Here is a 57,051-nt window from a genome sequence, read left to right as displayed (position 1 = left end):
GGAAAGCGAAATGATGCCACTGGCTGATACGTCGCCGTTACATCGCGCGATTCGCTGTATCCGCGGTGTTACCTTACCGACCGTGTTGTCACTTCTGCGGTGCCCGGCGGGCCAATAGAGTATTGGCTTCGGTGTGTTGGCCGGGTCGAGAACGTCTTGACCCGACTGTCCGCCGATCCCCCCATCACGGAAGAGGTGACACCATGAGTTTCGTAACCGTTGAAAAAAACCAGAGCAGCGCCCCGTCGGAAGCCGATATGAAAAAGGCCATGACTGAATCTGGCGGCAAACCCGGGGAAGTCACCGGGACCAATGCGGCCCGAAAGCTGACTTACACCGGCACGGTCAATCACACCGTATATGAGAACAAGCTGATCGAGATTGCCAAGGGCAAACGAACCAGCTGGAACTTCGTCTGGGCCGACGCGAAGGTGAGTAGCCCGACTGCATGAAGCCACGGTGGGGCGGTCGCACGGCCGCTCCGCTGTTTCAACTCACAGATTCCCTTGATACAACCCGGTTACGCAGGCTGTTACCTTGCTGGTTTAACCGCCCTCCCCGCTGTAACGCCAAGACACTTCGCCGCCCTGAATCCTGCGCCTACTGTGAAGCCGTCAATGTGTTTAGAGGGTGCTGCCCGATCACTTGTCGGATTCGCTGCCCGCTGCCCATTGATTGCCCAACACAACCAAGGAAGAGGAAAGCCATGAGTAAGTCGAGCGCTGTAAGCAAGCAAGCTCTGCAACTTCACAATGATGTGCAAGAGGCCCTCAAGTCGTTCCAGAGCATTGCCCCCACGGCTCTGAAAACGTCGGACTACTGCAAGGTGTTGACGTCAACCCTGGCAGCCACGCAAAAGTCCGTCACGATCGAGATCGCAGCCGATGACCTGACCCTTCTCAAGCAGTCAGGCTACAAGCTGTGCTTCGCCAAGAAAGTCGGCAACGAAGCCTATAACGTTGTCTGGCAGTCCTATGACAAGTACCTGAGCAACAACGGCTTCAGCTGGACCCCGCAATACCAACTGTTCGGGTCCAATACTTTTCAGGCTGACGTGACGGTGAAGGTGTCGACCAACATCGTCACGATCGGCCTGGGGCAACAATCGATACTTAGCCCGGAAGGCTTGCTGGGCCAGGCGGTAACCGGCGGCCCAGACATATCCATTACCCTGGATAACGAATACGGCCCGATCCACCCCGGCATCAACCAGTTGTCAGTCGGCATCGACGGCACGCAGGTCAGCACGCCGATCTACGTCGCCACCAAGCAGGTGGTCACCGGCAATATCGTTTTGACCCCTGTCGAGGCCATTCTCGTGTGGTTCGAACAGAACGTGCAGACCAGCACCATGTTCAGCACGTCGCGGTCCAAGGCCATCGAAATCGACCTGACTGTCGTTAACGATGCAACCCGTCGCTACGAAGACGGTGCATGGAAAACCGTGTAATCGTCGCACCGGGGGCAACCTCGCGGTTGCCCCTTCCTCTCAAGAAACATCACCGCTTCCCCGGGCGAAATAGCCCGTCAACGACCGACAGATGGACTCCGCCAGATCTTCCTGGGTCGCGATGCCGTAAGGTTGATTGCGATCGAACTGCTCGGACCAGCGGATCCGCCCCTGTGCGACATCAATCAGGCGCACCGATGCCCGGACTCGGCTCGGTTCCACCCGCACGCTGCCCTCAAGGGAATAGTTACCGCGCCCGGCACGCACAACGTCCAGTGCCTTGACACTGGAGCGTGACACTTTCATCAGCACGTGGTTGCCATGGCTTTGCGTCTGCTCGAACGACTCGAAAAGCCGGCAGCTCAATTCTTCAGACAAGCCCTTGGTGAAGTCATCGCCGTCACGAGTAATGCAGGTAAACGGCTGAATCTGCAAAACAGGATGACGCATCGAGATGGTTTTGGGTCTGATCCGCTGGTAAGCCAGCCGATAACAACCGGCCGGAATGCTCAGGCGTACCGGGTCTTGCTGCCCGAGGGTGGCGTAATGGATCGCGAGTTTACGCCGCAACCGGCCCACCTGCACGCGCACCACCGGATCGTCTCCGGTGCAATAAACAGCCGGGTCACGGCGAAACACGGCGATGCCGATGGCATGCTCGGTGAGTGGGATAGTGGAAAACTGAAGATCGTGATCGACCAGGAAACGCAGCAAACTGCCCATGCGCCTGGACTTGGCAAACACCGGACTGGCCAGCAACAGCGCCAGCACCCGCTCTATCTCTTCGTGATCGAGTGGCTCGTGAACGCCCTCGGCACTTGAATGGCCTACGTGCTTGATTACCATTGCCTGCCTCCGTGCAGGTTACCGACAATCGCTCGCCACCCCTGTAGAAGTGGATATTGATACTGAAGTCGTACTCCATGGCCACGCTCAACGCCCGATCCCGTAAAGGCTCGGACGCTGCAACGTCGAAGCTTAGCAGTGGTTACGCAATGGCGAAGATATTGTGCTGATCGCGGCGTTTGCCCGGGTAATCAGCAGCAACGCGTGGTGCATTGCTTGCCGCCGTAGCGGGCTTCCTGACGCTCACGAAGAAACGCCGAATGGCTCATCACCGGTTCTTCGGGGTGTTTGAGCGCCATCTGGGCGACATAGTTGTCGTAATCAGGGACGCCGACCATCAAACGCGCGCTCTGGCTGAGGAAGCGGGCGGCTTGCTGCAGTTTACGGATCATGGCAACGCTCTCATTGTGAGGGGGGACAGGGCCATGAAAGCGCACTTTTGTATCTGGAATGTGTCGACGCTCGACCGGACGTAAATCAGTACCTGTAGGAGCCAGGCTTGCCGGCGAAGGCGCCCTCAGGTACGCCTTCGCCGGCAAGCCTGGCTCCTACAGGTTCCGGCTCTGATCCGTAGTCTTGTGCAGCTTCTGCCCCTGTACCAAAACCACCCCTCGTCCAACAATGAGCGAAACACGGCCACAGTTTGTTAATATCCACGCGCTTTTTTCGTCTGACTCATCAGGCGCTACAGATTTCCCGTCGCAACACAGGAATGCTTTTCCATGAGTACGTTGTTTACCCGCCGCACGGTCCTGCGCGGTATGGGCTTGTTGAGTCTTGGCCTGCTCGCCGGCTGCGATGACAGCTCCAGGCTGTCGTTCAAGTACGGCAAGGACCTCAGCGACAAGATCATGGGGCGTACCTTCAAGCTCAAAGACGCCCAGGGCGAAACGAAGATGCTCACCAGTTATCGCGGCCTGATGCCGATGGTGTTCTTCGGTTTCACCCAATGCCCGGCGGTCTGCCCCACGACCCTGGCCCGCGCGGCACAGGCCAAGAAACTGATGGGCCGAGACGGCGAGAAGCTGCAGGTGATCTTCATCACCCTCGACCCGGAACGCGACACGCCGCAAATGCTCGACGCCTACGTCAAGACGTTCGACCCGAGCTTCGAGGCGCTGCACGGCACGCTGGAAGAAACCGCCGCCACCGCCAAGGAGTTCGGCGTGTTCTTCGAAAAGATCCCGAGCGGTTCGACCTACACCCTTTCCCACACCGCGACCAGCTACGTCTTCGACTCCCGGGGCAACTTGCGCCTGGGGCTGTCCGCGTCCCTTACGGCTCAAGAGTGCGCAGAAGACCTGCTCACCGTCATGGAAGTCTGCTGATGAATTCGATCCACGCCAACACCGCATTCTCGCGACGCGTCAAACAACTGGTCCTGGGGTGCGCCCTGATCGGCATGGCCTGGCAGGTATCGGCGCAAACCAGAGTGGACGACGCCTGGGTCCGCGCGACCGTTGCCGGCCAGCCATCGACCGGCGCCTTCATGACCCTGCAAGCCGACAGCGACAGCAAGCTGCTCAGCGTGCAATCGCCTGTCGCCAAAACCGTACAGATTCACCAATCCAGCATGAAAGATGATGTGATGAGCATGCGTCAGGTCGAGTCTGTCGAGCTGCCGGCCGGCAAACCGGTGAACTTTGATCCCCACGGCTATCACGTGATGCTGATGGACCTGACGGCGCAGGTGAAGGAAGGCGATAAAGTCCCGCTGATCCTGACCGTGGAAAACGCCAAGGGCGAGAAAGAGACGATTAAAGTGGAAGCCGAGGGCCGGGCACTCGGCATGGCTGATCACAGCAAGATGCATTAACGGTCGGGGTTTCTCGGGGCGAGCGGCTCTTATTTGACGAGTCGCTTCTCCTTGGAAGGCCGGTAGCCGAAATACGAGCTGTAGCACTTGCTGAAATGGCTCGGCGACACAAAGCCACACGCCACCAGCACGTCCACCTGGGACAGCTCCGTATGCTGGAGCAGCCGCCGAGCTTCGGTAATCCTCAGTTCCATGTAATACCGTTGCGGTGTCGTGCCCAGTTGCTCCTTGAACAACCGTTCGAGCTGTCGACGAGAACGACCCGCGTAGACCGCCAGTTGCTCCAGCTCCAACGGCTCTTCGAGGTTGGCGTCCATCAGCTTCACCACCTCGCGCAACGGCGCGCTCACACAGACATTTTCCGTAGGCTTGATGCGCCGGTAGCGCGACTCCTCGAACGCCAGGATGTCCTCGATCCCCTCGACAAGCGCTTTGCCGTAAAGGCCTTTGATCCAGTCCAGCGCCATGTGGAAGGCCCCGGACGGGCTCGAAGCCGTCAGCCGGTCTCGATCAATGATGTAGGGCTCGCTGCTGACCTGCGTGGCCTTGCAGAAATCCGCCAGCGCCGGGCGATGCTCCGGGTGAATCGCACAACGGTAACCGTCCAGCAGACCGGCCTTCCCCAAAAACCATGCACCATTCCACAGCCCGGCCAGGCTGACGCCCTGGTCCGACGCCGTGCGCAACAGACTGATCAAGCCTTCGCTGGCCTTGAGTTCTGTCCGGTAGCCACCGCAGATCACCAGCAGGTCCAGCGCTTTGACCGCTGCGCAATCGATACGGGCATCGGGCCGAATGACCAGGCCCAGATCGCTGACGACCTCGCCATCGTTCAAACCAAAGGTGCGAGAAGAGAACGAGTCGGGTCGTAGCAGATTGGCCGTGACCACCGTATCCAGCGCCTGGGTAAACGCCGGCAGCGAGAAATGTTCGAGCAGCAGAAAGCCTGCGCGGACCGTTTGCCGGGTCCCATCAGGGTGTTCATTGAGATAGCGAAGGTTTTTGCCCTTCATGCCTCCGCTGAATTGGCGTCGTTCGATCAATGCTCGATCCACTCCATTACATTACCCAACCGGTTGTATGGTGCGCTGATAAAGCGCCATGTTAACCCGTGGCGCCTCTTCGGCGTATCCACCCGAGCGCCAGAAGGCGCTCTGCCTCAGTTATTTATACTCAAATGCCAGCTTAATAATATTTTACCGATACCAGGGTCATCCCTAGTCTTGAGCCCAAGAAATGGCGGGTCGTTCGCGACCTCACTCCAACTTCGAAGGGTATTGAGATGACCACCGAAAAAATAAAAACAGATACGCTGATTGTTGGCGCCGGTCAGGCTGGCGTGGCCATGAGTGAACACTTGAGCAAACTCGGGGTGCCGCACCTGGTGCTGGAGCGCAGCCGCATTGCCGAGCGTTGGCGCACCGGGCGCTGGGATTCGCTGGTGGCCAATGGTCCGGCGTGGCATGACCGGTTCCCGGGTCTTGATTTCGACGACCTCAGCCCCGACGAATTTGCCCCGAAAGAACGCGTCGCCGATTACTTCGAAGCCTACGCCAGGAAATTCAACGCGCCGATCCGCACCGGCGTCGATGTGCTGAAAGTCGAGCGCAATGTCGGTCGCCCGGGCTTCACCATTGAAACCTCTGAAGGCGTGATCGAGGCCAACCGCGTGGTGGCGGCCACCGGGCCTTTCCAGCGGCCGGTCATTCCGCCGATTGCGCCGAAAGATCAGCCTTTCATGCAGATCCACTCGGCCGACTACCGCAACCCGGCGCAACTGCCTGAAGGCGCGGTGCTGGTGGTCGGCGCGGGTTCGTCCGGCGTGCAGATTGCCGATGAATTGCAGCGTGCGGGGAAGAAGGTTTACCTCTCCGTCGGCGCCCACGACCGCCCTCCTCGCGCTTACCGCAACCGTGATTTCTGCTGGTGGCTGGGTGTGCTGGGCGAGTGGGATCAGGCGGCGATGAAACCGGGACGGGAGCACGTGACCATCGCGGTCAGCGGTGCCCATGGCGGGCGCACGGTGGACTTCCGTGGACTCGCCCATCGCGGCATGACGCTGGTGGGTCTGACTCAATCGTTCAACGGTAGCGTAGCGACGTTCCAGCCAAACCTGGCGGACAACCTGGCGCGTGGCGATGAGAATTATCTGGCGCTGCTGAATGCCGCCGACGCTTATATCGAACGCAACGGCCTGGACCTGCCGGAAGAACCTGAAGCCCGCCACGTGTTCCCGGATCCCGAATGCGTGACCCACCCGATTCTTGAACTCGACCTGACCAGGGCCGGCGTGACTTCGATCATCTGGGCCACCGGCTTTGCCACGGATTACAGCTGGCTCAAGGTCGATGCCTTCGACGACAACGGCAAGCCCCAGCATCAGCGCGGCGTGTCGAGCGAGGCTGGCGTGTATTTCCTCGGCCTGCCGTGGCAGTCCCGTCGCGGCTCGTCGTTCATCTGGGGTGTCTGGCATGACGCCAAGTACGTGGCAGATCACATCGCCATCCAGCGCTCTTACCTCGACTACCACGATGCGGCGCAGCGCGAGGCTGAACAGGCCCCGGCCGCCCTCAAAACCACGGTCAGTGCCTAAGCCTTTTTCTGTCAGGAGCTAAAAATGTCCACGCCAACCCATACCCGTATTCGCATGTTCAACACCAAGGAAACCTACCCGAACCAGAGCCTGGACAATGACCTGTGCCAGGCGGTCCGGGCCGGCAATACCGTTTATGTTCGCGGCCAGGTCGGAACGGATTTCGAGGGCCGGCTGGTGGGTCTGGGTGACCCGCGTGCGCAGGCCGAGCAGGCCATGCGCAACGTCAAGCAGTTGCTGGAAGAGGCAGGCAGCGACCTCAGCCACATTGTGAAAACCACGACTTATCTGATTGACCCGCGGTATCGCGAGCCGGTGTATCAGGAAGTGGGCAAGTGGCTCAAAGGCGTGTTTCCGATTTCGACCGGGCTGGTGGTGTCGGCGCTGGGGCAGCCGCAGTGGCTGATGGAGATTGATGTGATTGCGGTGATTCCTGAGTAAGTCGTTAGACCGAGTCGCGGCCTTCGCGAGCAGGCCCGCTCCCACAGGGAAATCCTCAGTGGCCGCGGATTTGTGTACGACACAGATCCAACTGTGGGAGCGAGCCTGCTCGCGAAGAGGCCCGCCCAGACACCACCTTCTCCAAGGCAAACCAAGGAGCTAAACCCATGACTTTCTCCATCGCCGCCCGATGCCCCGAAACCGGTCAGTTCGGCATTGCGATCAGTTCCTCCAGCATCGCCGTCGGCTCCCGTTGCCCCTGGCTGTTGCCGGGTGTCGGCGCCGTCTCCACACAAAACATCACCTTGCCGTTGTTAGGCCCGGAAGTGCTGGCCATGATGGAACAAGGCCTGGCGCCGGCCGAGGCGCTGGACAAAGTCCTGACCCGCAACGGCTACAGCCAATACCGCCAGATTACCGCCATCGACCACCTCGGCCAGACCGCGCATTTCAGCGGCGCGCAAACCTTGGGCAACCACAACGCCGTGTCCGGTGAACAATGCGTCGCCGCCGGCAACATGCTTGCCGACCGTTCGGTCATTGAGGCCATGGTCCAAGCGTTCGAACACGGCGAAGGACAACTCGCCGACCGCTTGCTCGCTGCCATGAAAGCGGCCATCGCCGCCGGTGGCGAAGCCGGGCCGGTGCATTCGGCGGCGATGGTGGTGGTCGGCGAACTGACCTGGCCGATCATCAACCTGCGGGTCGATTGGGCGGACGAAAATCCCATCGGCCAGCTGGAAAAACTCTGGGACGCTTATCGCCCGCAAGTTCAGGACTACATCGACCGTGCCCTCGCCCCTGACAAGTCCCCCGGCTACGGCGTCGCCGGAGACGACCGATGAGCAGCAGCCGTGATTTGCTGGAAACCCTGGTGGCGTTCGATACCACCAGCCGCGAATCCAACCTGCACCTGATCGAGTTCATCCGCGACTACCTCGAGGGTTTCGATGTGCCTTGCGAGCTGATCTACAACGAGCAGCGCAGCAAGGCCAATCTGTTCGCGACCATTGGCCCGGCGGATCGGCCGGGCATCGTGCTGTCGGGGCACACCGACGTGGTGCCCGTCGACGGCCAGCCGTGGACTGTTGCGCCGTTTGAACTCACCGAGCGCGACGGCAAACTGTTCGGACGCGGCACGGCGGACATGAAAGGCTACATCGCTTGTGTTCTCGCCCTCGTTCCGTCGCTGGTGAACGCCCGGTTGCGGCTGCCGGTGCACATCGCGCTTTCATACGATGAAGAGGTCGGCTGCCTCGGCGTGCGTTCGTTGCTGGCGGAGTTGGAACAGCTACCGGTCAAACCGATGCTGTGCATTATCGGCGAGCCGACCGAACTCAAGCCGGTGCTCGGGCATAAAGGCAAACTGGCGATGCGCTGCGATGTCCACGGTGAAGCGTGCCACTCCGCCTACGCGCCGCTGGGGGTCAATGCCATCGAATACGCCGCCGAACTGATCGGTGAGCTGGGGCGGATCGGCAACCGACTCAAAGCCCCCGAGCATCACGATGCGCGGTTCGATCCGCCGTTCAGCACTGTGCAAACCGGGGTGATTTGCGGTGGCAAGGCCTTGAACATCGTCCCCGCCGATTGCCGCTTCGACTTCGAAATCCGCGCGTTGCCCTCGTTTGATCCGAGTGAAGTTGCACAGGCGTTGAAGGCCTTTGCCGAGCAACAGGTGTTGCCGCGCATGCGTGCCGTGAGTGAACAGAGCGAGATTCGATTCAGCCAGTTGTCGGCGTATCCGGGATTGGCGACTGATGCACACAGCGAAGCGGCCGAGTTGATCGCCAGGTTCTGCGGCTCCCGAGCGTTCGGCACCGTGGCCTTCGGCACCGAGGGCGGCCTGTTCGATGCCGCCGGCATTCCCACCGTCGTCTGCGGCCCCGGCAGCATGGACCAGGGCCATAAACCCGACGAATTCGTCAGCCTCGAACAACTCACTGCCTGCGACGCCATGTTGCAACGGATGCTGCTATCGATCACTGAATAACAAAGATTCCGAACACCCAAAAAAACCCTGTGGGGGCTAGCCCGCCAGCGATAGCGATCTGACAACCAAATCAATGTTGACTGTCAAATCGCTATCGCTGGCGGGCTAGCTCCCACAGGGTTTTGCGGTGACCAAACGACCTACTTTTTTTAACGTCTATACCCACAATCTTACTAATTTATCTATCCGCCCCCACCGCACATCATCACTCCAACAAGAAAAGCGTCGCCCCCGTGCGGCGCTCACCGAAGTACGTCCACGTACTCAAATTGCCTTGGAGTCCGTCATGGTTACCACCGCAACAACCGCCGCCCCGCTCATCGAAAAACACACCATCGGTTACGTGCCGCCCGAAGATCGCCACGGCAAGACCCGTGACCTGTTCACCCTCTGGTTCGGCGGCAACATCGCCCCGCTGCCCATCGTCACCGGCGCCCTCGGCGTGCAGATGTTCCACCTCAACCTGGTGTGGGGCATCGTCGCCATCCTCGTTGGCCACCTGGTCGGCGGCGTGCTGATGGCGCTGCACTCGGCGCAAGGCCCACAGATGGGCATTCCGCAAATGATCCAGAGCCGCGCCCAGTTCGGCTCCCTCGGCGCCCTGCTGGTGGTGCTGATCGCCGGCATCATGTATATCGGCTTCTTCGCTTCCAACATCGTTCTTGCCGGCAAATCCCTGCACGGCGTGGTCGACAGCGTCCCGGTGCCGGTCGGCATCGTCATCGGCGCCCTCGGTTCCGGCATCATCGGCATCATCGGCTACCGGTTCATCCACGTACTCAACCGCATCGGCACCTGGGTGCTGGGCGCCGGCATCGTGCTTGGTTTCGGCTACATCTTCACCCACGTGCAGACCGCCGATTTCCTCACCCGTGGCAGCTTCAACATCTCCGGCTGGCTGGCCACCGTCTCCCTCGCCGCGCTCTGGCAAATCGCCTTTGCCCCCTACGTCTCCGACTACTCGCGCTACCTGCCGGCGAGCGTGCCGGTGGCCGCTACGTTCTGGACCACTTACCTGGGCACCGTTCTCGGCTCCAGCCTCTCGTTCATCTTCGGCGCCGTCGCCGTCCTCGCCACGCCCGTAGGCATGGACACCATGGACGCGGTCAAACTCGCCACCGGCTCCATCGGCCCGTTGATGCTCGTGCTGTTCCTGCTCAGCGTCATCAGCCACAACGCCCTCAACCTCTACGGCGCCGTGCTGTCGGTCATCACCCTGGTGCAGACCTTCGCCTACCGCTGGATCCCGACCGCCAAAAGCCGCGCCGTCCTCTCCCTCATCATCCTCGCCGCGTGCTGCTTCGCCGCCGTCGGCGCCTCCGCCAACTTCATCGGTCACTTCGTCGATATGGTACTGGTGCTGCTCGTGGTGCTGGTGCCGTGGACCGCGATCAACCTGATCGATTTCTACGCGATTCACAAAGGTCAGTACGACATCGATTCGATCTTCAAGGTCGATGGCGGGATCTATGGACGCTACAACCCGCAAGCGTTGCTGGCGTATGCGATCGGGATCGCGGTGCAGATTCCGTTCATGAACACGCCGCTGTACGTTGGGCCAATCTCCGAACACATCAACGGCGCTGACCTGTCCTGGCTGGTCGGCCTGCTCATCACCTCACCGCTCTACTACTGGCTGGCCAACCGCGACAGCGCCTACAAACGCCGCCTCTCCACCGGAAAACTCGCCAACTCGATCTAATGAACCCCCGCAATCCCTGCAGGAGCGAGCCTGCTCGCGATGAGGCCCTGACAGTCAAAGCAGATTTGACTGACAGATCACCCTTCGCGAGCAACCCAGCACAAGCCTCCACCAAAATTTAATGAACCCTGCCCACCACGGCTCACCTAACAGAAGGACTATCTGGAGGGTGACTCATGCAAATCGAAACAATCTGGATCGTGCTGACAGCCGTTCTGTTGCTGGTCGAGCTATGGGCAATCAACCGAGTGCGCAAAGCCGAAGGCAAATCGACCAACAAACTCTTGTGGATCGTGGTAATCGTGTTTGTGCCGCTGATTGGGGTGGTGGCGTGGGCATTGGCTGGACCGAAACACACCGACCACAATCCGCATTCACCCCAGGCCCGGCAATGAAGTCGGGAGGGTTTGCGATAACCCGCTTCTGATCGACAGGGGCGGGCCCACGGACGGCCGCTCGCCATACCCGGTAACTCACACTGACAACACTGAGACGCACGTACTTGACGCCTCACGCCATTAAGTGGGAAAACGTGCACGGCCCAAATGGAAGCGTTGGCGCACTTCAAGAATCAAGGAAGACGCATGAAAACCCTGGTGTGTTTGCTGATCGCCACCGGCGTCGGCACCGTGTTGCAATACGCCGGCATCCCCCACGGCCTGTTGTTGGGCTCGATACTCGCGAGCGCGTTGATCGCCAGCAATCTGCGATTTTCCCCCACCCTGCCCTTCGGCCTTGGCTATGTGCAAATCGTGCTGGGGATTGCGACCGGCCTGATGTTTACCTCGTGGGACAACCACACCGTGGCGGCCATGTTGCCCAGCCTCGGCTTCATGCTGCTGTGCCTGATGGCCCAGAGTTCCGTGGCCGGTTTCTGGTTGTTCAGAGTCTCGGGCTGGAACCTCAAGGACTCGCTGTTATCCGTGTACCCCGGCGCACTCGCCGCCGTCTTCGACTTGATCGAGTCTGAACGCGCGTCCAGCAAAGTGATCGTCGTGCACCTGGTCCGCCTGTTGTCGATCACCTTGCTGGTCAGTTTTTGCGTTCCCGGACATGTCGACGTGGCGCTGGCCCAGAGCAGCCCGCTGGACGTGAGTACGGCGCTGACCCTGCTGTCGCTGATCGCCTTGTGCCTGCTGCTCGGTCGCGTGCTGTTGAGCGTCGGCGTGCCAGCGCCGTTCATGCTCACCGCCATCGTGCTCACCGCCGTCTGCATCAAGCTGGGCTACCTCCAGACATTCCACCTGCCGCAGTGGAGCGTCGACTCCGCCTCCGTGCTGATCGGCGTGCTGATTGGCTCGAAATTCAAGGACATCACCTTCGCCGAGCTGGTCCGCCATGGCCGCGCCGGGCTGCTCGCCGTCGGCCTCATGTTGCTGATCGCCGCCGCGTTTGCCGGTGTAGCCGGGCAGTTGCTGGGCAGCGATCCGCTGTCGTTGTGGCTGGCCTACATGCCGGGGGCCATTGAAACCATTGCCATCGTCGCGTTCAGTGGCGGGCTGAATGTGGTGTTCATCCTGACGCATCATTTGGTGCGGATGGTCGTGCTGCACTTTGCCCCGGCGCTGATTGTGCAGGCGCGGCGCTGGCGGGCGGAGTGATTGCCGAACACAAATCGCAAACACCTCCCGATGTGGAGGCGTTTTGCTTTTTGCTGCCGGGAGGAAGGGACTAAACGGGAGAGATGGTGGCCAGGGCACCAATCAAAATGGTTAACACCAGAAATCCACCGAGGAAAATTGCCATCTTGCCCATGGGGCCTCCTACATTATGAGTTTACGGTGCAGTGACTGCGCGACTGCGGACCGTGCTGTCATTGTGAGCGTGAGGGTGGGTGCATGACAGAGGCAGATGGCGAAGGAAAATACGGATCAGATGCTGGACGTGTAGCCGCTGCCGAGCAGCGCGAGGCCTGTGGGACGACCCCATCCAATGTGGGAGCGAGCCTGCTCGCGATGGCGGATTTATATTCAACAGAGATGTTGCCTGACCCACCGCCATCGCGAGCAGGCTCACTCCTACAGGGGGCAGCGGCGATAACAATACCTGTGGGACGACACCATCCAATGTGGGAGCGAGCCTGCTCGCGATGGCGGATTTACATTCAATAGAAATGTTGGCTGATCCACTGCCATCGCGAGCAGGCTCACTCCTACAGGGAGCAGCGGCGATAACAATACCTGTGGGACGACCTCATCCAATGCTGCGCTGCGCGGCGATAGACAGCGTCGGCATTGCGCAGATGCCGATGTCGCTGGTGCATGACTTTATCGAGCGCGGGCAGCTGGTGGTGGTGTTGCCTGATTGGGCACCGCGGACCGAGATGATTTATGCGGTGTTTGCGAGCCGGCAAGGGATGCTGCCGTCGATGCGGATGTTGATTGATTTCATGGTGGAGCAATTCAGGTTGCTGGATGATCCGGCGCGGGGGATGCGCGGGAGTCCGTTGGTTTGATAAGGCCAAATGCTGGACCTTGCAGCTGAGGTGCCAGACGCCCGCTTTTCCACTGCTATGCTGATAGCATCAGTTTCTGCGGTCGAGACGAGTAGCATGGCAGCACAAGGCAAGCATTCCTCGTTCACGCCCAAGGCTATGGCATTCCTGGCTGGCATTTTCGTTGTCGCTTGGGTGGCCATAACGTCGCTCGAAACTTATTTCGACCTGACATTGTTGGCCGATACCACGAGCTGGCTGCTACGTTTGGGGGATTGGCTTTTGCTAGAAACGCCAATGCCGAATTGGTCGTTGCTGGTGATTATCGCGATTTTCATCAGCACTCTGTCTGTAGCGATTTACTACGTCCGCATCCCTGATGGAACTGACGGCGAGTTACACGAGATAGAGCGAAAGGTTTACAAAAAAAACAACCCTCAGTTTCCAAAATTGACCGATAACCAAACGCTGCTGATGGAAGTTTTGGCCTATCATGCGAACTTCAGAAAAGTTGCAAACTTGAACTCGGTTTGCAAACTTGTCTCCCTCAGCACGTTAGAAGTTGAAGCCGGCCTAAAGCAACTCCAGGCTAAACGTCTGGTGACGCAAAAAGTGACCCGCGGTACGTTTGGCGCCACCATTTTTGAACTGACCTTGGCAGGTAAGGATTATGCGTTGGAGCGATTTGACCTTACGTAACAGTGATGTCTAAGGCGGCGAAAGAAACCGCGCAATATAGTGAAGATGTTCCATTCAATCCTTCAACTGCCCTACCCCATGCTCATTACCAGCTACCTGTGAGTGCTCCCGAAAAAGGCGCTAGATTGGCCGAGTTTCGCGAGTCCACAACAACGAAGTCATCGTCATTGGCGTGCATCTTGTGAAATCTCAGTGGGATAAATTGATCCTGGCGAGGAGACAAGGGTGAAGGCGATCTAGCCCCATCAGCATGACTTAAGCAAGATAAGACGAGCATTGCCATCGATATCAAGCCCCGAAAAGTTCGGGGCTTGATAGGCTCAGACGACATCAAGACTTACGTCCTCCACCTCCGCTCATCCCATCATCATTGCGCCCCGTTCCAGACGACTTGTCGCGGTCATCGGCGAAATTGCCACCGCGTCCGCTTCCTTGCCCGCCGCTGGACGATTGATCAGCCTTGTTAGGCTGCTGTCCGCCGGAGGCCTGGCCGCCTTTTTGGCCTGGTTTGGACATGTTTTCCTTATCGTCGGCAAATTCCCCTCCGCGATTGGTACCCTGCCCACCTCCGGACATGCGGTCTTTATCGCGCGATGGTTGTCCGCCGGAAGCTTGACCTCCTTTTTGACCGGCTTCAGACGCGCGTTGTGGATCGTTGGCAAAGTTTCCGCCAGACGCTTCTCCGCCTTTCTTGCCTGCTTCTGAAGCCTTGTCGGGATCATTGGAAAAATTGCCTGGATTATTATTTCCTGTATTGGCCATTTTGTTCACCTCTACATCGTTGGCACGAGCATGGGCCCGTACAATTCGGAGGACACGCTAAAGGGAAAGTTTGAACGGAAATACGGGGCTCGCGACGAGCGGATTCGGGCGTTTGGTTCCATTGGAAACGGCGACCAGTCGACTGACGGCTGTCCCATTCGTCGGTGTCACCTTACGGCGGTTTTTCGCCCTGAATAAGCGATGTTTACTAGACTCAATAGCGCTTGGAAGCCCTCCCCCGCATCGCACCCAGGAGGTCAATCAATGACTGAACACATCGTGCATTTTCATTGCCAGATCGACCAGGCAACGACCGAGCGCTTCAGGGATTGCTGCCTTGAAGCCATCGATCAGGGTGCCACCTCCCTTCTCCTGAACCTGTCCACTTGCGGGGGCAGCACCAATTTTGGCTTCACGCTCTACACGTTCCTGAAGTCCTTGCCCGTACCGCTTTGCGCAATCAACGCCGGCAATATCGAGTCGATGGGCATCATCATGTTTCTGGCGGCAGGCCGGCGCATCACATCGCCTCACGCACGCTTTCTGATTCACCCGATGAACTGGTACTTCAGCCAAAAATCCGTCGACCATCAACGGCTGAGGGAATACCTGTCCAGTCTCGACAATGACCTTGCGCGCTACGTGCAAATCTTCATGCTCGAAACCGCTGACGCAGCGACCAAACTCGACATTTTTCATTGCTTGTCTGCGGAGGAAAAGGTCATCGCCGCCCATGAATCGCTGGCTTATGGTATTGCTCATGAGATGAAGCAGATGGTGTTTGCTGATAACGTCAAACACTGGAAGGTCAGTGGTGGATGATCAATCTTAGTCTTGGCGCCAAAATCCGAGTTCCGCACGCCCAGAACATGGCGGTTCTCTGCAAAACCGCCTACGCTTCTTGCATGAATCCCCAGTCCGTTGCTGAGTGATCAGTATTGGGCTGGAGCGATCTGATTGCCTTTGACCGCCCGTTCCTTGCCAATCCGGACCTGCACGCGCATATCGCCAACAACTCGCCTCTCAATCCGGTCGACCCGCGGTTCACGTTCTTCCATTGAGGAAGATGATTATGTATCGGCCAAGCACGGTTCCTTATCAGGAGCATCGAGGGTTCAGGCGAACGTTCACTCCGGGTCATTTGAGCCTGGGATTGTTCTTTCCTTTGGAGGCCTTCGATGGGGACACTCCGAGCATGCTCAACCAGGTCGAATTGGCCAAGCGAGCAGAGGCACTGGGCTTCTCCGCGCTCTGGTTTCGCGACGTGCCTCTTCGGGACCCTGGTTTCGGCGATGTTGGCCAAGTCTTCGACCCCTGGGTTTACCTGGGCTATATGGCCGCTCATACGTCGGAGATAGCGCTAGGCACCGCATCCATCGCCATCCCTTTACACCATCCTCTGCACACGGCCAAGGCATCAGCCAGCGTCGATCAGTTGAGCGCAGGTCGATTGATTCTTGGGGTAGCCTCCGGCGATCGCCCAGTGGAGTTTTCGGCCTTTGACGTCGATCCCGAAAGGCGCGGAGAAATCTTTCGAGAGCACTACGAAGTGATTCGCCGAGCCCACAGCACAAGCTTTGAACCCATCCGCTGGAGCGGTGGTGAGCTGCAGGGCGCAGACCTCATTCCGAAACCCACGACCCAAGTTATTCCAATGCTCGTGACCGGGAATAGTCGCCAGTCACTGGATTGGATCGCGCGCGAAAGCACCGGATGGATCAACTATCCACGCCAACCGAAAATGCAGCGACTGATTGTGGAAGATTGGCGGCTGGAGGTCATGAAGCAATGTGGTTCAGTCTATAAGCCCTTCACTCAGTCGCTTTACATCGACCTCGATGAGAACCCGTCCACGCCGCCCACTCGCATTCATTTGGGGTTCAAACTTGGACACTACCATCTCCGGTTTTTGCTGGAGTCGCTTGAGGAAATCGGGGTGGACCACGTTATCCTGAATCTCAAGTACGGAAAGCGCCCTGCTGCGCAAGTCATTGAGGAGCTGGGCGCTCACCTCGTTCCGCAATTCGGAGTAAAGCCGCGCCCTGGAGCAAATTGATACGCCGGCCGCGTCCACGCCCGGCCGAGGTGGTGCGGTTCAGCAGGTTGAATGATCAAGCCGATACCTGCTCAAGGAATATCAGTTGCAACGGCTCTTTCAGCAGGTCATCTGCCGTCGCGGCAAAGCGCTGAAAGTAAGGCATCGAAAAATGCGCATCCAGCGCCGCCTGATCCCTGAAAGCCTCGCGCATGTAAAACGTGCCCTGCTCATCACGCAACTCGAACAACACATAGTCGAGATTGCCCGGCTCTGCGCGGGTCGGCTCTACCAGCGCCAGCAATTCCTGTTTCAATGCCAGTTCTTTGCCTGCCTTGGCCTTGAGCACGGCAATCGATACCAACACGTTACTGGACGTATTCATCGTCAACGCTCCAACATTAAAGATTGGCTAGTGATGCCGCAGGTGGTTCAGCGGCCCCGCCTGATGAGTAAAATCAGAAACCTTCGAGAACGATTTTGCCCCGGGCCTTGCCGCTCTCGACCAGCGCATGGGCACGACGCATGTTGGCCGCATTAATCGCACCGAAGTGCTCGCCCACAGTGGTCTGCAGAACACCTTGGTCAATCAGAGCGCTGACCCGATTGAGCAGGTGATGCTGGTTGATCATGTCCGGGGTTTCGTACAGGGACCGGGTGAACATCAGCTCCCAATGCAACGACAGCGACTTACGCTTGAGCGGCATCACGTCGAGGCTTTCGGGATCGTCAATCACACTCAGGCGCCCTTGCGGCTTGAGCACGTCAATCAGTTGTGCAAAGTGCTGTTCGGTGTGAGTCAGGCTGGCGACATAGTCGATCTCCGCCACGCCGAGCGCTTGCAACTGTGCGAGCAGTGGCTGGCTGTGATCAATCACGTGATGCGCGCCCAACTGCCGCACCCAATCAGCGGTTTCCTGGCGTGAGGCGGTACCGATGACGGTAAGGCGGGTCAACTGTCGGGCCAGTTGCACCAGCATCGAACCGACGCCGCCAGCCGCTCCAGTGATCAACAGGCACTTGCCCTCCCCCGAACCCTCGACGACACCGAGTCGGTCAAACAACAATTCCCAGGCAGTGATTGAGGTCAACGGCAACGCGGCCGCATCGGCTGCACTCAATGAACGAGGCTTGTGCCCGACGATCCGCTCATCGACCAAATGGAATTCGCTGTAGCTGCCGGTGCGGGCAATCGAGCCTGCATAGAACACTTCATCACCCGGCTGAAACAGCGTCACCTCAGAGCCGACCTCGCGGACAATGCCTGTGGCATCCCAGCCGAGGATTTTCGGTTCTTTTGTGAAAGTTCCGGCGCGCACCTTGGTATCGACCGGATTCACTGATACCGCGCGAACTTCGACCAGCAGATCCCGTGGGCCAGGCCTGGGCACCGGGAGGCTGATGTCGATCAATGCGTGTGGATTGTCGATGGGCAGGGCGTGTTGGGTAAAGGTGATGGCTTTCATGGAAACTCGCTGTCTGAAGGGTTGATGCGCTCACTTGCAGCCATCTTCGACTTCCCATGTACAAAGAAAAACAAGCAGAATGCGCCAACACTTTCACTGCAGGAGTGAAAATGATCCGCATCGATGATCTTGGTTTATTTATCCGCAGTGCCGCGCTGGGCAGTTTCACCGCAGCGGCGCTGGAGGCTGATCTACTGCCTGGTCAGGTAGCCGCCGCCATCAAACGTCTTGAACGCGAACTGGACGTGCGCCTGTTCGCCCGTACCACTCGCAGCCTGCGATTGACTGCCGAGGGCGAGCAATATCTGCCCACCGCCCACTCAGTGCTTGAGACCCTGAAGCAAGGCGAGGAAAACCTGCGTGGTGAGAACGCCACGCTGCGGGGCGTACTGCAAGTGACAGCGCCATCCGATCTGGGGCGCAACATACTGCTGCCGTGGTTGACGCTGTTCCGCCGTCAGCATCCGGAATTGACGTTGCGTTTTTTCCTGTCGGACCAGATGGCCAATCTGTTTCGCGACCCGGTGGACGTGGCGATTCGATACGGCCCGAATGAAGATGCCAACTACGTGGCACTGCCGCTTGCGCCGTGGAACCAGCGGGTGCTGGTGGCCTCGCCGGAGTATGTGCAACGCTGCGGTTCTCCCCAAACACCGGATGACTTGAGCAAGCATGCCTGCCTGCTCTATCTGCAAAATGGCCGGGTCTACGACAAGTGGAACCTGGGCGGACAAACCGTGCAGGTTTCGGGGCCACTGTTCAGCGATGACGCCGATGTCGTGCGGCGCTGGTCATTGGAAGGTGAAGGTATCGCCAACAAATCCTGGCTGGATGTCAGTGCAGATGTCGCCGCAGAGCGTCTGCTTGTGCTGCTGCCGGATTATCCTGGCGAAGCTTCGCCGTTGAGTCTGGTGTGCCCGCATCGCAAGCAGATCAGCCCTGCGGTTTCTCAGCTTTATACGTGGTTGAGTAGCCAGTTTTCTGCTCTGGAGCGCAGTTGAGCCGACACTGTGACTGATGCTCACCGAGCCTCCCGCGCCTCAGGGTTCGGCGGCTCGATGCGCTCAATATTTCCCAGCACCAACGCTCGCCCGGCAAACAGCCCGCCCGATGTTTCCAAGGCAAAACGTTCGGCATCGCGTTTGCGCACTTCGTCGATCACCGCGTCGGCTTCGTGCTCCGACGCCCCCAGAGTCACCACGGCCTGACGGCCGAGCAGCAGGGCGGCCTCAAAGGTTTCCCGCACTATGTAGTCGGCGTCGTGTTTGACCAATTCCAGCGCATGTTCGCGGTCAAAAGCGCGTACCACCAATTTCACCTGCGGGCAGAAGTGCCGCGTACTTTCGACAATGCGAGTCGCGGCTTTTTTATCGTCCACACAAACAATGATGGCGCGAGCGTGATGGGCGCCAGCGGCGTGCAATATTTCATGGCGGGCGCCATCGCCGTAATAGACCTTGAAACCATAGGGTGTCACGGCGCGGATGACCTCTGGATTTATATCGATGATGGAAATTTTCGCTCCCTGAGCGAGCGGCGCTTGGCAGGCAATCTGCCCCACACGGCCAAAACCGATGATGAGTACATTGCAGCGCAGATTCTGTGCGGCTTCCACACCGTCCAGGGAAACGGTCCGCGCGTGAGCAAACCGTTTGTACAACAATAAAGTCACCGGCGTTATGACCATGGAGAGCACCACAATAGCCGTCATATTGGCGTTGACTTCAGGACTGATGGCCCTGAGTTTGAGCGCTTGGGCAAACAGCACAAAAGCAAATTCGCCCCCCTGCGCCATCAGCAAGGCGCGATCCAGCGCGTCGTCATGACCGCTTTTCGCGAGGCGCGCGACCGCATAAATACACAGCGCCTTGACCACCATCAGCGCCAGCACGCCGGAGATGATGAGCTTCCAGGCCTCGGCCACCAATTGCAGATCCAGCGACATGCCGACGCCGAGGAAAAACAGCCCCAGCAGCAGGCCGCGAAACGGCTCGATGTCGGCCTCCAACTGGTGGCGGAAAGTGGATTCGGACAGCAACACACCGGCCGCGAAAGCCCCCATCGCCATTGAAAGACCGCCGAGTTCCATCAGCAACGCTGCGCCCAACACAACCAGCAGCGCAGCGGCAGTCATTACCTCGCGCGCTTTGACTTGGGCCAATACCCGAAACAGGGGATTGAGCAGCCACAACCCGATGGCCACCAATGCACCCAAGGACAGCGCTGCGATACCTATGCGTTGCCAAAGTGGAGACGTGGGTCCATTCGCCAACTCCGTGGGCGCCAGAAATGCCACCACCGCCAGCAAAGGGGCTATCAACAGGTCTTCAAACAGCAAAATGGACACGACGTGCTGCCCTCTCGGCTCGGTAATGTCACCGCGTTCCGAGAGAACTTGCATAACCAGAGCCGTGGAGGTGAGTACAAAACCCGCTGCGCAGACAAATGACACCTGCCAAGAGAATCCGAAAGCCATGCCGACAAAAGTGAGCAGACATGCACTGACCACCACCTGCAGGCTGCCCAACCCAAAGATCTGCCTACGCAGGTCCCATAGGTGAGAGGGTTTCATCTCCAAGCCAATCACAAAAAGAAACATGACCACGCCCAACTCGGCCACCTCAAGGATGGTGTGGGGGTCATTGAAAAGTTGCAGTCCGAAGGGGCCAATGATCAGGCCCGCCGCCAGGTAACCGACCACTGAGCCGAGCCCGATGCGTTTGAACAGCGGCACTACCAGCACGGCGGCGGCAAGCAAAATGACGACGCCCAATAATTGTTCTGCATTGCCTTCAACGGCCATAGCATTGACCCTCATCCCACATCAGGACCGGTAATGCGTCCACGGCCAGGCGTGTTGAGCAGAGCTTTCAAGCTGAGCGCTCAGTTCCGCAAATTCTTCAGGACTAAGCACCAGATCCGGAGCGTTCACCAAGAATTGTAGCTATTCATCCTTATCACTTTCTCGTAAGTCATCCTTATCACGCTCTCGTAAGAGCCAGCAGACGATGCCGAGTACCAGGGTGGCAAATCCTAGTGCGGCAATGGTGAGCGCAGGAGTAGCGGCAGAATCGAGAATAACGAACTTCCGGCTGAGCGCCAGCAGGGCGATCAACAGCACTGTGCGAACCTGAACGATGCTGTTGCGTCTTAAGGCGGGGCGCACAATCGAATGCTTGAACTCCAGGGCTATCAGCACGGTGAAGATTGAGCCAAAGAGGGCCTGGAAAACATCGTGGTCCAGAGGATCAATCGCACCACTGATCAACAACGGCACGACCCTGCGACAGAGCTGCAGTAGCGCCATCATAATCACAGACGCGATGATGAGACTGAGCGCAAGAACAACCAATTGTTCGAAACGTTCGTAAGCACTCATCAGCGCCCACTGAAGTCTGAAATTTTTCAGCGTCGAGTTGCGCTCACGCCTTTCAGAATCAGGCTTTGACACGATAACCCTCCACACTTGCGTCTTCAGTCTGCCGGGCCCGTCCAAGCATGAGGCTAAGTCCCAGTCTCCGCGGCAGGTGTCAGATCATCCGATTGGCCAGGTGGACTACCCTTTTCGGAAGTCTTTGACGCATCCACCTCGACCTTTTTGAAGACCACTTCGCCACGCTCTTTGTCGTAACCCAACTCGACACTGTCGCCGGCTTTCAGCTTGCCAGCGAGCATTTCCTTCGCAAGCCGCGTTTCGACGGTCTGGCGAATCTGACGTTTCAACTCGCGCGCGCCAAACTCTGGCTGATAACCAACGTCCGCCAGATGATCAATGAGTGAGCCATCAACTTTCACTGTAATGTTCTGTGCAGCTGCGGTTCGAATGACCCGATCAAGCTGAATGTTCACAATCGATCGGATGTTGTCACGGGTAAGGGCATGAAACACGATGATGTCATCAATACGGTTCAGGAATTCGGGACGAAAATGCCCTTTCAAGACTCCCATCAATTCATTACGTAACGCTTTTTCCGTAAGGCGTTCATCTTCAGGGCGCTCGAGATTCTCCATGATGATGGGAGAGCCCAGGTTACTGGTGGCAATGATGATCGTATTGCTGAAGTCCACAACACGTCCCTTGCCGTCCGTGAGACGCCCATCGTCGAATACCTGAAGCAATACGTTGCTCACATCGGGATGCGCCTTCTCGATCTCGTCGAGCAGAATCACACTGTAGGGCTTGCGGCGGACACGCTCTGTCAACTGACCGCCCTCGTCGTATCCCACATAACCGGGTGGCGCACCGATCAACCGAGCAACTGCATGACGCTCCATGTACTCCGACATATCAATACGAATGATCGATTGCTCGTCACCAAACACCGTTTCCGCCAACGCTTTGGCAAGTTCAGTTTTGCCGACGCCCGTAGGGCCAAGAAAGAGAAACGTGGCAATAGGTCTGTTGGCTTGGCCAAGACCGGCCCTAGACAACCGAACGGCATCGCTGACTGCGAGCACAGCATCTTCCTGCCCGACCAGCCGATCACGCAACGTCTCTTCCATATTCAACAATTTTTGACGCTCTTCTTGCGTAAGCTCGGTCACAGGAATACCGGTGAGACGGGACAGCACCTCGGCAATTGACTCCAGGGTCACCTCAAGGGTTTCGGAACCTGTCTTGCGCTCCCAGGCTTCTGTTTCCTCTCCCAGTTGCGCTTGTTTTTGACCAATGCGTTCTTCAAAGCCTTTGGATTCATCAAAACGTTTACGGGAGGATGCATAATCCTGTTCACGTTTAAGTTGCGTAATCTCGGCTTCCAGCTCCTGGATGCTGGCCGGCCTTGACGAGGAACTGATTCGAACGCGGGCCGCGGCCTGATCGATTAGGTCTATGGCTTTATCCGGCAAATAGCGCGAGGTGATGTAACGATCCGACAGCTCTGCTGCCGCCACAAATGCTTCATCGGCGAATGTGACTTGATGGTGAGCCTCAAGCTTGTCGCGCAGCCCACGCAGGATAATGATGGTCTGTTCTACGGTGGGTTCGGATATCAGCACAGGCTGAAAACGTCGTTCAAGCGCTGCGTCTTTTTCGATGTGCTTTTGATACTCATTGAGTGTCGTCGCACCGATCAAGCTAAGCTCTCCGCGTGCCAATGCGGGTTTGAGTACGTTGGCAATATCGAGGCCGCCCTCCTCACCACCCTGCCCCGCGCCAACGATCGTATGTAACTCGTCGATGAACAGTATAAGCTCCGAGCTTTTTGCGGCGACTTCATCAAGCAGTTGCTTGGCTCGCTCCTCAAATTCACCACGATATTTAGAGCCCGCAACCATTGAGTTCAGATTGACTTCAACAAGCCGCCTGCCACGCAGAATCTCAGGGACATCGCCCTTTACTATTCGTTGTGCAAGCCCTTCAACGATGGCTGTTTTACCGACGCCAGGTTCGCCGATAAGAACCGGATTGTTCTTTCTGCGCCGCGCCAGCACCTCGATGGTATTTTCGATTTCCTGCGCGCGCCCCAGTACGGGATCGAGTTTGCCCTCACGAGCCAGTGACGTCAGGTCGCGACCGAACTTGTCGAGTGTCGGTGTTCCCGTCGGGGTGTCGACTCGCCCATCCTCAGCCCCCTTACCCACCACCTTGACCACCTTCTGCCGCAAGGCTTCAGGCGTTACGCCGTATTTTTTAAGCAATGTCCCGGCGATACTTTCTGGTACAGAGGCAAGCCCGATCAACAAATGCTCTGGGCCAACGTACGAATGTCCTAAATCACGAGATGCCTGGAACGCAAAATTGAAAGCTTTCTTTAACCGTGGCGAAATGCTCATCTGGTCCACCGGGGCCTGGGCCTCCGCTGTGCCCCTCTGAGCATGTTGATCGATGTAGCCTTTGATCTCGTCCGGAGAAAGCTTCAGCTCCTTAAGCAACGCCGTACCCACATCGGTATCCGCAAGCACATACAACAAATGCTCAGTATCGAGCTCGCTACGGTTGAGCTCATGGGCTTTCTCACCCGCGCGTTGCAGGATTTCCAGCGTCTGGGAACTGAATGCATCGGTTGCATCGACAGATTCTCGAGGCACTTGCGCAGAGAGCCTGAAGTCATCACCCGCTTGATCCTTTGCTCCGCCCATGCTGTCGAAAAAGCGGGACACACCCCCGCCCAGTAGAGAGTCGAATGGATTCAACATGCTTTGATGGCGTAAGAGTTGACGGTAATCGTGGTCGCAAATGGACATTGTCCTGGCTTGGCCATTTTGCGATACGGTCACTCGCGCTACAGCGGGTCTCGCATTACATATTTCACAGAGAGTAGCCATGATGAGTTGTCTCCAAAGATGGATAACACGGACTCATTCGGATGGATCTACGTCCCCGTAAACGATGCTCAAGACATAGGGGCATGAGATCCGCAATACGCTGAGATTGCTCAGGAAGACGATTACGTTGGAGGGAATGGCAGTCTCGGCAGACTACGCCATCCAATAACGATAGTCGGATCTCATCCAAACACGCTATGGGCGACCCAGGATACCGACGAACGACGTCTGATAAATTCGTGCTCAAAAATACCGCCAGTCGTAAACCACCAACTCATCAGCAAATGAGGCTATGGAATCACCAGCGTGATCGAGCAACGATTCGATGTCGGAATTCGCAGGGGCGAATCGATCAGCAAGGACATGATTGCGGTTCGCACCAAAACCATCGGATAAAAAAACCGCCGAAAATGACAGCAAAAGAACGAGCGCGCGAGATCTTGCCTGCACTGGAGGAAACGGAGAACGCGTTCAGCGATTACGGCAAGCGCCAACAACGACTATAGTCAATGGTGCGTCAGAGCGAATCCAGCCTTTCCGCTACCAACCTGGCCTCAATCCAATACCGCGAAGGCACGGATGATCTCCTCGTGCTTCTTGATGCGGATCGTGAACGTCTCGCAACCGAAGACACTTAGGCTCAGGCCTCGAACGAGGTGTATCGAGGCATCGTCGCCATTTATAAATCACTTGGCGGTGGATGGAGTTATCCCCCCGGGCAAGTCGTATCCCGCTGAGCAGACCCCAACCGCCCATCTATAAGGGCTCAAGCCATGCACACTTCAGAATTGGATGATGCGAAAGAAACGAATGGCGACCTGGTTCAGGGGCCGCTGCCGGCCGGCACTGTCGCGCCCGACTTCACTCTGTACGCAACCCCTGATCAGCAGTTGTCCCTGCGCGAGCTAAAGGGAAATCCCGTGATACTGGCGTTTTATCCCGCAGACTGGACTTCGGTTTGTGGCGACCAACTGACCTTGTACAACCAGTTGCTACCCACATTCAGAGAATACGGTGCGACGCTACTGGGTATCTCGGTTGACAGCGCTTGGTGTCATCAGGCCTTTTCCAAAGATCGGAATTTTCACTTCAGCCTGCTCGCCGATTTCGAGCCCAAAGGGGCTGTGGCGCGACAGTATGGAGCGTACGACTCCCACCTGGGAGTTTGTAAGCGGGCGTTGTTCGTGATTGACAAGGAGGGAGTGATCGCCTGGAGCTACGTCTCACCAATGGCAATCAATCCGGGGGCGGACGGCATTCTGGATGCGCTGGATGCTCTGGCGAATTCATCACAAAGCACGCCAACCTAAAATTAACAGGTGATCCCATGGCCACTCTCAAAGTCCCGGTAAGTGCCAGCGACCATCGCCAGGGAAGTGCGCATGCCAAGGTCACACTGGTGGAATTTGGCGACTATCAATGTCCCTATTGCGCTGAAGCGTATTGGATAGTCAAGAATCTGCAACAGCATTTTCGCGATGATTTGCTGTTCGTGTTCCGTAATTTTCCACTGACCACTGCTCACCCGCATGCGATGGCTGCAGCTGTCACCGCTGAGTTTGCCGGGAGTCGAGGATTCTTCTGGGAGGCGCACGACGAATTGTATGAAAATCAGGATCGATTGGGCCTGCCGCTGTTTCGGGCCATCGCTCTAAAACATGGCCTCTCCGACGAAGAACTCTATCTTGCCATGCAAGACGGTACCTACGTACCCAAAATAAAATCCGATTTTAATGGCGGCGTACGGAGCGGCGTGAATGGCACCCCAGCGTTTTACATTGACGGGCTTCGCTATGACGGGGCTCCAGAGTTCACCGAGATGAGTCAGATGATTGAGCTTTCGTTAGTGAGTTGACGAAATCGCTAGATAGTGAAATCGCTTGGCATCACCCACACCGTAGCCGAGGGCGAACGTGCCCCATTGCGCACGCGCACCAGGTGTGCATTCGATAATATTTCAATACGGGAGATTGAGGAATCCACGGTGCTGCCAACGATAAGCATCGCTCGTAAAGCAGCGGCACGAAAATATCAGCCCAGCGAACCGAGGACATAAAAAATGGCGATGTTAATTTTTGACAGCTCGGAAGATTCCATAGTCGAGGCGCGTGTCCTGGTCGAGGCGCTGAATGAATGGTTGGCGGAACAGCAGCCCAGTTGCCCGCTAAGGTCCGCCCGTGCGCAATGTTGCTATCGGCCCGATGGCACGCTGGATTCTGTATTGACCGTACTAACAGACGTGGTGGTGGACTAGGTCAGGTGTTGCACTCAGTTTTTGCGACCGTCCCCAAGGTTGACGCCTATACCCGTCCACCCGTTCGCTTATCCGTTAGTTTCCTTCTACATTAAAGAGGTGCACACGGAGCCAGCAGCGAATGAAATCTTTGAAGTATTATGAAAAAAATCGACACGCCACATGGTTAGAGTTGTTTTTTGACCTGATTTTTGTTGTTGCAATTGGCAAGGTTACGCATACTCTTGGACATCTTCATCACGGCCACTTTGAACAGGAGCAATTATGGACATTTTTACTGCTTTTTGTTCCATTATGGTGGATCTGGTCCAGCCACACGATTTACTCAAATAGGTTTGATACAGACAGTAACCTTCACCGCTTGGCAACATTATTTTTAATGTTGCTGCTCATTGTGCTGTCTGCACGGATTGGGGAAGAATTGGAAGTAAACTATGCGCTTGTCATTGCCTGCTATTTTGGTATACGTGCCATCATCAGTATTATGTACATTTCGTCCATAAATAAATTCGATCACCGTAGCGAATTCTCCTCCAGGCTTGGCTTCGCCCTGTTAGTTAGCGCAGTTGTTAGTCTTTCATCCATTCTTTTTGACCCACCTATGCGTTACTTTGTCGCTTACATTGGGATTTTACTTGACATTCTGCTCCCTCTATTTTCTTGGGGTAAGCTAAAGCCATTGCCCGCACATACAGAACACTTGGTTGAACGACTAGGTTTACTCACCCTCATCTTATTGGGCGAGTCGGTAATTAGCCTTTCTGGAGGGTTATCTGACATTCAATGGGATCGTTATAATGTGATGGCGGCAATCACCGGATTTATCATGATTTGCAGTATCTGGTGGATCTATTTTGATAGCTTTTACCTACTGAGCAAAAATGAAAGTAGTATGAGTGGACACTCCTTAATCTACTCGCACCTTTTTCTATTTATGGGGCTAGCACTTCTCGCAAATTTGATCAGGCATGCGATCTTGAATGACATTGCGATGCGCGATTTCCAGATTACGTCAATCATCGGCATGGCTTTATTTTTCTTAGGCAAGCAATATGGCTACTTCATAGCGGTACCTAAAATAAGGAAATACATACTACAAAACACCTTGATCGTGTTTTCTCTAGGTGGGTTGGTTATATTCCTACCCCGCGTCGAGTACATATTGGTCGGCCTGACAGCAACCATGATCTGCTATGTTTTCCTAAATTTCAGGTATCGTTGAATCTTTATAATTAAGCCATATCACGGGTGGATCAGCTATCCGCGCGCACCAAAGACTCAGCAGCTGATTGTCGAGGACTGGCGCACTGCGGATCGTGCCGAATGTGGTTAGCTGTTCAAGCCCTTCACCCAGTCGCTATACATCCCTACCAACGAGAAGCGGGTGGTCGCCTGGTAAAGCACGGGGGGGGGGAACACCGCGCGGCGGGAGGCCCGCGCCAAGCGGCAAAAACCTAATCAAAGAAGGCCAGGGTGCGAACTTCGATACTCTCGCGCGGCGGGGCTCCCGGCGGCGTATTGGGGTCTTTGAAGGCGGTATGGGGCGTGAAGCGGGCACGGCCGTCGTGACGTGAGTCATACCCCTTGATCAGCAAGACTTCGTCACGGGGCATGTCCGGAAAATAGTACCAGCGCTGTTGCGGATTGTAGGCCAGGTGGTAGATCTCACCGATACGATCCGGATAGACCAAGTCGGTGGCCAGCAGGTCATTGGAGTCAAGCGTCGAGGCGTCCAGCACGGCCAGCGGCGAGCGCTTGACGGGCCCGCTCATCGGGCGCCAGAGGTTAATCTGGGCCACCGACACCAGTGCGGCGGCCTGATCCAGGCCCAGCACGTCGCGAATACGCTCAGGACCCGAGCGCTCGGTGTAGTCATTATGCACACGGCTGGCTGGGCCGCGAATATCCCGCCCCTCGGCGTCGCTGCGCCTGGTGTGGTCGAAGATGACGACCCGGCTCGCGCCCGTCAGCTCCTTGATCAAGGCCTTGACCTCGTCATAGTAGACGCTTTCCACCAAGGCATCGTCGTAGAGGTCGTCGACCACCGTATCCCGCCGATGGAGCTCAAACCCCTGCTTGTCCAGAGACAGGCTGCCTGCCAACGGACGACCGTTGTGTATCGTGACCTCGCGCTCCTCCTGCTCGGCAAAGTAGTGCGGTTCACTGTCACCGGTCAGAGCCTCGGTATGCACATAGGGCTTCGCATCGTGCTTGACCAGGTAGGTAAGTGTCGTGATGACGCTAGCGGGCGTATCAGTTGTGTGCTTCAAGTACCACCTCCCGGTCTGCTGACCGCTTCCGGCGTGGTGTCACCGTGGCGGATCTGTAACTTGTACGTAGTCACCTTCCCGCTCAATCGTATGCCTTCGAATGGACACTATCAAATGCAGCCCGAGGTGCATGGCACCCGACCGGTAGAAAAGGACCACTCTTACCTCGGCATCGACGACCAGCTTGACCATGACTGGCGTGTCGCACTCCGGGTCTGCGCCGATCATGAGCATCCGATATCCCGGCCCGCCCGTTACAATCGTTTGTCTGCCATAACGGGTTCGGACGTTGGTTAAATCAAAGTTCCCGTACCACTATCTAGAGAAGCGGAATGCTATAACTCACAAAAATACGATTCTGATCTACGTTACGAGATGCTTCGCTGTTGGACTTGCCGTTACGCCAGCCGAACCCGACGCCTTTTAGCGCTCCCGACTGAAGGACGTAGTCCAGGCTAATGTCTCTTTCCCATTCCTTTTGGTTGGTGCCTGACGTCGTTTTAATGTTACCGCCAGAGAGGTACATGACCGAGCCTTTTAGGCCAGGGACACCCAGAGCGGCGAAGTCGTAAGCATACTGACCGAAAGCTGTGCGCTCGCCTGCGCGGGTGAAGGTTTGGATCAGGCGGTCTGTATACAGATACAGGCTTGCTCCACCGGCGCCCTTGTCTACCAGGCTACCCTGACTGAGTTGAGTGAAGTTGCTGCCATCCGACACACTTTGGTACCCCGCAGTAATCGCGTGGCCACCCAGTGTGTAAATCAACGCGGCACTCCAGGTACGGTTGTCGATTTCTCCATCACCGTTTTTGGTGTAGCCACTAACTCTGTAGCCTGACGTACCGGAGCTATTTGCACCTGACGAGTCAGTTTTGAAGTAGCGCAGGTCGGTTTTTAGGGACTGATTGTCCGAGATGGCAAGGGTGTGAATCAATCCCAAAAAATGCTGCGTATAGTAGTTATCGAGGCCGGCGTAGTAGTACTGAGCTGTCAGATCCTTGGTGACTTTCCAATCGCCCCCGGCGAAGTCAAACTGATTGCTTTCACGCGTACCACCAGTAACGGCCAGCCCCGTCTGATCGCTCGAACCACGTCCTATTGCATGTTCGATCCGACCTCCAGTCAAGGTCAGGCTATTGAGCTCGCTCGAGGTGATTTGAACGCCCTCGAAGGTTTGCGGAAGCACGCGCCCATCGTTGGCGACCAGAATTGGGAGTTTCGGAATCAAGGTGCCGTAGCGAAGTTCAGTTTTCGACATTTTGACTTTTCCGGTCAGCCCCAGCCTGCTCCACTCGTCGACGGCACGGTTGTCACTGTCAGAAGGCATCATGCTGCTGCCGACATGCCGTCCTTTGCCGCTGTCCAGGGTAACCCCCAGCAACCCCAAGCCATCGACACCAAAGCCAACCATGCCATCGGTATAGCCCGATTTGAAGTCCAACATGAAACCCTGCGCCCATTCTTCGGTTTTGGAAGGTGCGGCGACGCCATCGCGGTTGTCGTTATTGAAGTAGAAGTTTCTCATTCCCAAGGTGGCTTTGCTATCACTCAGGAAGTCCGCATGCACCTGGGCACTCAGGGTAATACTAAGAAACACCGAACTTGCAGTTATTGTTTTTCCACTCATTTATATAGCGCTCCATTTGTTATTTTAAAGTAATAGAAGCAACGCAAGATTTTCAGGTGCGCGTTTTTTTATTATTCTTAACATCCTGCTGAAAACGAGAAATCGACGATGCCTCACCCCTCCTGCATCAAGTTAATATTGTTAATGCAAGTTCCAAAGTCGCTCATCGAACCTGTTTCTGTTATGCAACGCGATAGCGATAGAGCGGATTGTGTGAGAAAGGCGCAGGGAGTGCCTTGCCTAGGGAAATGGAGTTCTGCGTTGCAGTCTGAAAATTTATCTTATCGTCTGAATTTCAGGATTGGGGCCGGACCCAATTGTCGGTCGAGTACCCAAAGGCTCAGCGGGCTGACCTGACGACTGTCCTCTATAGCAACCCGCGGCGCGCCGATCACGACGCCCAAGGCCCAGACTGCGGTGTAATCATCTGCGACAGGTACCGAGACGGACGACGAACATGGCGGTTCCCCCGCAATGCCGCCTACGCTTGTTGGATGGTCCCCATGCTTTTGCTCAGGCGATGTATCGGGTTGGAACGATCTGATTTATTTTGACCGCCCGCTCAATGCCAATCCGGACCTGCCCGCGCGTATCGCCAGCAACTGGCCCCTCACTCCGGTCGACCCGACCAGCATGTACGGCGCAACGGGCAAAGATTGCACCCACTACCCCACCTGTCGTTCCCAAGCGACCGATGCCGCAGCACCTCTGGAAACAGGGGCGCTGTTCACGTTCTCCCCATTGAGGAAGATTAGTATGTATCGGCCGAGCACGATTCCTTATCAGGAGCATCGAGGGTTCAGCCGAACCTTCACTCCGGGTCATTTGAGCCTGGGATTGTTCTTTCCTTTGGAGGCCTTCGATGGGGACACTCCGAGCATGCTCAACCAGGTCGCATTGGCCAAACGAGCCGAGGAGCTGGGCTTTTGCGCGCTCTGGTTTCGCGATGTGCCTCTTCGCGACCCTGGCTTCGGCGATGTCGGCCAAGTCTTCGACCCTTGGGTTTACCTGGGCTATATAGCCGCTCATACGTCAGAGATAACGCTTGGCACCGCATCCATTGCCATCCCTTTACACCATCCACTGCACACGGCCAAGGCGTCAGCCAGCATCGATCAGTTGAGCGCAGGTCGCTTGATTCTGGGGGTAGCTTCCGGCGATCGCCCTGTGGAATTTTCGGCTTTTGGCGTCGATGCCGAAAGGCGCGGAGACATCTTTCGAGAGTACTACGAGGTGATTCGCAGAGCCCACAGCACCAGCTTTGAACCCATCCGCTGGAGCGGTGGTGAGCTGCGGGGCGCAGACCTCATTCCGAAACCCACAACCCAAGTGATTCCAATGCTCGTAACCGGGCATAGCCGCCAGTCACTGGATTGGATAGCGCGCGAAAGCACCGGATGGATCAACTATCCACGCCAACCGAACATGCAGCGACTGATCGTGGAAGATTGGCGGCTGGAGGTCATGAAGCAATGTGGTTCCGTCTATAAGCCCTTCGCTCAGTCGCTATACATCGACCTCGCTGAGAACCCGTCAACGCCGCCCACTCGTATTCATTTGGGGTTCAGGCTTGGACGCGACCACCTCCGGGGTTTGCTGGAGGTGCTTCAGGAAATCGGGGTGGACCACGTTATCCTGAATCTCAAATACAGTAAGCGCCCTGCTGCGCAAGTTATTGAGGAGCTGGGCACTCACATCGTTCCGCAATTCGGAGTACAGCCTCGTTCCGAAGCGAACTGAAACCAATACGTTACTGGACGGATTCATCGTCAACTCTGCGACATAAAAAATGGCAGTGATGCCGCAGGCGGTTCAGAGGCCCGCAAGCGAGCCCGCCCGAGGAGTGAAGTCAGAAACCTTCTAGAACGATCTTGCCCCGGGCCTTGCCGCTCTCGACCAGCGCATGGGCACGACGCATGTTGGCCGCATTAATCGCACCGAAGTGCTCGCCCACAGTGGTCTGCAGAACACCTTGGTCAATCAGAGCGCTGACGTGCTGCCCTCTCGGCTCGGTAATGTCACCGCGTTCCGAGAGAACTTGCATAACCAGGGCCGTGGAGGTGAGTACAAAACCCGCTGCGCAGACAAATGACACCTGCCAAGGGAATCCAAAAGCCATGCCGACAAAAGTGAGCAGAACAGCACAGACCACCACCTGCAGGCTGCCCAGCCCAAAGATCTGCCGACGCAGATCCCATAGGTGCGAGGGTTTCATCTCCAGTCCAATCACAAAAAGAAACATCGCAACACCCAGCTCGGCCACCTCAATGATGGTGTGGGGGTTATTGATCAGTTGCAGTCCGAAGGGGCCAATGATCAGCCCCGCCGCCAGGTAACCGACCACTGAGCCGAGCCCGATGCGTTTGAGCAGCGGCACTGCGACCACGGCGGCGGCAAGCAAAGTGACGACAGCAAATAATTGTCCGACGTTGCCTTCAGCGGCCATAGCATTGACCCTCATCCCACATCAGGACCGGTAATGCGTCCACGGCCAGGCGTGTTGAGCAGAGCTTTCAAGCTGAGCGCTCAGTTCCGCAAACTCTTCAGGACTAAGCACAGCATCTGGAGCGTTCTCCAAGAACTTTCTGCGGTAGGAATGGCACCTGAAGTGTAGTGCAGCACACCGGCATCGTTTGAAAGGGTGACAAAAAATTCAGTTGCTTCTCCCCGTCCGTACCGTAAAGGGCCGGCTAACAATCCTTTCATTTATATCGAGCGCGCAGGCTTGGCTTGAATCTTTGGCCAGGTACTTTGGCCACGATATTAACCTTAAATATAAGTGTTTTAATTGGCCCTCATCAAATCCATCTGATACGGCTTTTTTTTGATCACCTGAGCCTTTTTCGTCAACCAACAGTCTATAAAGTGCATGCCCGATGTTCTTTAAAACAACAAAAAGCAGCCAACTCGTTTTGGCGCTTGGGCACACTGACGCGCTCAAGAATCCAGACCATCCCAGGATCAAAAATAGAACCCTGTTTTATCAGAACAAACGGGACAAATAACAATTCATTTGATTTGGAGATGGTGTCGTGCGAAAGCTTGGCTTGGGCTTCCTGGTAACTGGCGTTTTTGGGCAACTATCAGCACTACTATGGACCTACACGTCCACAGGACAAACTTGTCAAAATAACGTCGACAATTCATACATCCAGCAAAAAGTGACAAAGTTCGAACAACTATTCGATGACACCGCAAATAAAGTTGCGGCAGAGCTCAGTGCAAAAGATTCCGACGGGCTCGCGCACCTTGCGAAAAACGAATCCCGCATACCCGACTCAACGGAGGCTGAGGCCGTACAGTTTTTGATGGAAAAGCCAGATGAAACTACAGTACTTACGCTGCCTTCATTGCCCACACAGGCACACAAATGGACAATTATTCTAAGCGGTCTGATTGCTTTCACCGGCCTGCTCTTGGCACTCTTCGCTCGTAAAAAAACCATTCATACGCAATGGCATGTCTTTCGTACCATTCCAGGCTCGCTAATCACGCTGGAATGCCCGTGCTTGACATGCGGCGGCTATATTATCCACCCTAAAAAAGAAGCTTCAAGCACGCCTTCATCCGGCGTTTGGGTGGTCGAAATTGCATTGAACACACCCAGTCGCCACCGCGCAGTAAAAGCCATTCAGCAGCTGGAGTTGCCGGTAGCGCGTAAAGAAAACAACTTTGTCGTCATCGGCCCGTATAAACAAAAGCAGGACGCGGCTCGCGTCGTGAAAGAGTTGAGTGAACGTCATGGCGTTCGAGGATGGATGATGGCAGGAAATTGACACAGTCCGATTTATCGCTGGGCCGACCTCGAACAACCAGCTACTTATTGCATTCCACAAGAGAGCATTCATGATCGCAAAAGAACTTAGAGCCGAACTCGCCCTGAAAAAGTTTCTGGACGCCAACTTATGCATCCAACTTGAACTCAGCAAGCTGAACTACAGCCTCGCTGAATACTGTGGGCTCTCGCCGGAAGAATATCGCCTTAAATTTCTGAAAGAAGCATTTGAAGCAGAAGCCGACGCGCACGGCTGCGATTGCTGGGACTTCATCCTGCAGTGGGTGGCCGAAACCAAGGAAGAACTTGAGTTGATGCGCGAAGAGCGCATGAAAGAGATTTATGACTTTCTGGACAATTAACAAGTGTTACAACTTACGTAATCTATAAAAGCCGTCAGCTTCAAGATGAAAGACTAACTTCATCGGCGGGAGTATTGCCCAATACCCCCGCCCTCCTCTCGGTTCAAACCGTCGCATAACAATCCACTACACGCCGATACTGGCTGGGAGAAGCTCCGATGTGCTGGCGGAAAAACCGTGTGAAATGACCTTGCTCGGAGAACCCGAGGTTCTCCGACAACAGGCCCAACGTTCCACTGCGCTCACGCTCCAGCCAGGTAAAAGCCCGGCGCATGCGCGCGTCGTTCAGCAGCAAGGTCGGGGTCATGCCGGTATCTTTCTTGAACAGCGCAAAGAAGTGCGCCCGAGACAGTCCACAAGCCCGCGCGGCGTTGTCGATCGGGTTCGGATCATCGAGGTGCTCAAGCAACCAGGCGGTGCCACGGCGCACGCGCGCGTCCCGGAACTCACCTGAGTTCGGCGCACCCAGCATCGACAAATGCCGCCAACTGGAAAAGTCCTCGATCAGTTCGATCAGGAAGTCGAACAGCATGAATTCCATGCGTTCTTTCGGCACGATCCCGCAGCCATGCGCTTCGGCGACCAGGATGTCGGCCAAGGTGCGATTACGACTCGACAGCTCGATGCACGACCGGGCAAAAAAGTCCGGCCGACCGCTGAGCGCCAGCGACTGCTGGGCAGTGGCTAGCCAGGCGGGCTCGATGTAGAGCGCAAGGATCAGGGTGGCACCGGCGCCCGGCTGCGGATCGTAGAAATGCGGCTCCCAGGCGTTGACCAGCACCGCCGTGCGATCGCTGAGCGGAACCCGCCGACCGTTGACGTTGAAGTAAGTATCTTCACCGGACACTTTAACCAGGACATGGCATTCGGAATGGGTGTGGGTGACCAGCGAACGATCCATATTCAGCAAGGCGACCCGTCCAAACCTGCCGTGGAAAACCCGTTGGGCAATCGACATCAGATTCCTCCGCTCGCTAGAAGCGATATTGTTACCGACCACAATGCATATCATCGGGGCGTCTATCTATTTCTCAACCCCGACGGTCACTCAATGGTTCAGCAACACGTGGCTGGCCACTATCGCGCGCGAATGACCGAGCGTCTACCTCGACTTTCGCAGCCCCCACACTCGTCGGAAAAACCGCCTTACAAGGCATGGCGTTCTTTCCCGTGATAAACGCGCAGGATATCGGCCACCACCGCCAGAGCGATTTCCGCCGGGGCCTTGCTGCCCAGATCCAGGCCGATGGGCATGTGCAAACGGGCAATCTGTTCATCCGTCAGACCACCGATGCGTTTGAGCCGCTCGGCGCGCTTGGCCGAGGTTGCCTGAGAACCCATGGCACCGATGTAAAACGCCGGGGTGTGGACCGCTTCCATCAGCGCCAGATCATCGATTCGCGGATCGTGAGTCAGCGCCACCACCGCGGTCGCCGCATGGCAACCTCCGGCGGCAATGAACATTGAGGGCAGCACACGTTGCATCTCCACACCTTCGAGATGTATATGCAGCATCTCTTCCCGGGGATCGCAGGCGATGACTTCGCAGCCGATGGCACGGGCAAAACCGGCGCAGACTTCAGCGACCGGCGAGAGCCCTGCCAGAATCAGTCGTAACGCCGGGCCAACGCTGATACGCACCTTTTCGTCGACGACTTGCACCCGCTCGCTGCCGTGTCCGGTGTCCGGGTCCAGGCGCAAGGCACCGCTGCTCAGCTCGACGTGACGCATCAGACGGCGCTGGCCGAGCAACGCCGCTTGCAGACTCTCCAGGTGGGCGATCCATTCGAGACTGGCAGCGCGGTGCTCGACCAGCACGATCAGCACGCCACCACAGGGCAATCGCAGACGGTGGCGTTGCTCGACGCTGTCGCCATAACTGACGATCTGCGCCGGTTCGCGTAACTCACCGCGCGCCAGACTTTCGAGAAACTCCTCCTCGACGCAGCCACCCGACAGCGAGCCGACGTGTTCGCCTGTGCCATTGGTCACCAGCATCGCACCCGGCGCACGCGGCGCCGAGCCATAGGTGGAGAGCACTGTGCACAGCCACTGGGCCTGCCCGGCGCGAGCCCATTGCAGTGCCTGGTCGATCACCTGAACATCGAGATGACGCATGTTTTCTATACCTCAAGCAAAGCGTGGTACTGCATGCTGGGTTACGTTTACGGTAACCTGCGAGCAACCTTGTTCAATCGTTGATTCAACATGTCGCCACAACAATTTTTGCAACTTGGGCCGCTGCGCCTGGAATATCGCCAACTGCCTGCGGCTGACCCGTCGCGACCAACGTTTGTGCTGTTGCACGAAGGCCTCGGCAGCGCCGAACAATGGAAAGACTTCCCCCTGCGCCTGGCCCAGGTCAGCGGCTGCGGTGTGGTCACTTACAGCCGTCAGGGTTATGGGCAATCGAGCCCGGTAACCCTGCCGCGGCCGCTGAACTACCTGAGCAGCGACGGCCCTCGTGAACTGCGGCAATTGCTCGATGCCTTGCAACTGCCGCAAGTGGTCTTGCTCGGTCACAGTGACGGCGCATCCATCGTCCTTGCCTATGCCGCTACCGACGATCCACGGGTGTTGGGCAGCATTGCACTGGCGCCTCACGTGATTGTCGAGGCTGAGAGCCTCGATGGCATTCGCCATACCACCGAGGTCTGGCATCAGGGCGAATTGCGCGAACGCCTGGCACGCCACCACGGGACCAATGTCGATGGTGCTTTTCACGGTTGGAGCGACAGTTGGTTGCATCCGGACTTTTCCCTGGACGATCTCGAAGCGCAGTTGGCTTGTATCGAAAAGCCGCTGCTGGTCATTCAGGGTCGTGAAGACCACTACGCCACGCCCGAGCAACTGGTGGTCATCCAGCGACAGGTGCCTGGACCGTGCCGCTGTGTGTTGCTGGATAACTGTCGGCACTTTCCCCAGACCGAAGCGCCCGAGCAGACCTTGCAGCTGATCTGCGAATTCCTGGAGCACCTCCCCGCCTTTACTTGAAATTGCCTTGGGTTTCTGGAATCACCAGGCTGCCAATCAGGTAGATCACCGACAGACCGACGGCGAAGAACGCCAGTACCATGGGGATCTGCGCGGGGCTGCTGCTGACCAGAGACACAAAGGTCGGCATGGTTCCGCCGAGGGCGAAACCGATGTTCCAGGACAACCCGGTGCCGCTGGCTCGCAGCTCGGTGGCAAAGCGTTCGTTGAGGAAGATCAGAATCGGCGCGATGATCGCCCCGCCCATGAAGCCTATGCCCATGCAATACAGCGCAGTGCGGGTCAGCGAACCCGGGTCGGCTACCCCAAGGAACATCATCGGCAGGCCCACCAGGTTGATCACACCCAGCAGCATGAAGGTCTTCTTGCGACCGATCAGGTCACTCAGGTAACCGAAGGCCAGTGCTCCGACAATGGTTGCCACCGACCCATACATGAGTAGCTGCGAAGTCTGCGTATGAGGCACTTTGGCGACCACATTGAGCAATGTCGGCAGATACCCGCAGGCCAGGTAATACGTGGCACCGCCGCCGAATGTAATCAGCAGATTGACCAGCATCACGGCGCGGTACTCGCGACCGAACAGACGCTTGAGTGGCGACACGACCACTACCGCCGGCCCCTTGGTTTTGCGGGCTTGTTGCAGTTGCCGCCAGACCGGGCTTTCATCCAGGTAACGGAACATCACCAGTCCGAAAAATGTGCTGAGCAGGCCGCAGAAGAACATGAAGCGCCAGCCCCAGACGTCAAATTCCTCCCCGGGAAAGATCTCAGACAACACCAGATAAGTGAATGACGCCAACAGCGCGCCCATGCCGGCACCAGCGCCACCGATCAACCCGGACATCAAGCCGCGATAGCGCGGCGAGATGGATTCGGTGCCGATGGTGTGAGTGGAGGCAACGATGCCGCCCACGAAAATGCCCTGAATTACACGCAATAACAGGAACAGTATCGGGGCCAATATGCCGACCTGGTGAATGGTCGGCAACGCACCAAACAGTGCCGTGGAAATACCGACGCCGACCATCGATACCATCAGCGCACGCTTGCGACCGTGTTTGTCGGCATACGCGCCGAAGATCGCCGAGCCCAGCGGACGTACCAGCAAGGCCACGGCGAACGAGGCGTACACGGCGGCCAGCGACAGTGTCGGGGTATCCGAGGGGAAGAACAGGCGGCCGATGATCGGCGCCACGTAGAGCAGAATGAACAGGTCAAACAGATCCAGCGCCCAGCCGAACGTCGAGGCAAATGCCGCGAGCAAAGCCTTGCCCGGTGGAATCTGCGGTGTATCGATAGCGGAGCTGGCGGGTGATGCAGTTATTGTTGTTGTCGTAGTCATGGTTGCCTCACACAAACGGTGAATCGAAACGTTCTGCATCCCGGTGCGCGGGTTGCGAGTAATCAGCAGGTCAGCGGTGATACCTTGATGTGCCCTTTTCAGTTGCATTGAAGGGGCGGCAGACCCTGTTCCGTGAGGCGTACGCTGTTACCAACATACTCCCGGGCCCGCTCGCCGGTACGATTTACTCGCCGATAAACACGGCCTCACGCTTGCTGTGAAACGCTTCAACGCCTTCCTTGAAGTCCTTGGAGCTACGCAGGCGGCTGTAGCAGTGACCTTCCATTTCGATCGCGACGGTCAGCGGCGCATCTTCGTTGTCGTTGATCAGTTTTTTCGCCGTGCGCTGAGCCAGCGGCGAGAAGCGACGCAGTTCGTCGACCAACGCATCGACGGTGCTTTCCAGTTCGGTATCCGGCACGACCTCGGTCGCGATACCCCAGGCATAGGCCTGGTCGCCGGTGATGCGTTTGGCGCGCATCACCATGTGCTTGGTGCGGGTGATGCCGATGATTTTCTGCAGGCGCGCGGAGCCACCCGAGCCGGGGATCTGTCCCAGGTTCTGCTCTGGCAAGGCGTAGCGAGTGGTCTGGGAAGCAATGCGGAAATCGCAGGCCAAAGACAGTTCGAAACCGACGCCAAAGGTGTAGCCACGGTTGGCAACGATCACCGGTTTTTCGCAACGAGCCGGTGCCGCGACGTTCCAGGCCAGCTTGGACACGTGCTCCGGCGACGCTTCGAGGAAGCCCTTGATGTCGCCACCGCTGGAGAAGTGTTCACCCACCGAGCGCAGCACGATGACGCGCACACCTTTGTGTGCATCGAGGGCTTCGAAGACCAGGCGCAGTTCATCACGCTGCCCCATGGAAATGACGTTCAGCGGTGCCCGGTTGAGGATGATGTCGGCGCGCTCGCGGGACACATCGACTTCAACCTGGAAGCCATCGAACTGAGTGTCGAGAAATTGCTGGATCGCTTGCTGTTGCATGAGAGTGTCCTCTGGATGATTAGCTGATGGCCTTCAAGGCCTGTTCCTGAAATTGCGCCAGCAGCACGCGCCGCAGCACCTTGCCCACTGGAGATTTGGGAATCTGGTCGATGAACTGGTAACGCCGTGGCCGCTTGAATTTGGCCAGGCCCGAAGCGATGCAATGGGCATCGAGGTCGCCTTCCGAGACCTCGGCGCGCAGCTTGATAAACGCGGCAATGATCTTTCCCCACTGCTCGTCGGGCAGACCGACCACCACTACTTCTTCCACTGCCGGGTGCAGAGAGAGCATGTTTTCGATTTCTGCCGGGCTGACGTTTTCGCCGCCGGTGATGATCAAGTCATCGACACGACCCGTGACGAACAGATCGCCCTCCAGATCGAAGTAGCCGATGTCACCGGTGAAATACCATCCGTCACGCAATGCCTTGGCGGTCGCTTCGGGGCGGTTCAGGTAGCCTTCGAACGCCTCGTCACTCGCCAGGTCGGCGATGATCTGGCCCTCCTCCAATGGGTTGACCTGCACGTCTGCCGTTTCAGCATCGATTGGCACCACGCGCACGCGCTGGTTCATTGCACTGCGCCCTGACGAACCGGGTTTGCGGCTGGCTTGCTGGTCGATGGTGAAGGTGTAGATCTCCGAGCTGCCGTAATGATTGACGAACAATTTCGGCTGGAACGCCTGCTCGACGCGACGCATCAAACCGTCGCTCATCGGTGCACCGGCAAAGCCGATTTTCTCCACACTGGCGACTCGCTCGCGAGCAAAGGCCGGGTGTTCGATGAGCATGTGGTAGAGCGTCGGCACCAGGTACAGGTTGCTGACCTTTTCCCGCTCGATGGCATGCAGCGTGGCTTCCACGTCAAACTTCGGCACACAGACGAAATGTCCGTCGATCAGCGCCATGGACAACAACGAACGTACGCCCATGGTGTGGTAAAGCGGCATGACGCCCAGCGTGCACTCGCCCTGGCGGTAAAGGTTTTGCGCTACGTGGGCAACCGCAGCAGCGCGTTCGCTACGGTGCCGACGGGGCACGCCCTTGGGCTTGCTGGTGGTTCCGGAGGTGTACAGCAGCAGTGAAAAGTCTTCGGCGTCGGCCTGCAAAATCATGCCGGAGGGGGTCTGCGAACACAGTTCCTCGAAACTCAGGTCGGTGTTGGCGGCACGGAGTCCGGTGGCGATCCGTGGCAACCTTGTGGCGGCGCTGCAACTGGCCACAGCGGTCACGGTTGCGTCGTCGTAAGCCACTGCACGGATTTGCGCATCTTCGATGCAGTAGCCCAGTTCCTCGGCCGTCGAACGCCAGTTCAACGGGGTCATGACGATGCCCGCGAACTGACAGGCCCAATGCAGGGTTGCCATCTGCCATCGGTTTTGCATCACTACCAGCAGTCGGTCACCGCGTTGCAGCCCAAGGCATTGCAAGCCCCAGGCGGCACTCTGGATATCGACGAACCATTCTTCATAGGTTTTCTTCAACGCACCGTCACTGACCGCCACGGCGTGCGGCCGGCGTTCAACGGCAGCGAGGAAACTGCGTCCGAGATCGAACATTTTTGTTATACCCCTTTGTTCGTTTGGCGCTGGGCAGCGACTTCGAGCACGGCCTGGACGATGCCGGTGTAGCCGGTGCAGCGACATAGATGCCCCGAAAGCATGTCGCGTACCTGGGTCTCGTCCGGGTCGGGTACCCGTTCGAGGAAGTCCACGCAGGACATGAGAATGCCCGCAGTGCAAAAGCCGCACTGCAAGGCGTGATGTCGGCGAAAGGCTTGTTGCAGGTCGCTCAGTGTGTCGTCGTCAGCCAGGGACTCGACGGTCTCGATACGCCGCTCGTGCCCCTGTACCGCGAGCATCAGGCAGGAACGCATGGCGACGCCGTCCACCAGCACCGTGCAGGCACCGCAGACACCATGTTCGCATCCGACATGGACACCGGTGGCACCGAGGTCGTGGCGCAGGAAGTCGCAGAGTTGGGTCCGCGGCTCAGCCAGGGCTTCGCGGGAGCGGCCATTGAGTTCCAGGCGAATCGGAAAGGTTTGGTCGGCAGTTACACGCATATTCAGACTCCTTCGATCAGCTGATGACCCAGCTCGCGAATCAGTTGGCGGCGATAGGCAGCGCTGGCCTGCACATCGTCTTGTGCGTCGAGCGACCAGGCGGTTTGATTGAGCGCGTCCGGCAGCCCCGCACCGCGAGGCAGACTGCGACGTTGCGGACGGTCAGCGACCCCGCCGATGCCGAGTTCGACCTGGTCCGTGCCGATGGCCGCGGCCAGGGAGACAATTGCAAAGTCGCCGTGGCGCATGGCGATCTCGCGGAAGCGATAGGTAATGCCTTCGCGCTTGAGCGGAAAACGCACCTCGACAACCAGTTCATCCGCACGCTTGTCGGTGGTGAGAATGCCTTGGAAGAAATCGGCAGCCTTGACGATGCGCTTACCTTTTTTCGACTCGAGAACGATCTCACCGCCCAGCGTCACCAGGCACAGCGGTAACTCGGCGCTGGGGTCGGCGTGAGCCACCGAACCGCAGACAGTGCCGCGATTACGGGTCTGGAAGTGACCGATCCAGGGCATCGCCAGTGCCAATAAAGGCACCTCGTCCATCAGGGTCGAACGCGCGAGCAACTGTGCCTGCCGTACCCCGGCACCTACCGCCAGGCAATCCTTGCGCAGTTCGATATAGGCCAGCTCAGCCACATGATTGATATCGATCAGCAACTTGGGTTGAGCCAGGCGCATGTTCAGCACCGCCATCAGCGATTGGCCACCGGCGATGATGCGAGCTTCCTGGCCGTACTCGGCGAGCAACTCAACCACCTGACGACGGGTATCAGCCCGAACGTAATCGAAAGCAGCCGGTTTCATTGCGCACCTCCCTTGCCAAACAGCGCGCCAAGCGAGGCACGCAATCGCGCCCACCAGCCGGTGGAGATGGCTTGGCCGCTGACCCGTTGTGACAGGCGAGTAAATATTTGTCCGATGATCACTTTCGAGGCCCCTTGCAGCATTCGGCCGCCGACCGCGGCGACTTTGCCGCTGACCGCCACCTGGTATTGGTATTCCAGGCGTGTGTGGCCGTTTTCCAGTTCAACGAAACGCACCTTGGCCTGCCCCTGGGCCGACCCCATCGAGCTGCTGCCGGAACCGGACAGACGCAATGAATGCGGCGGGTCCAGATCACTCAGGGCAACCTTGGCCTCGAAGCGCGCACGGATCATGCCGACGCCGACAGTGACGTCTGCGCGGTAACGGTTTTCGCCTTCAAGCACGAGGTCGTGGCAACCGGGAATGATCGCCGCAAGCGTCTGCGGGTCGAGCAAGGTGTCGAAGACCTGTTGCGGCGAAGCAGGAATCACCACAGAGTCGTTGGCCCGCAGTGCCGGTCCACCGGCAGGTACTGCGTCGAGGTTTTCATCGGGCTCCATACCGGCGGGCCGTGGTGGCTCGTCGATGCCGATGAGCGTGCGTACTTTCGAGGGCGTCAGTGGCAGACGGATGTCCGATCGACCGAGGGCGTCGGCCACCGCGTTGGCGATGCACACCGGCGTGCTCATGTTGTTGCCCTCGCCCACACCCTTGGCGCCCAGTGGGGTGAATGGCGATGGCGTTTCCATGTGCAGGATCATCGGTTCGATCACTTCCGGTGCGGTCGGCACCAGATAATCAGCGAAGGTCCCGGAGAGGAAGCTGCCGTCCTCGCCATAGGCGAACTCTTCCATCAGCGCCGCGCCGAGGCCTTGGGTGAAGCCGCCACGAATCTGGCCATCGACCAGTGCCGGGTTGAGCAGGCGGCCGGCGTCATGGCAGGTGACGTAGCGGTCGATGTGGATCTCGCCGGTCATGCGGTCGATTTCCAGACCGCAGATGTCGAAGACAAAGCCGTAGCACAGCGAGCTGTTGACCTGATCCTTGTCGTCCGGTGCCTCCAATTGCGGCGGGCTCCAGAAGGCGGTTTCACGCAGACCGCCGTTTTCCCCTTCCGGCAGCAGGCCCGGCGACCAGTGGGTCGCACCGGCAATCCGATGAAATGGCGCTACCGCCCCGCCATTGACCACGAATATCTTGCCGCCGGCGAAACGAATATCTTCGGGACTGGCCTGCAATTGCTCGGCGGCAATCGCGGCGAGGCGATCGCGGATCTTCAGCGCGGCTTTGTAAACGGCACCGGCCACAGCGCCGGCGAAGCGGCTGGAATAGTTGCCCGAGGCAATCGACCAGGCGTCCTTCTGGGTGTCCAGCTCGACGTTGACCACGATGGATTCCAGCGCAACCCCAAGCACTTCGGCGACGACTTGAGCGACGGTGGTTTGATGGCCCTGCCCTTGCGGTGCCGAGGACACATGCACACTGACGTCACCCAACGGGCCGACGTTGATGGTTGCGGTGGCGACAGCGCCGTTTTTCGGACCGGCCTTGCGCCGCTCTTCGGGTGTCATCGCAGTGGTGATGTATCCCATGTTGGAAATCGACGGTTCAATGACGGCGGCATAACCAATGCCATAGATTCGGCCTTCGGCACGCGCCTGATCACGACGTTTGAGCAACTCGTCGAGACCGCCATCAGCCGCCGCCAAGGCAATGCCAGCCTGGTAGTTGCCGGAATCGAGCAACGCACCGGCGGCCGCGCGATACGGGAAGGCATCGGCCGGCACCAGGTTGCGGCGGATCACGTCCAATGGATCAAGCTTTAACTGCACGGCGATGTGTTGCAGCAGCCGTTCAAGGGCGAAATACACCTGTGGGCCACCGAAACCACGGTTCAGGCCGGAAGGGGTTTTGTTGGTCAGCACCACTCGGTTGCGCACTTGCAAATTGCGGATCGCGTAGGCACCCGTCAGGTTGCCGTGCATGCGGTAGAAAGTCGCCGGTTCAGGCGCTCTCAGGTAGGCACCACAATCGTCGATCTGGTCATAACGCAAAGCGGTGATACGGCCATCCGCTTCTACCGCTGCTTCAATTTCGGTCACCCGATTGGTCGCCGAAGAAGCCCCCTGAAGATGTTCCAGACGGTCCTCGACCCACTTCACCGGTGCACCGACCTTGCGTGACGCCAGCCCCATCATTACCACGTAAGGGAAAACCCCTTGCTTGATGCCAAAGCTGCCGCCGGAATCTTTCGGTGTACGCAAACGGAGGCGGTTGCCGGGTACATTCAGTGCCCGGGCCATGACCGTGTGCAACGCATAGGGACCCTGAAAATTGGCCAGCACGTCATAAATGCCGGTGGCGCGCTCGTACTGAGCCAGCACCACATAGCATTCAATGGGTGTGCAGGAACTGCGCGGAAACTTTACTTTGAGCGAGACCTTGTGCGGCGCCTGCTCGAAGGCCTGCTCCGGTTCGCCATAACGAAAGTGTCGTTCGTTGACCACGTTGCTGCCGACGGCTTCGTGCAGGATCGGCGCCTGTTCAGCGGTGGCCAGTTCCGGGTCGATGATCGGCGGCAGCGCCTCGTATTCAACGCGTACACCTTCGATCGCGTCCTCGGCCAGATAGCGGCTCTCGGCGATCACCACGGCCACCGGCTCTCCGACATAACGTACCTTGTCGACGGCGACGCACCAGTGCTCCATCGGCTGCCGCACACCCACCGGGAACGGCAGCGCCCAGCGTTTGACGTCTTCGCCGACCAGCACGCCGTGCACGCCTTTCATCAGCAGCGCACGGGAAAAGTCCACCGAGGTGATCCGCGCATGAGCGTGGGGTGAACGGATGATCGCCGCGTGTAGCGTACCCGGAGGGATCGCAGCGTCATCGGCATAACAGCCGAGGCCGCGCAACAATGCGGCGTCCTCGACACGGGTCTGACGGGCGCCGATGTGGCTGGTCGGGCTTTCGGTAGCAGGCTGGAAAGTAGTCATTTTTTTCGCGGCTCTTGTTGTTGTGCAGCGCGATAGCGTTAGAGCCGAGTGTGTGAGAAAGGCGCGGGGAGCGCCTTGCCTGAGGAGAGGGAGTTCTGCGCTGGAGTCTGAAAATTTGCCTTAGCGTCTGATTTTCAGGACTGAGACCCGACATAATGGCCGGTCAGGGATGGGACGCGGGATGGCTCAGGAAAGCTTCGATTTCTGCACAAGGCATCGGTTTGGCGAAGTAATACCCCTGAAAAATATCGCAACGACTGCCCTTCAGGAAATCCACCTGGGACGCCGTTTCCACGCCCTCGGCGACCACCGTCAGACTGAGGTGATGGGCCATGGAAATAATGCCTTGGGTGATCGCTGCATCGTGAGGGTCGGTAGCGATTTCCTGAATGAACGAGCGGTCAATCTTGATCTTGTCGATGGGCAAACGCTTGAGATAGCTGAGGCTGGAAAAACCGGTGCCGAAATCATCGAGCGCAATACGCACCCCCAAAGCCTTGAGCCGGTGCAACGTGTCGATTGCCTGTTCCGCGTTATGCAACAGCAGCGACTCGGTGATCTCCAGCTCCAACTGCTCACCACGCAGACCATGTTTCTCCAGGGTGGCCTGGACACACTGGACGAACTGGCCACGCTGAAAATGCATCGGCGAAATATTCACGGCCATTGAGATGCTCGTAATGCCCTGCTCGCCTAGCTGGCGCAGTTGCGCGCAGGCCGTATCGAGTACCCAAAGGCTTAGCGGGATGATCTGACCACTGTCCTCTGCCACCGGCACAAACACCGCGGGGGAGATAAATCCTTTTTCCGGATGCTCCCAGCGCAGCAACGCTTCGATCCCGACCACCCGACCCGTGCGCGCTTCTATCTGCGGTTGATAATGCAGCTTGAGCGACTGGGTCTCGATAGCCTTTTGCAGGTCATTGCGCAGGCTCGCGTGCTCGCAAACGCGCTGATTTAGATCGCTGGTGTACCACTGAAAGTTGTTGCGCCCTTGCTGCTTGGCTTTGTACATGGCCATGTCAGCCTGCTGAATCAGCTGCATCGGCTGCTCGATGTGACCATCGTTCAGGGTGATGCCGACACTTGCGCTCAGGTGCAGGTCAATGCCCTGGATGCAGTAGGGCCTGGCAATGCTGGCCATCAATCGCTCGGCTACCGGTACAACGTCCTCATCACGAAGCAAGTCCGGCAGCAGAACGATAAATTCATCACCGCCCATGCGCACGATGGTATCGCCGGGACGAATCTGCTGGGTCATACGCTGCGCCACCTCAATCAGCACCTGATCGCCGAAGTAGTGTCCGATCGAATCGTTGATGGATTTGAATCCATCCAGATCAATGCACATCACCGCCAGACGACGCTTGCGCCGACGACTGATGTGACAATCCAGAACAAGCCGTTCTTCAAGCGAAACACGGTTGAGCAAGCCGGTCAGCCGGTCATGGCTGGCGTTGAAGCTCAACTGGCGCTCGTAATGCTTCTGCTCGCTGATGTCCCGGGCAATGCCGAATACCCCGACGATTTCTCCGTTGACCATGATCGGCAGGTTAGAGATGTCCATGGTCAGCAGATTGTCACTCTCGTCGAGAACCCGTGCCTCGAAGCGCTGAGGTTCTCCGGCGCGGGCTGCGGAAAAATGCTGACTGACCCGCTCCAGGTCCTCTTCGAGTACCAGATGGGAAAAGTGATGACCAATGAAATCGGTTGCGGTGTACGGTTTCAGCTTCAGGCCTGCTGCGTTCACACTTTGGATATTGCCGAACAGATCGAGGGAGAACACGGGGTGGGGGTTGTAGGTGAACAATGAACGAAAACGTTGTTCGCTTTCCTCCAGTCGTTGGCCATCACGCTCATGACGAATCGCAATGACTGCCAGTTGGGCCGCGCGGTCCAGTCGTTGAATCTGCGCCTCGTCCGGCGCATGGACGCGGTTCTGGTACAGGGCAAATGTACCCAACACGCGTCCCTGATGGGAGAGCAAAGGCACCGACCAGCAGGAACGCAGGTTATGCCCCAGCGCCAGGCTGCGGAAACGCTCCCAGTTGGGGTCCCGGGCGATGTCTTCGGTGACTACAAGCTCGCGCCGGAACGCAGCGGTGCCGCAGGTTCCTTCCTGTGGACCAATGGCCATTCCATGAATCGCGTCACTGTATTCGACCGGAAGGCTGGGCGCCGCGCCGCTCAGCAAGCGTTTGCCCTCGGCATCAGTGAGCAGTATCGAACAGAAGGTTTCGGGGGCCTGTGCGTCGTGCATCTGGCAGATGGCGCAGAGTATGTCGCCCAGATGATGATCGGTCGCGATCATACCGAGAATGTCACGTTGCGATTCGGGGAGTGTCTTGCTGCGAAAACCAGGACGAGTATTCATGGTGGTTCCTGAAGACTCTCGAGGTCGTCCGGTCTTCAGAGAGCCAGAAATAGTAGGCGGCCGATCACTGTCCACTAGTGCGTCGGACGCGCACTCTATAGAGCACCGACGCACTAAAAAAAGACTCAGATCCAACATAAAAAACAGTATCAGATTTATGAAACTGTCATCTCTGTCCATTGCTCCGATGCGGCCCAAAGACGCTCGGCATACTCAAGATCGACTGCCCATCTGGCCACGCCCTTGCGTCCCGTCTCCGATTCGTTGATAGAGGCGATATTGCAATCTTCGCAGTAAACACCGCCCAAGGTTGCAAGCGTGGCGCTGGTCGCACACCACAAGCCGGTTGCAGCGCCCTGTTCCAGTGTCTTGAGTCCGATCTCCGGGTTCAGGCGCTGCCGACCGTGCTCATCCAGCACGTCGAATGCGGCTATTTCGGCGCTGCTCAGATGGCGTCCGAGGCTGGTCAGGACTTGCCCCGGGTGCAGCGAGAATGCCCGCACGCCGCGATGACGTCCGCGTTTGTCGAGCGCCAACGCAAACAGTGCGTTGGCGGTTTTCGACTGACCGTACGCCACCCACTTGTCGTATGGCCGGCGCAAAAAATCGATGTCGTCAAAATCCACCCCGGCGATCTGATGCCCTCGTGACGAGACCGAAACCACGCGCGCCGCGCCCGCGGCAATCAGTGCCGGCCACAGCCCGCAAGTCAGGCGGTAATGACCGAGATGGTTCGTAGCGAACTGACTTTCGTGCCCATCGCCGTCTCGCGTCAGTGGCGAGGCCATGACCCCGGCGCAGTTGATCAGCAGCGAGATCGGACGGCCACTGTTGAGCATGCGTCGGCTGAAGGCTTCAACCGATGCGGGTTGCATCAAGTCCATCTCCAGTACTTCGACCCGCTTGACCTCTGCCAGGGCGGCCAGGGCCCGGACCGGATCTCGGGCGGGAACGATAACGTGTGCGCCCGCCGCGGTTAGGCATTTCGTGGTGACCAGTCCGATTCCCGAATAACCGCCGGTGACGATCGCAATTTTGCCGGTCAGGTCAACACCTGCCATGACCTCGGCGGCGGTACTGGCGGCATTGAAGTCGGAGTGAATAGGGTTTTGAAGCGTCGGCATGAGAAATCTCCCTCGCAGGTATCGAAGTGCTCGATTCTTCACTAAGCTCGCTGGACGAAACAGCTCAAGAAACCCGGTTTTCTATCGTGATCATCCAAAATTCAGTTTCTGATCCCTTGTCCGAAGTCCTGGCGCTGTCAGGACTGCGTGCCGCCTGCTCCGTGCGATTGCAGGCAGGCGGCACTTGGGCATTACAGTTCCGGCCCATCGAATTGAAATTCAATGTCGTGCGACGAGGCGAGTGCTGGTTGCGCATGGACGGCATGGCGCCTTGTCATCTGAGGGCTGGCGACTGTTTTGTCGTTGCTCGTACGCCGTTCGTTCTGGCCAGCGGGCCGGATGTGGAGGCGATAAATGCCTCCGATGTGTTTTCCCATGCGGGGGCGTCGGCAATGTTCGGCGTGGGTGACGATGTCGAGTTGCTGGGCGGCAGCGTTTCACTTGTCGGTCCTGCGGCGATGGAGTTGCTCGATGCATTGCCGCCTGCACTCATCATCCGCGCCGGGTCCGGAGGCGCATCGTCGTTTGGCTGGCTGCTGGATGAACTGGATCGTGAGTGGCAATCGAATCAAGCTGGCGCGCATGCAATGTGCAACGATCTACTGCGGCTGATCTTCATTCACGTGCTTCGCCATCGCATCACCGCCGCCGACGCTACTGATTTGAATTGGCTGGGAGGACTTCGAGATCCGGTCATCGCCAAGGTGTTGCGTGCCATTCATGGCGCACCCGAAAAATCTTTGAGGCTGGCTGAAATGGCGGATATGGCTTGCATGTCCCGCTCTGGCTTTACTGCATTATTCAAGACGCGCGTGGGGCAGTCGCCCGGCGAATATGTCACGCGATGGCGCATGCAAGTGGCGGCGTCGAGGTTGCGCGATGGCACGGACAACGTCGCTACCGTTGCCGCTTCGCTGGGTTATCTGTCGGATGCTGCCTTTGGAGTCGCGTTCCGCCGTGTTCACGGAAAATCGCCCGGACAATATCGACGCGAAGCACTGCGATAACCGGGTATTGAGGTGGGCCAGGCTTGCTCGCAATTTGGCCTGAGGAAGCTAGGGCGTAACGCCCTAGCAGATCGCAGAGGTCACTTTTTCTTTTTCGCCGGCTTTTCTGCCTTGTCTGATTTCTTAGCCTTGTCTGGCTTGCTATCAGCTTTTTTTGCAGATTTCTTCGGTTCGGCATCTTTTTTCTTGTCTTTCTTTTCGGAAGATTTCGAAAGAGCCGAGGCCGCAGCTGATTTCTTTGCCTTCGATGACTTTTTGTCTTTCAAATCCTTGCTGGCGTTCGAAGCATCACCTTTGCTTTTCTTCTCGTCTTTAGCCACGTTGACCACCTCTCGGAAAATGCCGGTATTGGCACATTGCCTGTGCGATTCGTTCACAAGCTAATCATTAGGCGAGCGCGTCCAAAGGCGGTTCAAAATTTTTGATGCGTTGAGACAGGCTTTGGATGAAGCACCGAGATGTGAGCCCAGATGAATCTACCCCCTCGAAAACCACTCCCCACAAAAAAGCCCACTGACCGTCTCCGATCAGTGGGCTTTCTCTGATTACGCTTCTACTTACAAAGCCATATCACTGGCAGCATTAGCCTTCGGCGCTTTCGCCTTATCAGCATCAGCCGGAGCAGCAGCCGGAGCCGCTACCTGACCAATCGCTGGCGGCGGAGTCAGTTGCAGCACCTTGGCGGTGTAAGCCCACTCCTGCGCAACCTTCTCAGGGCTGCCGTTCAGCTGAGTGCCATAGCTCGGCACGATCTGATGCAGCTTTTCCTGCCAGGCAGGCGAAGCCACCTTGTCCTTGAACACTTTCTGTAGGTGCCAGTCTTCGGCTTTGGCGTTCGGGAAGTATTGGTCGTGAATGGGCTAAAAAGGGTGGCCATGGTTGTCAGCGGATTCTTTGTGTAACAATCCTCCACTTCACATTTTACAAGGACGTTCAAAATGGCTGGAAAACCTGCTGCCCGAGTCACGGATCCCACAAGCTGTCCGCTACCCGGCCACGGAGTAAACCCCATCGCCGCTGGCTCTCCCGACGTATTCTTTGACGGGTTGGCTGCTGCTCGCCAAGACGACAAAAGTACGTGCGGCAGCCGCATTGTAGGAGAGGTCGCTTCTACCGTTCTTATAAACGGTAAACCCGCCGCAACGGTCGGCAGTGTTGGTGCCCACGGCAACAACGTGGTGAGTGGCTCCGGAACGGTGATCATTGGCAACGTCCACTCGCCTGCGGACTTCGTCCCGCCCTTACCTATGCCGTTGTGGTTGCAGCCATTCAATGAGCAGTTTCGTATTCTCGGGAGCGACGGCCAGCCTCTTGCCTATGTGCCGTATCACATCAAAGATGAAGCAGGCCGGGTTTACACCGGCTTTTCTGACGAGTCAGGACATACGCCACGAATCACAACCAAAAAACAGGAAACGCTGGAAATCACCACAGGTGTTGCCGCGCTCGAAAAGTGGGGCGATGCATGACTGAGTTTTCTTGTAAAGTCCCTACAAATCAACAGGCCGGGTCGGTTAGCAATGTGCCTGGCTATTCAATGCCTGCCAACATTCACTTGTTCGTTGTCGTCGATGAAATAGGTAAAGATGGCTTTCTAGTTCGCAAAATCTACTCCTCACCAGATAATCCTCACCTTGTCGCAAAGAACCTCCCCGCGTTTCAAATCAAGCACGAGGTATGGCCGGAAAAATTTGGCATGATACCTATAGACCCGAAATCCAACGCCACGGTAGCGGAGCACGTATTTAGCAGCAGAAAATATCCGTCCAGCTATCTATCTACCAGCTCTGAATTTCCAAACGGGTCGCCGCGATTCGAGGGCAAGACCGTTTACATTGATATAGAAAAAGCAAAAGCAGCAGGTGCAAAGCTTGTATCCACCGAAGAGATATTAAAGTCACTCGACGAATACAAAAAAGTCGCCCCAAAGAAAGTCGTCCAGATAGACCAAATCGCAGATTGGGTTAAGAATATAGACAAAGAAGTACTGGTCCAGGCTGAAAAAGTACCGGCCAAAGCAGTCTTTACCCCAAGTTCCTACAAAGCAACAAACATGTTGATTAAGGGAGCGAGAGTTGTAAGGGTTTTTGCCATCGGTTTTACCGCCTATGACTTGAAGTTGGCTACAGATGAGTCAATCAAGCAAAATAGCGTCAAACCGATCTCGGTCGAAGTAGTCAAGCAAGCTGGAGGTTGGGGGGCCGCAATCGCGGGAGGACGGATTGGCCTGGCGGTAGGTGCTGCTGTTGGTATAGAAACGGGCCCAGGAGCAATTGTCAGTGCTGCTGTTGGTGGAATTATCTTCGGTACGGCGGGTTATTTGGGTGCAACCTGGCTTACTGATTACGTACAAGACTGAGGTCTGGTGATGAGTTTTTTTAGTCGTTTCAAATCCTTCATGAAGCAAGAACCAGAAGAGCAAATTGCTGGATATTCCATTTCAGAGCTAAAAACCATTTTCGCTGATCCTTCAACAAGCGAAATTAGTCGGCTGCCCTACTACCCCAAAACATCATCTTTAGAAGGACTGGGTATTCCAGCCTTTTATTCTTCATTTTTAATTGAGCACGCAGACACTCATAAATTTCTGGCGTTCGTCGAAGCAAATTTTAAATACACATCTGAAAAAACATTTAATGAGCTACCTGCAAAGCACTATGTTAACGATGAAAAAAACGAGCAATTAGTATTTTTTACTTCCACAAGGGAGTTCAACTCAACAACTGTTCGAATGGTTACGAACAGCATCGATTTCATGAATGTTATTTTGCGCGAGAATTTTGCCCCTCCTCCCCCATGGATAGCGTTTGAAGGGTACAACCCTTCCTGGTGGGGTGGAGAGATGCAAGGTGCTCAAGGGTACTACAACGACAATTACTTCATTCCCTTCCTCACTCAATTGAGTGACCTGGAAAGAATGAAGTATTACGCAAGATTTGGCGCTACAAACGAGTGGATAGAACGCTTGGAATTGATGTACCGCTCTGAATGAGCATGGCCTGAACGGGTCTGCTCCGCAGCCCACCGGGAGCAAGCTCCCTCGCCACAGAGGCGGTGTCAGTCTTGGATATTACGGGCCAGCAAGTGCTGAGTTTGAAGCACAAAAAAGCCCACTGACCGTCTCCGGTCAGTGGGCTTTCTCTGATTACGCTTCTACTTACAAAGCCATATCACTGGCAGCATTAGCCTTCGGCGCTTTCGCCTTATCAGCATCAGCCGGAGCAGCAGCCGGAGCCGCTACCTGACCAATCGCTGGCGGCGGCGTCAGTTGCAGCACCTTGGCGGTGTAAGCCCACTCCTGCGCAACCTTCTCAGGGCTGCCGTTCAGCTGAGTGCCATAGCTCGGCACGATCTGATGCAGCTTTTCCTGCCAGGCAGGCGAAGCCACCTTGTCCTTGAACACTTTCTGCAGCACGGTCAGCATGATCGGAGCAGCCGTCGAGGCGCCCGGCGATGCGCCCAGCAGGCCGGCAATGGTGCCGTCTTGCGATGCAACGATCTCGGTGCCCAGCTTCAGCACGCCACCCGCTGCTTCATCACGCTTGATGATTTGCACGCGTTGGCCGGCTTGCCACAGGCGCCAGTCTTCGGCTTTGGCGTTCGGGAAGTATTCTTTCAAGGCGTTGAGGCGGTCTTCGTCAGACAGCATCAGTTGGCCGGCGAGGTACTCGACCAGCGGGTATTCCTTGATGCCGACTTTGGTCATTGGCCACACGTTATGCGTGGTGGTGGTGGTCAGCAGGTCCAGGTACGAGCCTTCCTTCAGGAACTTGGTGCTGAAGGTCGCGAATGGGCCAAACAGAATGACGCGCTTGCCGTCCAGGACACGGGTGTCCAGGTGCGGAACCGACATTGGCGGTGCGCCAACGGAGGCTTTGCCGTAGGCCTTGGCCAGGTGTTGCTCGGCCAGGGTCGGGTTTTCGGTGACGAGGAACGAGCCGCCTACCGGGAAGCCTGCGTATTCCTTGGCTTCAGGAATACCGGACTTCTGCAGCAGGTGCAGTGCACCGCCGCCCGCGCCGATGAACACGAACTTGGCGTCGGTTTCGGACTGGGTGCCGTCTTTCAGGTTTTTGTAGCTGACGCGCCAGGTGCCGTCGTCGTTCTTGGTGATGTCTTGCACTTCGCTAGACAGTTTCAAGTCGAACTTCGGTGTGGTTTGCAGGTGCGCGACGAACTGGCGGGTGATTTCGCCAAAGTTGACGTCGGTGCCGATCGGGCTCCAGGTGGCCGCGATTTTCTGGTTCGGGTCGCGCCCTTCCATCATCAGCGGAACCCACTTCTTGATCACAGCCGGGTCTTCGGAGTACTGCATGCCGGCGAACAGCGGGCTCGCTTGCAGGGCTTCGTAGCGCTTCTTCAGGAACTTGATGTTGTCATCGCCCCACACAAAGCTCATGTGCGGCGTGGAGTTGATGAACGAACGCGGGTTTTTCAGCACGCCTTGCTGAACCTGCCAGGCCCAGAACTGACGGGAGATCTGGAACGCTTCGTTGATTTCAACGGCTTTCGGGATCTGTACGTTGCCCTTGTCGTCTTCCGGGGTGTAGTTCAACTCGGCCAGGGCGGAGTGACCGGTACCGGCGTTGTTCCAGCCGTTGGAGCTCTCCAGGGCGACGCCGTCGAGGCGCTCGATCATTTCCATCGAAGTGCCAGGTTCCAGCTCGTTGAGCCAGACACCCAGGGTCGCGCTCATGATGCCGCCGCCGATCAGCAGTACATCGACTTTCTTTGCCTCTGCCGCGTGAACGGACGTGATCCCCATCGACAAAGCCAGCCCCAGCAGGGCCGTGTTCATTTTCTTAAACATCTGTAGCACCTATGATAAAACGCCATCCGCCCTTCCATTCCCGCTCACGGCCCCTTGGTTCACGACATTCAGGCAGGACGTCGTGGGTGCTCGTACACAAGAATCGAAGGGTGGGCACACAAGGCCGACTGTCTGCATCGACCTCAATTTATATGTCCCTACTGAACTGACTTTTTATCATTATTGGCTTCAGCTACTTGAGCGACATTGATCCTGTCGGCACGTCTCAAGGACGGGCCAACTGAATAGGTCAAACCAAGTTGGCGCGCAGAATATCATGGCAGGACGACCACGCGCTCCCAAAAGGACTTATGAGTCTAGTCCAGACGGGGCTCGTTCGCCGCGTCCCGGCCCAAACGATTCAGCACAAACACCTTGGCGTTGTGGGTCATTTGGTCCAGATGCCGGTCGCGTTGCTTTTCGGCATCGACCATCGCGCGCTTTCCGTGTTTTTGCAGCAAGTAGTTATGTATCTGCCGAACCTCTAGAGAACTGTAGATAAATGTGACATCCAACAGTCCCATCAAGCCTTCGCTGCTGTGGTCGCGGGTGTTCATCAGCACCTGCGTGCCGCGCACGCCCAGCACCTGAAAACCCATCGACTCGAACCACGGCACCTTGGCCACGGTGCAGGTCAGTTCGGCGTGGGGGTAGCGGCTGATCATGTCTTGCAACATGGTCCGCGCGACGCCTCGGCGGCGATGACCCGAGTCAACGGCCATGTAGGCTACGCCGCAGGCTTCGGGATCGTCCTTGACCGGCAGGTACAGCAGAAAGCCGATGACCTTTTCAGGGTTTTCATCGTCGGTGGCGACGATCAACTCGACCGCAATGCCCTTGGACCCGCCGAGGGCTTCCAGGTACAGATGCACTTCGTAACCGACCGCGTACTGATACACGTTGTACAGCGGGTTGCTCGGCACGATGCCGACCATGCTGATGTCGGTCAGGTTGTCGACGACCATCTGCAGGATCTGGCTGTTGATGTGCTCCGGGCACGGGGCGTCGAAGTGGGTGAGTTCGGGCATTGAAATTCTGACTCCGGGATCGCTTTACTGGGTTTCGGCGGGGCTATTGTCACAGATTGATCGCCACGCCGCTTCTGCCAGCAATGCCCGGTAGGCCTTCGGACTGGCGACCACCCTCCCCGACAACCAGGCCCGGCAGTAACTGTCCGCCTGGCCGATGATCAGCGACGGCAGCAATTCGGCCGGAAACGCGCGCAATTCATCGCGTCGGCCGGGCTCTGCCAGCCATTGGCCGAGTTTTTGATTACGGATTTTGTTGCGGGTGGCCAGTTCTTCCTTGAACGGCCCTTTGGTGACGGCAAATCGCGCGTGGTACTGGAAACGTGCCCAGTCGGGTTGGCTGTCGACCCAATCGACGTAGCTGTGGACCAGCGCGTGCACGCCCTCTTCGGTCGTCTGTGCCTCGGCGAGGTAGCTGTCGCGAAGCAGTGCCTGGTCATCCAGCGCGGTGAAAAACAGCGCGGCCACCAGGCCTTCCTTGTTGCCGAAATGATGGTAGATCGCGCCAACGCTGGTATCGCATTCGGCGCGGATCATTTCGATGGTCGTGGCTTCGAGCCCTTGTTCGTTGAACAGGGCCAAGGCTTTTCTGAAGATGTCGCGCTTGAGTTCGGCTCTTCTGCCGGGGTAGCTGCGCTCGAGTAGATCTGCGGTTTCCATGCGGGATACAGGCCAGAAAATTCATGACAAGGCAGGCGGCTGCCGGTGAGAAAGCTGCGC

The 57,051-nt window shown here is 57.2% G+C and carries 53 protein-coding genes and 5 pseudogenes (1 of these 58 cut by a window edge); 30 read left to right on the top strand and 28 right to left on the bottom strand.

The window, feature by feature from the left end:
* The 3 genes from AC1ROI_RS25300 to AC1ROI_RS25290 all read left to right on the top strand — a co-directional run.
* Positions 1–14, top strand: partial view of a hypothetical protein gene (locus AC1ROI_RS25300; protein ID WP_077750125.1) — the final stretch only. Its footprint begins 412 nt before the window's first position; only the last 14 of its 426 coding nucleotides appear in the window; the start codon falls outside the window, past its left edge; the stop codon is at positions 12–14.
* 189 nt (positions 15–203) lie between these two features.
* On the top strand, positions 204–452 hold the full coding sequence (locus AC1ROI_RS25295) for a hypothetical protein (protein ID WP_010459515.1): 249 nt from the start codon (positions 204–206) through the stop codon (positions 450–452).
* Positions 453–706: 254 nt separating this feature from the next.
* Positions 707–1,450, top strand: a complete 744-nt coding sequence (locus tag AC1ROI_RS25290; protein WP_077750124.1) for a hypothetical protein — start codon at positions 707–709, stop codon at positions 1,448–1,450.
* Between the two features lie 39 nt (positions 1,451–1,489).
* Here the strand turns inward: AC1ROI_RS25290 and AC1ROI_RS25285 are convergent, their stop codons facing one another.
* Positions 1,490–2,296 carry a hypothetical protein gene (locus AC1ROI_RS25285; RefSeq protein ID WP_102595584.1) on the bottom strand — a complete coding sequence of 269 codons (807 nt, stop codon included), beginning with the start codon at positions 2,294–2,296 and terminating at the stop codon, positions 1,490–1,492.
* A 191-nt stretch (positions 2,297–2,487) separates the two neighbouring features.
* Entirely contained in the window at positions 2,488–2,688 is a 201-nt protein-coding gene (locus AC1ROI_RS25280; protein WP_010459510.1) for a YbdD/YjiX family protein, read from the bottom strand.
* Between the two features lie 330 nt (positions 2,689–3,018).
* Between AC1ROI_RS25280 and AC1ROI_RS25275 the strand changes: the two genes are divergently transcribed.
* Together AC1ROI_RS25275 and AC1ROI_RS25270 are read left to right on the top strand one after the other, a co-directional pair.
* Positions 3,019–3,624, top strand: a complete 606-nt coding sequence (locus AC1ROI_RS25275) for an SCO family protein (RefSeq protein ID WP_010459508.1) — start codon at positions 3,019–3,021, stop codon at positions 3,622–3,624.
* Positions 3,624–4,112 (top strand): copper chaperone PCu(A)C, encoded by a 489-nt coding sequence (locus tag AC1ROI_RS25270; RefSeq protein ID WP_102595585.1) that lies wholly within the window; start codon positions 3,624–3,626, stop codon positions 4,110–4,112. Before AC1ROI_RS25275 ends, AC1ROI_RS25270 begins: the two co-directional genes overlap by 1 nt.
* A gap of 29 nt (positions 4,113–4,141) precedes the next feature.
* Here the strand turns inward: AC1ROI_RS25270 and AC1ROI_RS25265 are convergent, their stop codons facing one another.
* Positions 4,142–5,125, bottom strand: a complete 984-nt coding sequence (locus AC1ROI_RS25265) for a GlxA family transcriptional regulator (RefSeq protein WP_077750153.1) — start codon at positions 5,123–5,125, stop codon at positions 4,142–4,144.
* 269 nt (positions 5,126–5,394) lie between these two features.
* Between AC1ROI_RS25265 and AC1ROI_RS25260 the strand changes: the two genes are divergently transcribed.
* From AC1ROI_RS25260 to AC1ROI_RS25220, 9 genes are all read left to right on the top strand, one after another.
* On the top strand, positions 5,395–6,705 hold the full coding sequence (locus AC1ROI_RS25260) for a flavin-containing monooxygenase (RefSeq protein WP_077750122.1): 1,311 nt from the start codon (positions 5,395–5,397) through the stop codon (positions 6,703–6,705).
* Positions 6,706–6,729: 24 nt separating this feature from the next.
* Positions 6,730–7,146: a RidA family protein gene (locus AC1ROI_RS25255; RefSeq protein ID WP_017338215.1), complete on the top strand. Its 417-nt coding sequence runs from the start codon at positions 6,730–6,732 to the stop codon at positions 7,144–7,146.
* A gap of 167 nt (positions 7,147–7,313) precedes the next feature.
* Positions 7,314–7,991, top strand: coding sequence for a DUF1028 domain-containing protein (locus AC1ROI_RS25250; protein WP_102595586.1), 678 nt, complete (start codon positions 7,314–7,316; stop codon positions 7,989–7,991).
* Entirely contained in the window at positions 7,988–9,139 is a 1,152-nt protein-coding gene (argE, locus tag AC1ROI_RS25245; protein ID WP_102595587.1) for an acetylornithine deacetylase, read from the top strand. Before AC1ROI_RS25250 ends, argE begins: the two co-directional genes overlap by 4 nt.
* Positions 9,140–9,425: 286 nt before the next feature.
* Positions 9,426–10,841, top strand: coding sequence for a purine-cytosine permease family protein (locus AC1ROI_RS25240; protein WP_010459493.1), 1,416 nt, complete (start codon positions 9,426–9,428; stop codon positions 10,839–10,841).
* Between the two features lie 176 nt (positions 10,842–11,017).
* Positions 11,018–11,236, top strand: coding sequence for a PLD nuclease N-terminal domain-containing protein (locus tag AC1ROI_RS25235; RefSeq protein WP_010459492.1), 219 nt, complete (start codon positions 11,018–11,020; stop codon positions 11,234–11,236).
* A 189-nt stretch (positions 11,237–11,425) separates the two neighbouring features.
* A complete protein-coding gene (locus tag AC1ROI_RS25230) occupies positions 11,426–12,442 on the top strand; it encodes an AbrB family transcriptional regulator (protein ID WP_102593890.1) in 1,017 nt (338 codons plus the stop codon).
* A gap of 599 nt (positions 12,443–13,041) precedes the next feature.
* A complete protein-coding gene (locus tag AC1ROI_RS25225) occupies positions 13,042–13,296 on the top strand; it encodes a LysR substrate-binding domain-containing protein (RefSeq protein WP_224795519.1) in 255 nt (84 codons plus the stop codon).
* Positions 13,297–13,392: 96 nt separating this feature from the next.
* Positions 13,393–13,974 carry a hypothetical protein gene (locus tag AC1ROI_RS25220; RefSeq protein WP_102593896.1) on the top strand — a complete coding sequence of 194 codons (582 nt, stop codon included), beginning with the start codon at positions 13,393–13,395 and terminating at the stop codon, positions 13,972–13,974.
* A gap of 600 nt (positions 13,975–14,574) precedes the next feature.
* Here the strand turns inward: AC1ROI_RS25220 and AC1ROI_RS25215 are convergent.
* Positions 14,575–14,736, bottom strand: a pseudogene (locus tag AC1ROI_RS25215) (con-10 family general stress protein); the annotation flags it as partial.
* 264 nt (positions 14,737–15,000) lie between these two features.
* Here AC1ROI_RS25215 and AC1ROI_RS25210 point away from each other — a divergent pair.
* On the top strand, positions 15,001–15,558 hold the full coding sequence (locus tag AC1ROI_RS25210; RefSeq protein WP_010459465.1) for an ATP-dependent Clp protease proteolytic subunit: 558 nt from the start codon (positions 15,001–15,003) through the stop codon (positions 15,556–15,558).
* Positions 15,559–15,808: 250 nt separating this feature from the next.
* Positions 15,809–16,792: an LLM class oxidoreductase gene (locus tag AC1ROI_RS25205; protein ID WP_102593895.1), complete on the top strand. Its 984-nt coding sequence runs from the start codon at positions 15,809–15,811 to the stop codon at positions 16,790–16,792.
* 55 nt (positions 16,793–16,847) lie between these two features.
* On the opposite strand, the gene AC1ROI_RS25200 is transcribed toward AC1ROI_RS25205, so the two are convergent.
* Positions 16,848–17,156 carry a putative quinol monooxygenase gene (locus tag AC1ROI_RS25200; protein WP_102593886.1) on the bottom strand — a complete coding sequence of 103 codons (309 nt, stop codon included), beginning with the start codon at positions 17,154–17,156 and terminating at the stop codon, positions 16,848–16,850.
* Between the two features lie 73 nt (positions 17,157–17,229).
* Positions 17,230–18,237 (bottom strand): zinc-binding alcohol dehydrogenase family protein, encoded by a 1,008-nt coding sequence (locus tag AC1ROI_RS25195; RefSeq protein ID WP_102593885.1) that lies wholly within the window; start codon positions 18,235–18,237, stop codon positions 17,230–17,232.
* 110 nt (positions 18,238–18,347) lie between these two features.
* Between AC1ROI_RS25195 and AC1ROI_RS25190 the strand changes: the two genes are divergently transcribed.
* On the top strand, positions 18,348–19,238 hold the full coding sequence (locus AC1ROI_RS25190; RefSeq protein ID WP_010459455.1) for a LysR family transcriptional regulator: 891 nt from the start codon (positions 18,348–18,350) through the stop codon (positions 19,236–19,238).
* Between the two features lie 20 nt (positions 19,239–19,258).
* Here the strand turns inward: AC1ROI_RS25190 and AC1ROI_RS25185 are convergent, their stop codons facing one another.
* The 3 genes from AC1ROI_RS25185 to AC1ROI_RS25175 form a co-directional block, all read right to left on the bottom strand.
* Positions 19,259–21,040, bottom strand: coding sequence for a monovalent cation:proton antiporter-2 (CPA2) family protein (locus tag AC1ROI_RS25185; RefSeq protein ID WP_102593884.1), 1,782 nt, complete (start codon positions 21,038–21,040; stop codon positions 19,259–19,261).
* A gap of 141 nt (positions 21,041–21,181) precedes the next feature.
* On the bottom strand, positions 21,182–21,616 hold the full coding sequence (locus AC1ROI_RS25180; protein ID WP_049870760.1) for a phosphate-starvation-inducible PsiE family protein: 435 nt from the start codon (positions 21,614–21,616) through the stop codon (positions 21,182–21,184).
* A 125-nt stretch (positions 21,617–21,741) separates the two neighbouring features.
* The gene (locus AC1ROI_RS25175; RefSeq protein ID WP_371857862.1) at positions 21,742–24,507 is read right to left on the bottom strand and encodes an ATP-dependent Clp protease ATP-binding subunit; all 2,766 of its coding nucleotides are present in this window, start codon (positions 24,505–24,507) and stop codon (positions 21,742–21,744) included.
* A gap of 428 nt (positions 24,508–24,935) precedes the next feature.
* Here AC1ROI_RS25175 and AC1ROI_RS25170 point away from each other — a divergent pair.
* The 5 genes and pseudogenes from AC1ROI_RS25170 to AC1ROI_RS25150 all read left to right on the top strand — a co-directional run.
* Positions 24,936–25,241: pseudogene (locus tag AC1ROI_RS25170) on the top strand (TolC family protein); the annotation flags it as partial.
* 36 nt (positions 25,242–25,277) lie between these two features.
* Entirely contained in the window at positions 25,278–25,814 is a 537-nt protein-coding gene (locus AC1ROI_RS25165; protein ID WP_102593882.1) for a redoxin domain-containing protein, read from the top strand.
* Between the two features lie 17 nt (positions 25,815–25,831).
* Positions 25,832–26,359 carry a DsbA family protein gene (locus AC1ROI_RS25160; protein WP_010459441.1) on the top strand — a complete coding sequence of 176 codons (528 nt, stop codon included), beginning with the start codon at positions 25,832–25,834 and terminating at the stop codon, positions 26,357–26,359.
* A gap of 204 nt (positions 26,360–26,563) precedes the next feature.
* A complete protein-coding gene (locus AC1ROI_RS25155) occupies positions 26,564–26,758 on the top strand; it encodes a hypothetical protein (RefSeq protein WP_010459439.1) in 195 nt (64 codons plus the stop codon).
* Between the two features lie 121 nt (positions 26,759–26,879).
* Complete coding sequence (locus AC1ROI_RS25150; RefSeq protein WP_010459437.1) at positions 26,880–27,980, top strand: low temperature requirement protein A; 1,101 nt, start codon at positions 26,880–26,882, stop codon at positions 27,978–27,980.
* A gap of 232 nt (positions 27,981–28,212) precedes the next feature.
* Here the strand turns inward: AC1ROI_RS25150 and AC1ROI_RS25145 are convergent, their stop codons facing one another.
* Both AC1ROI_RS25145 and AC1ROI_RS25140 read right to left on the bottom strand, forming a co-directional pair.
* On the bottom strand, positions 28,213–29,028 hold the full coding sequence (locus AC1ROI_RS25145) for a CmcJ/NvfI family oxidoreductase (RefSeq protein WP_102593881.1): 816 nt from the start codon (positions 29,026–29,028) through the stop codon (positions 28,213–28,215).
* 319 nt (positions 29,029–29,347) lie between these two features.
* Positions 29,348–30,655: an OprD family porin gene (locus AC1ROI_RS25140; protein WP_010459430.1), complete on the bottom strand. Its 1,308-nt coding sequence runs from the start codon at positions 30,653–30,655 to the stop codon at positions 29,348–29,350.
* A 756-nt stretch (positions 30,656–31,411) separates the two neighbouring features.
* On the opposite strand from AC1ROI_RS25140, the gene AC1ROI_RS25135 reads away from it, so the two are divergent.
* Entirely contained in the window at positions 31,412–32,395 is a 984-nt protein-coding gene (locus AC1ROI_RS25135) for an LLM class oxidoreductase (RefSeq protein ID WP_010459427.1), read from the top strand.
* Between the two features lie 109 nt (positions 32,396–32,504).
* Here the strand turns inward: AC1ROI_RS25135 and AC1ROI_RS25130 are convergent.
* Together AC1ROI_RS25130 and AC1ROI_RS25125 are read right to left on the bottom strand one after the other, a co-directional pair.
* Positions 32,505–32,654 (bottom strand): annotated as a pseudogene (locus AC1ROI_RS25130) (zinc-binding dehydrogenase); the annotation flags it as partial.
* A gap of 6 nt (positions 32,655–32,660) precedes the next feature.
* Positions 32,661–33,101: pseudogene (locus AC1ROI_RS25125) on the bottom strand (cation:proton antiporter domain-containing protein); the annotation flags it as partial.
* Between the two features lie 586 nt (positions 33,102–33,687).
* On the opposite strand from AC1ROI_RS25125, the gene AC1ROI_RS25120 reads away from it, so the two are divergent.
* Positions 33,688–34,431 (top strand): SPOR domain-containing protein, encoded by a 744-nt coding sequence (locus tag AC1ROI_RS25120; RefSeq protein WP_077750320.1) that lies wholly within the window; start codon positions 33,688–33,690, stop codon positions 34,429–34,431.
* A 70-nt stretch (positions 34,432–34,501) separates the two neighbouring features.
* A complete protein-coding gene (locus AC1ROI_RS25115; RefSeq protein ID WP_077750319.1) occupies positions 34,502–34,792 on the top strand; it encodes a DUF6388 family protein in 291 nt (96 codons plus the stop codon).
* 103 nt (positions 34,793–34,895) lie between these two features.
* Here AC1ROI_RS25115 and AC1ROI_RS25110 read toward each other — a convergent pair whose 3' ends face one another.
* Both AC1ROI_RS25110 and AC1ROI_RS25105 read right to left on the bottom strand, forming a co-directional pair.
* Positions 34,896–35,750, bottom strand: coding sequence for a helix-turn-helix transcriptional regulator (locus tag AC1ROI_RS25110; RefSeq protein ID WP_077750318.1), 855 nt, complete (start codon positions 35,748–35,750; stop codon positions 34,896–34,898).
* A 188-nt stretch (positions 35,751–35,938) separates the two neighbouring features.
* Entirely contained in the window at positions 35,939–36,910 is a 972-nt protein-coding gene (locus AC1ROI_RS25105) for an XdhC family protein (RefSeq protein WP_077750317.1), read from the bottom strand.
* 90 nt (positions 36,911–37,000) lie between these two features.
* Between AC1ROI_RS25105 and AC1ROI_RS25100 the strand changes: the two genes are divergently transcribed.
* Positions 37,001–37,786 carry an alpha/beta fold hydrolase gene (locus AC1ROI_RS25100; RefSeq protein WP_102593880.1) on the top strand — a complete coding sequence of 262 codons (786 nt, stop codon included), beginning with the start codon at positions 37,001–37,003 and terminating at the stop codon, positions 37,784–37,786.
* Here AC1ROI_RS25100 and AC1ROI_RS25095 read toward each other — a convergent pair.
* From AC1ROI_RS25095 to AC1ROI_RS25060, 8 genes are all read right to left on the bottom strand, one after another.
* Positions 37,779–39,131 carry an MFS transporter gene (locus tag AC1ROI_RS25095; protein ID WP_102593894.1) on the bottom strand — a complete coding sequence of 451 codons (1,353 nt, stop codon included), beginning with the start codon at positions 39,129–39,131 and terminating at the stop codon, positions 37,779–37,781. The two genes, AC1ROI_RS25100 and AC1ROI_RS25095, sit on opposite strands and share 8 nt — an antisense overlap.
* Before the next feature lie 184 nt (positions 39,132–39,315).
* Positions 39,316–40,119: an enoyl-CoA hydratase/isomerase family protein gene (locus tag AC1ROI_RS25090; RefSeq protein ID WP_084321440.1), complete on the bottom strand. Its 804-nt coding sequence runs from the start codon at positions 40,117–40,119 to the stop codon at positions 39,316–39,318.
* A gap of 19 nt (positions 40,120–40,138) precedes the next feature.
* Entirely contained in the window at positions 40,139–41,677 is a 1,539-nt protein-coding gene (locus AC1ROI_RS25085; RefSeq protein WP_102593879.1) for an AMP-binding protein, read from the bottom strand.
* 5 nt (positions 41,678–41,682) lie between these two features.
* Positions 41,683–42,183, bottom strand: coding sequence for a (2Fe-2S)-binding protein (locus AC1ROI_RS25080; protein WP_084321443.1), 501 nt, complete (start codon positions 42,181–42,183; stop codon positions 41,683–41,685).
* A 2-nt stretch (positions 42,184–42,185) separates the two neighbouring features.
* Positions 42,186–42,992: an FAD binding domain-containing protein gene (locus AC1ROI_RS25075; protein WP_102593878.1), complete on the bottom strand. Its 807-nt coding sequence runs from the start codon at positions 42,990–42,992 to the stop codon at positions 42,186–42,188.
* The gene (locus tag AC1ROI_RS25070; protein WP_102593877.1) at positions 42,989–45,988 is read right to left on the bottom strand and encodes a xanthine dehydrogenase family protein molybdopterin-binding subunit; all 3,000 of its coding nucleotides are present in this window, start codon (positions 45,986–45,988) and stop codon (positions 42,989–42,991) included. Before AC1ROI_RS25070 ends, AC1ROI_RS25075 begins: the two co-directional genes overlap by 4 nt.
* A 163-nt stretch (positions 45,989–46,151) precedes the next feature.
* Positions 46,152–48,362 (bottom strand): putative bifunctional diguanylate cyclase/phosphodiesterase, encoded by a 2,211-nt coding sequence (locus tag AC1ROI_RS25065; protein ID WP_083377011.1) that lies wholly within the window; start codon positions 48,360–48,362, stop codon positions 46,152–46,154.
* A gap of 155 nt (positions 48,363–48,517) precedes the next feature.
* The gene (locus tag AC1ROI_RS25060; protein ID WP_083377012.1) at positions 48,518–49,486 is read right to left on the bottom strand and encodes an oxidoreductase; all 969 of its coding nucleotides are present in this window, start codon (positions 49,484–49,486) and stop codon (positions 48,518–48,520) included.
* Positions 49,487–49,512: 26 nt separating this feature from the next.
* Here AC1ROI_RS25060 and AC1ROI_RS25055 point away from each other — a divergent pair, with 26 nt between their 5' ends.
* The gene (locus AC1ROI_RS25055) at positions 49,513–50,493 is read left to right on the top strand and encodes an AraC family transcriptional regulator (RefSeq protein WP_231990924.1); all 981 of its coding nucleotides are present in this window, start codon (positions 49,513–49,515) and stop codon (positions 50,491–50,493) included.
* An 80-nt stretch (positions 50,494–50,573) separates the two neighbouring features.
* On the opposite strand, the gene AC1ROI_RS25050 is transcribed toward AC1ROI_RS25055, so the two are convergent.
* Both AC1ROI_RS25050 and AC1ROI_RS25045 read right to left on the bottom strand, forming a co-directional pair.
* Positions 50,574–50,870 carry a hypothetical protein gene (locus AC1ROI_RS25050; protein ID WP_010459396.1) on the bottom strand — a complete coding sequence of 99 codons (297 nt, stop codon included), beginning with the start codon at positions 50,868–50,870 and terminating at the stop codon, positions 50,574–50,576.
* A gap of 180 nt (positions 50,871–51,050) precedes the next feature.
* Positions 51,051–51,305: pseudogene (locus tag AC1ROI_RS25045) on the bottom strand (malate:quinone oxidoreductase); the annotation flags it as partial.
* A gap of 126 nt (positions 51,306–51,431) precedes the next feature.
* Here AC1ROI_RS25045 and AC1ROI_RS25040 point away from each other — a divergent pair.
* The 3 genes from AC1ROI_RS25040 to AC1ROI_RS25030 are packed head-to-tail and all read left to right on the top strand — an operon-like array spanning position 51,432 to position 53,485.
* Positions 51,432–51,962, top strand: a complete 531-nt coding sequence (locus AC1ROI_RS25040) for a PAAR domain-containing protein (protein ID WP_010459391.1) — start codon at positions 51,432–51,434, stop codon at positions 51,960–51,962.
* Entirely contained in the window at positions 51,959–52,852 is an 894-nt protein-coding gene (locus tag AC1ROI_RS25035) for a glycine zipper family protein (RefSeq protein ID WP_224795517.1), read from the top strand. Before AC1ROI_RS25040 ends, AC1ROI_RS25035 begins: the two co-directional genes overlap by 4 nt.
* A 9-nt stretch (positions 52,853–52,861) precedes the next feature.
* Entirely contained in the window at positions 52,862–53,485 is a 624-nt protein-coding gene (locus tag AC1ROI_RS25030; RefSeq protein ID WP_010459387.1) for a hypothetical protein, read from the top strand.
* Positions 53,486–53,650: 165 nt separating this feature from the next.
* Here the strand turns inward: AC1ROI_RS25030 and mqo are convergent, their stop codons facing one another.
* The 3 genes from mqo to AC1ROI_RS25015 form a co-directional block, all read right to left on the bottom strand.
* A complete protein-coding gene (mqo, locus tag AC1ROI_RS25025) occupies positions 53,651–55,303 on the bottom strand; it encodes a malate dehydrogenase (quinone) (protein ID WP_083377015.1) in 1,653 nt (550 codons plus the stop codon).
* Between the two features lie 317 nt (positions 55,304–55,620).
* Entirely contained in the window at positions 55,621–56,331 is a 711-nt protein-coding gene (locus tag AC1ROI_RS25020) for a GNAT family N-acetyltransferase (RefSeq protein ID WP_102593876.1), read from the bottom strand.
* Between the two features lie 24 nt (positions 56,332–56,355).
* Entirely contained in the window at positions 56,356–56,991 is a 636-nt protein-coding gene (locus AC1ROI_RS25015; protein ID WP_102593875.1) for a TetR/AcrR family transcriptional regulator, read from the bottom strand.
* Between the last annotated feature and the right edge of the window lie 60 nt (positions 56,992–57,051).

Source organism: Pseudomonas sp. GW823-FHT02C02, assembly GCF_058797635.1.
This window is presented reverse-complemented; position numbering and strand designations above follow the sequence as displayed.

Coding starts and splice junctions, on each gene's coding strand:
- AC1ROI_RS25295 (WP_010459515.1), top strand. CDS start 204: ATGAGTTTCGTAACCGTTGAAAAAAACCAGAGCAGCGCCCCGTCGGAA.
- AC1ROI_RS25290 (WP_077750124.1), top strand. CDS start 707: ATGAGTAAGTCGAGCGCTGTAAGCAAGCAAGCTCTGCAACTTCACAAT.
- AC1ROI_RS25285 (WP_102595584.1), bottom strand. CDS start 2,296: ATGGTAATCAAGCACGTAGGCCATTCAAGTGCCGAGGGCGTTCACGAG.
- AC1ROI_RS25280 (WP_010459510.1), bottom strand. CDS start 2,688: ATGATCCGTAAACTGCAGCAAGCCGCCCGCTTCCTCAGCCAGAGCGCG.
- AC1ROI_RS25275 (WP_010459508.1), top strand. CDS start 3,019: ATGAGTACGTTGTTTACCCGCCGCACGGTCCTGCGCGGTATGGGCTTG.
- AC1ROI_RS25270 (WP_102595585.1), top strand. CDS start 3,624: ATGAATTCGATCCACGCCAACACCGCATTCTCGCGACGCGTCAAACAA.
- AC1ROI_RS25265 (WP_077750153.1), bottom strand. CDS start 5,125: ATGAAGGGCAAAAACCTTCGCTATCTCAATGAACACCCTGATGGGACC.
- AC1ROI_RS25260 (WP_077750122.1), top strand. CDS start 5,395: ATGACCACCGAAAAAATAAAAACAGATACGCTGATTGTTGGCGCCGGT.
- AC1ROI_RS25255 (WP_017338215.1), top strand. CDS start 6,730: ATGTCCACGCCAACCCATACCCGTATTCGCATGTTCAACACCAAGGAA.
- AC1ROI_RS25250 (WP_102595586.1), top strand. CDS start 7,314: ATGACTTTCTCCATCGCCGCCCGATGCCCCGAAACCGGTCAGTTCGGC.
- argE (WP_102595587.1), top strand. CDS start 7,988: ATGAGCAGCAGCCGTGATTTGCTGGAAACCCTGGTGGCGTTCGATACC.
- AC1ROI_RS25240 (WP_010459493.1), top strand. CDS start 9,426: ATGGTTACCACCGCAACAACCGCCGCCCCGCTCATCGAAAAACACACC.
- AC1ROI_RS25235 (WP_010459492.1), top strand. CDS start 11,018: ATGCAAATCGAAACAATCTGGATCGTGCTGACAGCCGTTCTGTTGCTG.
- AC1ROI_RS25230 (WP_102593890.1), top strand. CDS start 11,426: ATGAAAACCCTGGTGTGTTTGCTGATCGCCACCGGCGTCGGCACCGTG.
- AC1ROI_RS25225 (WP_224795519.1), top strand. CDS start 13,042: ATGCTGCGCTGCGCGGCGATAGACAGCGTCGGCATTGCGCAGATGCCG.
- AC1ROI_RS25220 (WP_102593896.1), top strand. CDS start 13,393: ATGGCAGCACAAGGCAAGCATTCCTCGTTCACGCCCAAGGCTATGGCA.
- AC1ROI_RS25210 (WP_010459465.1), top strand. CDS start 15,001: ATGACTGAACACATCGTGCATTTTCATTGCCAGATCGACCAGGCAACG.
- AC1ROI_RS25205 (WP_102593895.1), top strand. CDS start 15,809: ATGTATCGGCCAAGCACGGTTCCTTATCAGGAGCATCGAGGGTTCAGG.
- AC1ROI_RS25200 (WP_102593886.1), bottom strand. CDS start 17,156: ATGAATACGTCCAGTAACGTGTTGGTATCGATTGCCGTGCTCAAGGCC.
- AC1ROI_RS25195 (WP_102593885.1), bottom strand. CDS start 18,237: ATGAAAGCCATCACCTTTACCCAACACGCCCTGCCCATCGACAATCCA.
- AC1ROI_RS25190 (WP_010459455.1), top strand. CDS start 18,348: ATGATCCGCATCGATGATCTTGGTTTATTTATCCGCAGTGCCGCGCTG.
- AC1ROI_RS25185 (WP_102593884.1), bottom strand. CDS start 21,040: ATGGCCGTTGAAGGCAATGCAGAACAATTATTGGGCGTCGTCATTTTG.
- AC1ROI_RS25180 (WP_049870760.1), bottom strand. CDS start 21,616: ATGAGTGCTTACGAACGTTTCGAACAATTGGTTGTTCTTGCGCTCAGT.
- AC1ROI_RS25165 (WP_102593882.1), top strand. CDS start 25,278: ATGCACACTTCAGAATTGGATGATGCGAAAGAAACGAATGGCGACCTG.
- AC1ROI_RS25160 (WP_010459441.1), top strand. CDS start 25,832: ATGGCCACTCTCAAAGTCCCGGTAAGTGCCAGCGACCATCGCCAGGGA.
- AC1ROI_RS25155 (WP_010459439.1), top strand. CDS start 26,564: ATGGCGATGTTAATTTTTGACAGCTCGGAAGATTCCATAGTCGAGGCG.
- AC1ROI_RS25150 (WP_010459437.1), top strand. CDS start 26,880: ATGAAATCTTTGAAGTATTATGAAAAAAATCGACACGCCACATGGTTA.
- AC1ROI_RS25140 (WP_010459430.1), bottom strand. CDS start 30,655: ATGAGTGGAAAAACAATAACTGCAAGTTCGGTGTTTCTTAGTATTACC.
- AC1ROI_RS25135 (WP_010459427.1), top strand. CDS start 31,412: ATGTATCGGCCGAGCACGATTCCTTATCAGGAGCATCGAGGGTTCAGC.
- AC1ROI_RS25115 (WP_077750319.1), top strand. CDS start 34,502: ATGATCGCAAAAGAACTTAGAGCCGAACTCGCCCTGAAAAAGTTTCTG.
- AC1ROI_RS25110 (WP_077750318.1), bottom strand. CDS start 35,750: ATGTCGATTGCCCAACGGGTTTTCCACGGCAGGTTTGGACGGGTCGCC.
- AC1ROI_RS25105 (WP_077750317.1), bottom strand. CDS start 36,910: ATGCGTCATCTCGATGTTCAGGTGATCGACCAGGCACTGCAATGGGCT.
- AC1ROI_RS25100 (WP_102593880.1), top strand. CDS start 37,001: ATGTCGCCACAACAATTTTTGCAACTTGGGCCGCTGCGCCTGGAATAT.
- AC1ROI_RS25095 (WP_102593894.1), bottom strand. CDS start 39,131: ATGACTACGACAACAACAATAACTGCATCACCCGCCAGCTCCGCTATC.
- AC1ROI_RS25090 (WP_084321440.1), bottom strand. CDS start 40,119: ATGCAACAGCAAGCGATCCAGCAATTTCTCGACACTCAGTTCGATGGC.
- AC1ROI_RS25085 (WP_102593879.1), bottom strand. CDS start 41,677: ATGTTCGATCTCGGACGCAGTTTCCTCGCTGCCGTTGAACGCCGGCCG.
- AC1ROI_RS25080 (WP_084321443.1), bottom strand. CDS start 42,183: ATGCGTGTAACTGCCGACCAAACCTTTCCGATTCGCCTGGAACTCAAT.
- AC1ROI_RS25075 (WP_102593878.1), bottom strand. CDS start 42,992: ATGAAACCGGCTGCTTTCGATTACGTTCGGGCTGATACCCGTCGTCAG.
- AC1ROI_RS25070 (WP_102593877.1), bottom strand. CDS start 45,988: ATGACTACTTTCCAGCCTGCTACCGAAAGCCCGACCAGCCACATCGGC.
- AC1ROI_RS25065 (WP_083377011.1), bottom strand. CDS start 48,362: ATGAATACTCGTCCTGGTTTTCGCAGCAAGACACTCCCCGAATCGCAA.
- AC1ROI_RS25060 (WP_083377012.1), bottom strand. CDS start 49,486: ATGCCGACGCTTCAAAACCCTATTCACTCCGACTTCAATGCCGCCAGT.
- AC1ROI_RS25040 (WP_010459391.1), top strand. CDS start 51,432: ATGGCTGGAAAACCTGCTGCCCGAGTCACGGATCCCACAAGCTGTCCG.
- AC1ROI_RS25035 (WP_224795517.1), top strand. CDS start 51,959: ATGACTGAGTTTTCTTGTAAAGTCCCTACAAATCAACAGGCCGGGTCG.
- AC1ROI_RS25030 (WP_010459387.1), top strand. CDS start 52,862: ATGAGTTTTTTTAGTCGTTTCAAATCCTTCATGAAGCAAGAACCAGAA.
- mqo (WP_083377015.1), bottom strand. CDS start 55,303: ATGTTTAAGAAAATGAACACGGCCCTGCTGGGGCTGGCTTTGTCGATG.
- AC1ROI_RS25020 (WP_102593876.1), bottom strand. CDS start 56,331: ATGCCCGAACTCACCCACTTCGACGCCCCGTGCCCGGAGCACATCAAC.
- AC1ROI_RS25015 (WP_102593875.1), bottom strand. CDS start 56,991: ATGGAAACCGCAGATCTACTCGAGCGCAGCTACCCCGGCAGAAGAGCC.